Below are 54,302 nucleotides of genomic sequence, written 5' to 3' on the forward strand. Positions count from 1 at the left end.
CCCACAATCGCCACGCCGACAAACACGGTCAATGCCTTTGCCCAATAAATTGCTTTCCGGGGAAAGGGCTTTGTAAACAGATATTCCGAGGTTCCTTCCGTACATTCTCTGGTGTGAATGGAAATGCCGAAGTGCATCCCAAAAATGCCGGAGGCAATCATGAAAAAGCTGGTCAGGAACCCATAAATGCCCAGCGGAGAGGTTAGGTATTCCATCGATACGCCGACACTCCTGTAAAAGTCCGTGGTGCCCATGGTTTCAAAGAGTTCCACGGAGGCAGCATCCAGAAAGCTGTAATAAGTCGGCGTCATCAAAAAAATACACAGTGCCAAGGCGATAGCCCAGCCCAGGATATAGGTTCGATGCCTTTTCAGTTCATATTTCAAAATGACCATGCCTGACACCTCCTTACGCATAGTAGTGCATGAAGATTTCCTCCAAAGAGGGCTCTTCCAAAAGCACATCGTCCAAATGCAGCAGGTGAAGCTTGTCGATGATCGCTGTGATATTGCCGTTATACATAAAGGAAACAGAGGTCTTGTCAGGACTCTCGGTGTAGTTGGCAATGCCGGGCAAGCCCCAGAAGTCACGGGGAATGGTTGTTTTGGCGGTGAGGCTGACCTTTTTATAGCCGCTTTCCCGAAGCTCTTTGATGGACTGAATGCCCACGAGCTTGCCTTCTTTTAAGATTGCCACCCGGTCACACAGCTTCTGTACTTCGCTGAGGACATGGGATGAGAAGAAAATGGTGGTTCCCCGGCTGTTCTCCTCCTTCAGAATATCGTAGAAGGCCTGCTGGATCAGCGGGTCTAAGCCGCTGGTGGGCTCGTCCATAATCAGCAGCTTGGGCGAGGTCATGATGGCAGACACAATCCCCACCTTTTTCTTGTTACCCAGAGACAGGTCTGCGATTTTCCGGGTCAGATCCAGATTAAGGCGCTCAGAAAGCTCATACATTTTCGTTTCGCAGTCCATGCCGTACAGGTCAGCGGTGTATTGCAGCAGGTCCCGCACCTTCATGTTTTCATAATAGCTGTTCTCGCTGGGAAGGTAGCCCACATCTCTGGCAATGACACTGGCCTTGGTCTGACAGTCCAGGCCGAAAATAGAGGCGTTGCCGCCGCTGGGATGGATCAGGCCCATCAGCGTGCGGATGGTGGTGGATTTTCCTGCACCGTTGGGGCCAATGAAGCCGAAAAACTCGCCCTCATTCACCGAGAAACTGAGGTCGTTGATCCCCCGATGGGTTCCATAGTGCTTGGTCAGCTGGTTTAAGACGATTGCTTGCTCACTCATTTTTGATACTCCTCCTTATAAAAATTTTTCCGCAGAATTGCGATGTTCTCCTCAAAATTCTCCATGACAGCCTGAAAATCGAAGGCCGCCGCCCCACGGTACCGGGCCGCATAGCCCTCAGCCATCAGAAGCAGCATTTGAAAGACCGGCTGGGCATCCTCCGGGTTTTTGAACTTCAGCGCATCATCTTCCCGAAGAACCATATCGTTTCTGAATTTGCAGACTTCCTCGGTCAGAATCACCAGCGCATCGGCTACTTCCGGAGAGGTTTCCTCCCAGACGCTGGTAATAAACTGCAAAATAAAGGGCTGGTTTTGGAAGCTCTCCATTTCCATGCGGCTGGATGCCAGGATTCTGTCGAACAAATCTGTTTGGGAATTGAGGGCTTCCTTGTCAAATATTCCCTCTATGATTTTCTTGCAGTATTCCAGTAGGTAAATGTAGAGCTGCTTTTTACTGCCGAAATACTGAAACACAGACGCTTTGGAAATGTGTGCGGCTACCGCAATATCATTGATTGAGGCTTTTTCATAACCAAACTTGCCGAAACACTGGAGCGCCGCATTGAGAATAGCCGTTCTCTTTTCTTCGGTCAGGGCCAAAAATTTGTCCAATTCATTTTCTCCTTTTTACATAATAACCGATTCGGTTATTTAGAGTATAGCACCAATAACCGAATCGGTCAAGCAATAAAAATTATCATTTGAAAACAGATACTCACCTAAAAAGCCGTCTGTACAAGCATTTCTCATGCCCGCACAGACGGCTTGCTTTATCTCTGGTAATCAGTCCAAAGGGTTGTATTCCGTAACGGTTTTCAAGTATGTTTCCGGGTCACCATTGAGAATTAAATTCGCATAGGCTACCGGGTCATTGTATATCAGATAGTCAAGCTCTGACCTCTGGTACATATTGTCTGCGACCTCGTTCTCAACGGCGGTGCAGTCTATAGAAATCATGCTGCCATCAGCGAAGCAAAGCTCCACACAGGCAGTATCGATATTAAATTCACAAGTTAATAAATCGCTCATTTTGATTTTCTCCTCATTTTGGTATCCTATTTTCGCAAGTCTGACTCTCCAGAAATATTGGTAAATCTTTGGTAAAATTGAGAGCGAAACACAAAAAACGCTTATTTTCGGGACTTATAAGACGATTTGAGACTTTTCATCATGCCCGGTAAATCCTTCCGTGGCAGATGAAAAGTATCTTTGTCATCTTTTCCCTCTCAAATCCAATTATTCTCTGTGCCTGCGGCACGGGTCCCCGCCCTCCAGATCAACGGCGGGATAAATGAGCGGTGACCTTTTTAAAACAAAAAGTCGTCGCGAACGATATGCAGTCCGCGACGACTTGGAGCAGGTGAGGGGAATCGAACCCCCGTGTTCAGCTTGGGAAGCTGACATTCTGCCATTGAACTACACCTGCATGGGAAATCAGCTTTTATACTATACCATAACCGCAGCCGCTTTGCAAGGGGAAAAATGGGAGAAATTTGTGGTTCCTCCCCTCTTCCCGTCTTTTATCACCGCGCATACTTGACAGGGGATACAGCCTATACTATAATGGAGAAAAAATTAATAATGGAAGGAGTTACCATTATGAAATTCTATCGTTGTGACCACTGCGGCAACATCGTCACCTTCCTGCACGCCGCCGGCGTTCCGGTCATGTGCTGCGGGCAGAAGATGACCGAGCTGGTGCCCGGCACCACTGACGCCGCGCTGGAAAAGCATGTCCCCGCCGTGGAAGTCAAGGGCGGCAAGGTCTATGTTCAGGTAGGCGCCGTGGAGCATCCCATGCTGCCGGAACACTACATCCAGTGGATCGCACTGGAGACCAACCTGGGCAGCCAGATCCGCTATCTGCAGCCCGGCCAGCCCCCCAAAGCCGAATTCCTTCTGGCAGAGGGCGAGGAGTTGGTGGCGGTCTATGAGTACTGCAATCTGCACGGCCTCTGGAAATCTTAAGCTATCAACATCCATTTGTCTCAACATCCCGTCCGCGCAAAGGCGCGGGCGGGATTTCCTTTTCCGCAACAGGTCCGCTCCCCCCAAAATTTTCGACGCGGCCTCCCTTTTTTCGACCGTTTTCGACCTGCCTTTCTGATATACTGTGAGAGAAAGGAGGACGCATCCATGGGAGCATCTGACAATCTGTCCAGCAACCTGCTCCTGCTGCGCCGGAGCCGCCGGTTGTCACAAGCCAGCTTCGCACAGGAACTTGGCATCTCCAAATCCACTCTGCAGGAGATCGAACAGGGCCACGGCCCTACACTGGACACACTGGAATGTATTTCCACCCGCCTGTCTATCCCCGCCTGTGTGCTGATTGCCGACGCTCCTGTCTCCTACCAGGCCAACTTCCTGCTCCGTTTTCTGCACGGGAGCCACTGGCTTCAGGAATGGTCCGATGAGGATCTGGAGCTCCTTTGGGGGCTAAGCAGTCAGCTTATGGACCTGCTGCGGAAATACCTCAGGAACCATCCCTCAGCCACTTTTGACAAAAAATAACAGGGAGCAAACCGCTCCCTGTTATTTTTATCCCTCTGTTTTTGACGGGGCGTCCAGCCGCATGACGTCAACATTCTCCGCAATGCTTTCAATGATCCCGGAGGACACATACTGGCGGGCCTGGCGGATGGCGTTCTTGATGGCGTAGGCGTCAGAAGAACCGTGGGCCTTGATGACAGGCTTGGAGATCCCCACCAAGGCAGTACCTCCCACCTCGCTGGAGCTCATCAGTTTCTTCAGCCGCTTCAATCCGCCGGATACCATCACGGCGGCCAGCTTTGTAATCAGATTCTTCTTGAAAATTCCCTTCAGCTCCCGGACCAGGTAGAGGCCGGTGCCCTCCATGGTTTTCAGGAAGATGTTTCCGGAGTAACCGTCGCACACGATCACGTCCACCGCGCCCTCGACAGCCTCCCGCGCCTCCACATTGCCCACAAAATTGATGCGGCCCGCCTCCCCCGCTGCCTTGAGCATGGGGTAAACAGTGGTCTGGAGGCTGGTGCCCTTGGAGGGTTCCACGCCGATATTCAGCAGCCCCACCTTGGGCTCCGGACGGCCCAGGACATGCTCAGCGTAATAGGACCCCATGTAGGCGAACTGAAGCAGGTACTCCGGAGGGCACTCGGCGTTGGCGCCGCAGTCGATGAGGACGGCGCCGCCGTTGCCCGTGGGCACCACCGGGGCCAGAGCCGCCCGGCGGATGCCCCGGATACGCTTGACCACCAGCGTCGCCCCGGACAGCAGGGCGCCGGTGGAACCGGCGGAGACAAAGGCGTCTCCCGCTCCGCTTTTCAGCAGGTTCAGGCCGATGGTCAGCGAGGAGTCCTTCTTCTCCCGGAACGCGGTGGCCGGATTGTCGCACATCTCCACCACCTCGCTGGCATGGGCGATCTCCACGCCGGCGGGCAGATCCTTGATGCCGTTATCCTCCAGCACCTTCAAAATTTCCTCTCCGCGGCCCACCAGGGTGATGTCAACACCATACTCCGCGTTGGCCTGGATGGCTCCCATCACGGGGGCCTGGGGGGCGTTGTCACCGCCCATGGCGTCTACGATGATCTTCATAAGTATCCTTCCTTCCGGTTCCCGTCGCCAAACGTTACGTCAAATCCAATTCCGCAAGCTTCTCCAGGGCCCGCCTGGAGATCTCGGCGTTCTTATTTCTCTTTCCCTTGACCCGGTAGCCCAACTGGGGGATCAGGCCGAAATTCACATTCATCGGTTGAAAGTTTACCACACTTTGGTCGCTGATGTAAAGGGCCATGGCCCCCATGGCGGTCTCCCGGGGGAAATCGATGGGGGGCTTCCCCTCCAGGCGGCGGGCCAGTTCCAAGGCGGTGAGGCAGCCCGAGGCGGTGGACTCCACATAGCCCTCCACACCGGTGATCTGCCCGGCGAACATGAGACGCTCCTGTCCCCGGACCCGGTAGTAGCGGTCCAGCAGACGGGGGGAATCCAGGAAGGTGTTCCGGTGCATCACCCCGTAGCGCACATACTCGGCGTTTTTCAGGGCGGGGATCATGGAGAACACCCGCTTCTGCTCAGGCCAGCGCAGGTGGGTCTGGAAGCCCACGATGTTGTAGATGGAACCCTGGGCGTTGTCCTTCCGGAGCTGCACCACGGCAAAGGGCTCCTTCCCCGTCTTGGGGTCCTTCAGGCCCACCGGCTTCAGGGGGCCGTAGCACAGGGTGTCCCGGCCCCGGCGGGCCATGACCTCCACGGGCATACAGCCCTCAAAGACTCCGGCGTCCTCAAAGCCGTGGACCTCCGCCTCCTGGGCGGTGGTCAGCGCCTCCCAGAAGGCCTGGTACTCCTCCTCGGTCAAGGGGCAGTTGATATAGTCCGGGGTACCCCGGTCATACCGGGAGGCAAACCAGGCGCTGTCCATATCGATGCTCTCGAAGGTGACCAAGGGGGCTGCCGCGTCAAAAAAGTTCAGGTACCTGCTGTCGGGAAACAGGCCGGAAATGGCCTCCGACAGGGCCTCGGAGGTCAGGGGGCCGGTGGCGAAGATCACATTTCCCTCGGAAGGGATCTGGGTGACCTCCCCCTCCACCACGGTGATGTTGGGGTGGCTGCGGATCTTTTCGGTGATGGCGGCGGCAAAGGCGTAGCGGTCCACCGCCAGAGCTCCCCCCGCCTCCACCCGGTGGGCGTCGGCGCAGGCCATAATGAGGGAGTTACAGCGGCGCAACTCCTCCTTCAGCAGGCCCACCGCGTTTTCCAACTGGTCGGAGCGCAGGGAGTTGGAACACACCAGCTCCCCAAAATACTCGCTGTGGTGGGCGGGGGACATTTTCTGGGGCTTCATCTCCCGCAGCTCCACAGGGATGCCCCGCTGGGCCAGCTGCCAGGCGGCCTCACTGCCCGCCAGACCGGCACCGATCACAATCACAGGTTCCATGGGTTCCTCCTATCTCAGCCCTCCCCTGAGGGAAGGCTCTTTACAACCGCCCCTAGGGGCGGCGTTACGCCTCTGCTTTTTTCTTGGTGGCTGTGGATCTTTTGGCCGCAGGTTTTTGGGCGGCGGCAGTTTTCTTGGCCGCTGTGGATTTCTTCGCGGCCGTTGTCTTTTTCACGGATGTCTTCTTTTCCGCCGCGGGTTTTTTCGCCGCCGTTTTCTTGGCGGGCTTCTCCTCCGCCGGGGCCGCCTCTCCCACCTCTCCGGCGGCAGCGGCAGGCTTCTTCTGCCAGCCTCCCCGCTTCTCCTCGGGGGTGAAGTTGGAGCAGGCCTCGTTGATGCAGAAGGGTTTCTTCGCCCCCCGGCCCGCTTTCTTAAACATGGTCTGGCCGCAGACAGGACAGTTGTCCTTCACCGGCACGTCCCAGGTCATGAAGTCGCACTTCTTGCTCTCGTCCTTGCTGGTCAGCCGCTCGCAGCAGTAATAGGTGTACTGCTTCCCCGTCTTTTTGCTCTTGCCCGTGCGTTTCAGGAGCCGCCCGCCGCACTTGGGGCACTTGCCGGGCATCTCCACCACCAGCGGCATGGTAAAGTCGCACTCGGGCCAGCCGGGGCAGGCCAGGAACCGGCCGAAGCGGCCGGACTTGATGACCAGATTCCGTCCGCACTGGGGACAGACCTCCTCAGACACCTCGTCGGGGACCTTGATGCGCTCCCCGTCCAGCTCCTGCTCCGCCTTTTTCAGCTCCGCGTCAAAATCTCCGTAAAACTGGGACAGCACCTTTTTCCAGTCGGCGCTTCCCTCCTCCACCCGGTCCAGCTGTTCCTCCATCTGGGCGGTGAAGGTGGGGTCCACAATGTCCTGGAACTTATCCTTCATCAGGCTAGTGACCACCTCCCCCAGGGGAGTGGGACGCAGGGCCTTGCCCTCCTTCACCACATACTCCCGGTTCAGGATGGTGGTGATGGTGGGGGCGTAAGTGGAGGGACGGCCGATGCCTTTCTCCTCCAGGGCACGGATCAGGCTGGCCTCGGAGTACCGGGCGGGGGGCTGGGTGAAGTGCTGGTCCTTTTTCAGGCCCCGGCGTTCCAGGAGCTCCCCCTCCTTCAGGTCAGGCAGGGGGGACTGGCGTTCCTCGTCCTCCTCGTCCTTTCCCTCCTCGTACACGGCGGTAAAGCCGGAGAACTTCAGGGAGGAGTGGCTGGCCCGGAAGGTATAGCCGCTGTTCTCCACCTCAATGGACAGGCTGTCGTAAACAGCGTTGGCCATCTGGCAGGACAGGAAGCGGCTCCAGATCAGCTTATACAGCTTGTACTGCTCGGCCGTCAGGTCTTTCTTGATCTCATCGGGAACCAGATTCACATCGGAAGGCCGGATGGCTTCGTGGGCGTCCTGGGCGTTGCCCTTGGTCTTGAAATGACGGGTCTGGGGGGGATAGTATTCCTTGCCGTACCGCGTCTCAATGAAGCCCTTGGCGGCGGCCAGCGCCTCCTCGGACAGGCGCAGGGAGTCGGTACGCATGTAGGTGATAAGACCCACGGTGCCCTCGCCGGAGATGTCCACGCCCTCATACAGCTGCTGGGCGATGGACATGGTGCGGGCGGGGGTCATGTTCAGCTTCCGGCTGGCCTCCTGCTGGAGGGTGGAGGTGGTGAAGGGGGGCGCGGGGGTGCGGTTCTTCTCCTGCCGCTTCACCTTGGTGACGGAGAAGATCCCCTTCTCCACGGCGGCGATGACCGCGTCGGCCTCCGCCCCGCTGGACAGCTCCATCTTCTTGTCCCGGCCATAGAACTGGGCCTTGAAGGTCCCGGCGTTGGGGGCTACCCGGCCCAGGTCCGCCTCGATGGTCCAGTACTCCTGGGGCTGGAAGGCGCGGATCTCCTCCTCACGCTCCACCACCAGGCGGGTGGCCACCGACTGGACCCGTCCGGCGGACAGGCCCCGGCGGATCTTCCGCCACAGCAGGGGAGACAGCTGGTAGCCCACGATCCGGTCCAGGATGCGGCGGGCCTGCTGGGCGTCCACCAGGTTCTGGTCAATGGCCCGGGGGGCGGCAATGGACTGGTTGACCACATTTTTGGTGATCTCGTTGAAGGTGACCCGGTAGGTTTTATCATCCGGGATATTCAGCAGCTCCTTCAAATGCCAGGAAATGGCTTCTCCTTCCCGGTCAGGGTCGGTGGCCAGATAGACTTTTCCGCTTTTCTTGGCCGCCTTCTTCAGGTCGCTGATCACGTCCTCCTTGCCCTTGATGGGCTGGTAGTCCGGGACGAACCCGTGTTCAATATCCACGCCGATCTTGCTCTTGGGCAGGTCTCGGACGTGTCCCATGGACGCTTTCACCTCATACCCCGGTCCCAGGTACTTCCCGATGGTTTTGGCTTTGGACGGGGACTCCACGATCACCAGATCAGTTTTTGATGCCATTCTGCGATGACCTCCGATTTCAAGTATCAAAAGCGGCACAGCCGCGAAAATCAAATTTTAAACATGCAAGACCAGAAGCACTGTTCCGTTTCCGGTCCCGCCGTTCACTCCTCCAGCTCCACCAGAGCGGAAAAGCGCCGGCCCGGGCGCTCCTCCACGGCTCCCTGGATCTGGAGCATAGTCAGGGCGGACAACACCCGTTTGGCGGGGATCTGCGTCAGGTCCACCAGTTGGTCGGCGGAGCGCTCCCCCGCGCCCAGAGCGGCCAGCAGGGCCAGCTCATCGTCAGTAAACCGGTCCTTTTGCTCCCCCCGCGGCACAAGCTCCCGGGCGGGACCGGCAGCCTGCGCCGTCTCCTGCTTCTGTTCCAAACCGGGAGCCGGCCGTTCCTCCCGCTGCCGGTCCAGATCCTCCAGCCGCGCCCGGGCCGCCTCCGGCGTCAGGGGGGCGGAACGTTTCAGTTTTTCCGGAAAGCGGTCCCAGTATTCCTCCAAAATGTCCCGGCCGCAGGTGACCAGCTTGGCGCCCCGCTGGATGAGCAGGTTTGTCCCCTCGCTCATAGGGGCGTCCAAGGCTCCAGGGACAGCGAACAGGTCCCGGTCCTGATCCAAAGCGTGCTTGGCCGAGTCCATGGTGCCGCCGAAGGGGCGGCACTCCACCGCCAGCAGGCCCAGGCAAAGGCCGGTGAGGATGCGGTTGCGCTGGAGATAGTGGCTGCCGAGGTTCAAGGTGCCGGGTGGATACTCGGTGACCAGAGCCCCCGCCGCCGCCACATCCTCGTAGAGATAGCGGCTCTCCCTCGGGTAGGGCACATCCACGCCGCCGGCCAGGACGGAGACCACCGGACCGCCCGCCTTCAGCGCGCCCCGAATGGCGCAGGTGTCCAGCCCTTGGGCCACACCGGACACCACCAAAGCTCCCCCGGAGGCCAGCTCCAGCCCAAACCGCTCCGCCCACTTTTTCCCGTAAGGCGTGGGCTCCCGGGCGCCCACCACGCCGATGGCCGCTTCCTCATCAAAGTGGAAGGTCCTGCCCCGGAGATACAGCACCATGGGCGGATCGGCCAGCGCCCGCAGCCGCTGGGGATAATCAGCGTCCTGAAAGGTCATGATCCGCAGGCCCAGCCGCTCACAGTCCCCCAAAATTTTCTCCGCCTGGTCCAGGCTCTTGTCCGCCAGGGCCCGGCGCTGGGAGGGCCAGAGGGGCAGAGGTTCATACTCCTCTTGGCCGGCATAGTAGGCCCGCTCCGGCGTAACAAAGTAGTCCAGCACCGTCAAGGCCCCCGCCGGACCCAGTCCCTTCCGGCTGGCCAGCCAGATCCAATACTTTAAGGCCGACACCGCTTCCCCTCCTCTCCGAAAATTTCTCCTTTACAAAACTCCCGTTCCACGCTATTGTGTTATGTGTTATAGAAAGGGAGGCGTCTCTATGAAGCGTCCGCACTACGCCTGGCTGGTCTGTGCCGGCGGGACCATCCTGCTCTTTGCCACCGTCGGCCTGGGCGCCAATGTGTTCTCCGTGTTCCAGCCCTATCTTCTGGAATACGGACAGCTCACCAACACCCAGGGCTCCTGGATCGTCACCGTCCGCAGCTTCTTCATCCTGCTGGGAATGCTCACCGCAAACCAGCTGATCGGCCGTTTGGGCCTGCGCCGGACCGGAGTCTGCGCGCTGCTCCTGTTGGCCCTGTCCAGCTTTTTGTTCGGCGCGGTCCGGCAGTTTCCTCTGTACTGCGCCGCCTCCGCCCTGATCGGCCTGGCTTACAGCTGGGGCGGCATGATCCCCGCCTCCCTGCTGGTGGACCGCTGGTTTCAAAGCCGCCAGACCCTGGCCCTGGGCATCATCGCCGCCGGCACCGGACTGGCCACCATTCTGGTCCCCATCCCCCTGAACCGCCTGATCCAAACTTGGGGGCTACGGGCCGGATTCTGGTGCGAAGGGGCCTTCGTGCTGCTGGACGCTCTGGCATTCTGCCTACTGGTCCGGGATTGCCCTGCCCAGAAAGGGCTGGTTCCCTACCGCTCTGGCGGGGAAAAAGGAGTTTCCCCTCTGCCCCATCCCGCGCCTGCCAAAGCTACCGGGCTCCACCGCGGTCTGGTCCTGGCCACCGCCTTTCTGGTGGGCGCCTCCACCAGCCTGGGCATCACCAATTTCGGCGTGCTCTACACCGCCGCGGGTTATCCCTCCGGGGTGGTGGCCCAGCTGATCTCCTGCATGGGCCTGTGCCTCATGGTGGGCAAGATCCTCTACGGCCAGGTGGTGGACCACCTGGGGGGACGCCGCTCCAACTATCTGCTCTATCTCCTGGTCTTCACCGGTTATCTGCTGTGCTGCATGGCCGACACTGGCAGCGTGCCGCTGGCCTTCGCCGCCATGGTCCTGGCCGGACTGGGCCTGCCCGTCAGCGCCGTCTCGCCCCCCGTCTGGGCCAAGGACCTGTGGGGGGACCGGGACTACGCCCGGGGGCTGAAATGGGTCCAGACCGTCTATGCCCTGGGCATCCTTCTGGTGGGACCTGTCCCGGGCATGCTGGCTGACGCCTCCGGCAGCTATGTCCCGGTATACCGGCTGTTCCTGGCCATGCTGGTCCTCTCCCTGTTCCTGCTGGCCTGGGCCTACGAGACCACTAAGGCGGGAGAAAAGCCCTCCCCGGCCGTCCGAGCTTAACGGCCCATCTCCCAAAGGACGATGGCCGCGGCGGCGGCGGCGTTCAGCGACTCACACCGCTCCCGCATGGGGATCTTCAAGGTCTTTTGGCTCAGCTCCAGAAGCTTCCGGGAGATCCCCTTTCCCTCGCTCCCGATCACCACGGCGGACCGGCTCAGGTCCGCCGTTTTTATGTCTACTGTATCCTCCCGCAGAGCGGTGGCATAGAGCGGCAGTCCCGCCTTCTCCAGGAGTTGAGGCAAGACGGAAACCGTGGTTTCGTACACCGGCAGGCGGAAGCAGGCTCCCATGGTGGCCCGGACCGTTTTGGGGTTCCAGGGGTCGGCGCAGCCGTTGACCAGCATCAGGCCGTCCGCCCCCAAGGCGTCGGCGGTGCGCCAGATGGTACCCACGTTGCCCGGGTCCTGGAGGCCGTCCAGCACCAGGCAGCGCTTCCCCTCCCACCGGTCCGGAGGCGCTATATCGGGCATCCGGCACAGGAACAGGGCGCCCTGGGGGCTCTCCATCGGGGAGATGGAGGCCATCACGTCACCGGGCACCTCCACCAGACGGATGCTCTCCGGCATAGGGGGCAAGGCCGTCCCCTCCGTCACCACCACCGTGGTCAGCGGGGCTTCCCAGCGCAGGGCCTCCTCCAGCAGCTTGACGCCGTCGCCCAGAAACAGTCCCTGCTCCCGGCGGACGGAGCGGCTGGAGGCCAGCTTTCGGATCTGGGTCATCAAGGGGTTCTTCCGGCTGGTGATACGCTCTGAGGTCACAGCTTCTCCACCCTTTCAATATCCCGGTTGGTCCCCAGCACCACCAGGCAGTCGCCGGTGTGCAGGCTGTAATCTCCTCCCGGGGCGATGAGCATATCCCCCGCCTCCTGACGGACCGCGATCACGTTCAGGTGGTACCGGGCCCGGATGTCCAGCTCCCGGATGGTCTTGTCAAACCACTGGCGGGGACAGCGGCGCTCCACTACGGAGTAGTCCGCCGACAGCTCGATAAAGTTCAGAATATCCACATTGGACAGGTTGCGGGCCAGACGCAGGGCCATCTCCTGTTCCGGGAAGACCACCTGGTCCGCGCCGATCTTTTCCAGCACCTTCCGGTGGACCGCGCTGCTGGCCTTGCACACCACCTTGGGCACCCCGATCTCCTTCAAATTCAGAGTGATGAGGGCGCTGTCCCCCACATCGGCGGAGAAGGCCACCACGGCGCAGTCAAAGTTCCGGGCACCCAGCGTCCGCAGGACCTCCGGGTCCCGGGCGTCTCCGGCGGCGGCCCGGGTCACCAGGTCGGCGGCTGCCTGGACCCGGTCCTCCCGCAGGTCCAGTGCCATCACCTCGTTGCCCTGGGCACACAGCTCCTGGGCCAGGGCACTTCCAAACCGCCCCAGTCCAATGACCAGAAAACTTTTCATCAAGACACTCCTTTCCGGGCAGCCGGTTCAGCCGATCATAATATCCACTGCAGGGTAGCGCAGCCGGCTCTCCGCGCGTCGGGTCAAAAAGGCGATGGAGAAGGTGAGGATCCCCACCCGGCCCAGATACATGAAAAGAATGATCAGCAGGGAACTGGCCGGACTCAACCCCGGCGTAGCCCCCATGGACAGGCCCACGGTACCCAGAGCGGAGCCCACCTCATAGGCCGCCGTCAAAAAGGGCAGGCCGTCCAGCAGGGACAGGGCCATGGAGCCTGTCAAAAGCAGGATTGTCACCGCCATAGTCAGCGTCATGGCGTCCAGTACCCGCCGGGCCGGGATGGTCCTGCCCCGGAACACCACCTGCTCCCTGCCCCGCAGGCTCTCCCACAGGGCCAGCAGCAGCACTCCGGCGGTCACCGTCTTGATTCCGCCCGCGGTGGACCCCGAGGAGCCGCCCACCAGCATGAACAAGATGGAAAAGACCGCGGTACTGTCCCGCAGTCCGCCCTGGTCCAGCGTGGCAAAGCCGGCGGTGCGCAGGGTCACTGACTGAAACAGGGCGTTGAGTCCCTTCTCCCAGGGCGCCATCAGCCCCAGGGTAGCGGGATTGTCCCACTCCATCCACAGGGTGAAGGCCCATCCGGACAGGATCATGGCCCCGGTAATGGCAAAAACCAGCTTGGAGTACAGGGACAGTCCCTTCCAGCTGCGGTGGGCCAGCCAATCTTCCCAAACCACAAATCCGATGCCGCCGATGATGATCAATGCCATGATGGTCCCCAGCACCACCGGGTCCTCCTGGAATCCGGCCAGACTGGAAAAGGACCCGGTGTAGGCCCCCATCAGGTCGAAGCCGCCATTACAGAAGGCGGAAACACTGTGGAACACAGAGAACCATAGCCCCTGGACCGGGCCGAACCGGGGGATGAACCGGGTGGACAGCAGCACCGCTCCCCCCGTCTCCAACAGGAAGGTGCCCATCAGGGCATGGCGTACCACCCGGACCACCCCCGCGGTGTTGGTCAGATTCAGGGCGGAGGCCATCATCAGCCGCTGGGACAGGCCGATCCGCCGGCGCAGGGCCAGAGAGACCAGCGTGAGCAGGGTGACAAAGCCCAGTCCTCCCAACTGCAGGAGCACCAGGATCACCAGCTGGCCGAACCAGGACCAGTGCAGAAAGGTATCCACCTTTGCCAACCCGGTGACGCAGGTGGCCGAAGTAGCGGTAAAGAGGCAGGTGAGCCAGGAGGTCCACTCCCCGCTCCGGGCCGCCGCGGGCAGATGGAGCAGCAGCGTCCCCAAAAGGATGATCAGTCCAAAGCCCAGGGCGATGAGCCGGGTGGGGTTCAGGCCCTTCCCACCGCGCAGAACAGGTGCCTTCAAAACAGTCTCCTTTCCCCTCCGTTCCGGAAAACTTCAACGGTCCCCTCAACGTGCAGAAAGGCATACCGATGGGTCTACCCTCGTCGGTATGCCGTTTCTTGTCAGTCCAAAGGCTTCATGGTGGGGAACAAAATGACTTCCCGGATGGAGTCGGAATTGGTCAGCAGCATGACGCAGCGGTCGATGCCGATGCCCAGGCCGCCCGTGGGGGGCATGCCGTACTCCAGGGCGGTGAGGAAGTCCTCGTCCATCATGCCGGCCTCGTCATCGCCCTTGTCCCGCAGCTCCACCTGCTTCTGGAAGCGCTGGCGCTGGTCGATGGGGTCGTTCAGCTCGGAGAAGGCGTTGCCCATCTCGCTGTGGCAGATGAACAGCTCGAACCGCTCGGTGAGCCGGGGATCCTTGGGGGACCGCTTGGCCAGGGGGGATACATCCACAGGGTGCATAGTGATGAAGGTGGGCTGGATCAGCTGCTCCTCCACCCGCTGGTCGAAGCACTCGTAAAGGGCGTTGCCCCAGGTCTTGTCGGCGGTCTCGGGCAGCTCTACCCCCACAGCGGCGGCGGCGGCCACGGCCTCCTCGTCGGAGTTGATGGCCATAAAGTCGATGCCCACATACTTCTTGACGGCCTCGGCCATGGTCATCCGGGGCCAGCCGGGGGTCAGGTCGATGTCCTGGCCCTGCCACTGGACCTGGTAGGTGCCCAGAATCTTCTGAGCGGCGGAGGACAGCAGATCCTCAAACAGGTCCATCATGTCGTTGAAGTCGGCGTAAGCCTGGTACAGCTCAATGGTGGTGAACTCGGGGTTGTGCTTGGGGTCCATGCCCTCGTTGCGGAAGATACGACCGATCTCATACACCCGGTCCATACCGCCCACGATGAGCCGCTTCAGCGGCAGCTCGGTGGCGATACGCATATACATATCGATGTCCAGGGTGTTGTGGTGGGTGATGAAGGGCCGGGCGGTGGCGCCGCCGGAGATGGTATTCAGAACGGGAGTCTCCACCTCCATGAAGCCCCGTCCATCCATAAACTCCCGGACATGCTTGATGAACTGGGAGCGGATGATGAAGTTGCGCTTCACCTCGGGGTTGACGATCAGGTCCACATACCGCTGGCGGTAGCGCAGCTCCTGGTTGGTCAGGCCGTGGAACTTCTCAGGCAGGGGCAGCAGGGACTTGGACAGCAGGACACAGGTGACCACCCGGACGGACATCTCCCCCCGCTGGGTGCGGAACACCACGCCCTTGACGCCCACGATGTCGCCGATGTCGTACTTCTTGAAGCGGGCGTACTCCGCCTCGTCCATCTCGTCCTTCCGGGCGTAGAGCTGGATGCGGCCGGACTTGTCCTGCAGGTCGCAGAAGGACACCTTGCCCATGCCCCGCTTGGACATGAGACGGCCGGCGATGGACACCTCCTTGCCCTCCAGGGCGTCAAAGTTGTCCTTGATATTGGCGGAGTCGTTGTCCACCACATACTTGGTGATTTGGAAGGGATCGTTGCCGCTCTCCTGCAGCTCCTTCAGCTTGTCCCGGCGAATCTGGAGCAGCTGGGACAGGTTCTGCTGCTCCGGGGCGGCGCCCTGGTTATTCTTCTCGGCCATGTAGACCACTCCTATCTTCTCCGGCCACAGGGCCGTATTCTGTCAAAATCAGCGCTCCACCTTCAGGATCTTATAGGCCACGGGGCCCGCAGGGGCATCCACAGTGACATCCTCCCCGGCGTTGTGGCCCAGCAGGGCCTTGCCGAAGGGGGAATCCTCGGAGATGGCGCCGTTCATGGGGTCAGCCTCCTGGGAGCCTACGATCTTGTAGGTCTCCTCCTCGTCAAACTCCTTGTCCAGAACGGTGACGGTGGAGCCCAGGCGGATATAGTCGCCGCCGGCCTCCTCCTCCTCGATGACCACATAGTTGGAGAGGATCTCCTCCAGCTCGGCCATACGGGAGTACAGCTTGCCCTGCTCATTTTTCGCCTCATCGTACTCGCTGTTCTCAGACAGGTCGCCGAAGGAGCGGGCCTCTTTGATGAGCTCCGCCACTTCCTTTTCCCGGACGGTCTTCAGGTAGTTCATCTCGTCCTGGAGCTCCTTGAGACGCTGAGGACTCAATTTGTATTCTTTTGCCATGATACCTCGCACACCTTTCAAGGCCCGGGTGTCCCGGGCGATACCTTATAATAAAGAATTGGGCATACTGATACAGTATGTGTCATTATAGAGTTTTCGGCTGGCTCTGTCAAGTAATTTTTACCCCGTCCGGTCCCAAAAAGCCCCCCTCCCACAGGGCGGTCATCAAAGACAGATCCCCCCGGTCCGGCTCCGCCAATGCCGGAGCTGTCAGGGCCAATCCGCCCAAATCGGGCCGGCCGCCATACAGTTCCAGCCGCGTGCCAGTGCCGCTGTCCACCGGCTGGAAGCACAGGGATACCTGGGCCTCCCCGCCCTCGGGCAGGATGGGGATTCCAAACTCCCACCGCAGCCAGCGGGCCAGCTCCTGCCCGCCCCGGGGAGCGGAGATGATGAGATGGCGCACCCTGGGACACAGGGCGGCGGCGGCCCGTGCCATCTCCCGGTCCGCCCGCAGCCCCCGCAGGGCCACCACAGCCCGGTCCGGCGCCTCTCCCTGCCGTTCCAGCGCCTCCAGCGCCAGTGGGACGGACTGGGACCGGAGAAAGGGGCCAGGGTCCACAGGGGTCAACCCACAGGCACCCATCAGGTCCCAATGGGAAAAGCCATCCGGTACCAGAGTCCGCAGGGCTCCTCCCCTGTACAGAGCCTTTCCTGCCTTCCGCAGCCGCCGCTCCCCCAGCCAGCCTTCCGGGTCGGCGGCGCAGCGCAGGACCCGCAGGCCGTATAAGTCTCCCCACTCCGCCCGCTTTCCTCCTCCCCGTCCATAGATCAACTGCCCCAGCATACCCCTCGCCTCCCACACAGGATATGCGCCGGGCCGGCATATCATCCTTTGTTTTCCGGCAGGGGCAGAAAACAGCCGCCGCTCCCAACGGAGCGGCGGCTGTACGACAGTTTTTCGGAGCGTCCCTCAGCGGGCCCCGGCTTTCTTCTCGTCGGTGGGATGGGTCCCTTCCATTGCCAGGTAGGGCGCTTCCCCGGTTCCCTGAACCTTGGCATAGGCCCGCTTTCGGATGCACAGGAAAAAGACGATCAGAACGCCTCCGGTGATGGACCAAGTCACGGGGTAAGAGAAATAGAGGGTGGAGGGGCTGCGGTATAGGGGGAACACCGTGGCCACCCACGCCAGCCGTAGGCCGCATGCCCCCACCAGGGCGACCACCATGGGGATCACCGAATAGCCGATCCCCCGCAGGACGCCCACGATGGTGTCCATCATGCCGCAGATGAAGTAAGGGCAGGCGATGAAGCCCATGCGGATGATCGCCTGGGCCACCACGTCCGGCTCCCCCGGCGCGTAGATCCCGGCCAGCTGCGTACCGAAGCAGTAGACCAGGTTGCCCAGCACCAGGCCGGTGACCGCCACATAACCGGTGCACTCCAGCGCCACCCGGTCCACCCGGCCGACCTTGCCCGCGCCGTAATTCTGGCCCACAAAGGTAATGGCCGCCTGATAAAAGGCGCTCATGGCGGCATATACGAAGTTCTCGATATTGGCGGAGGCGGCAGAACCCGCCACGATCACAGGATCGTTGAAGGAGTTCAGTGAGGACTGGATGACCACATTGGACATGGCGAACAGCACGCCCTGGAACCCGGCGGGCAGGCCCACCTCCAGAATGCGCCGGACCACCGGCCACTCCAGCCGCAGCTTTTTCAGGTCCAGGTGCAAAGGCCCCTGCTCCCCCATCAGACACCGCAGCACCAACAGGGCGGAGACATACTGGGAGATGATGGTGGCCAGAGCCACACCGGCCACATCCAGTCTCAGCACGATGACAAACAGCAGGTTCAAGGCCACGTTGATGACTCCTGCGGCCGTGAGGTAGTACAAGGGCCGGCGGGTATCCCCCTGGGCCCGGAGAATGGCCGCGCCGAAGTTATAGAAAATATTGGCCGGCATCCCGAAGAAATAGATCCGCAGATACACAGTGGCCAGATCGATGACGTCGGTGGGCGAGGCCATCCACTCCAGAATGTGGCGTACCATCACCACGCCAAAGAGCATCATCACCACGCCGCTGACCAGGGCCAGCGTGACGGAGGTGTGGACGCTGCGGCTCACATTGTCCTTCCGGCCGGCCCCCAGATCCCGGGCCACCACCACATTAGTACCCACGGACAGGCCCACAAACAGGTTGATCATCAAACTGATCAGAGAGGTATTGGACCCCACCGCCGCCAGGGCCTCCTTGCCCGCGAAACGGCCTACCACCACCACGTCCGCCGCGTTGAACAGCAGCTGGAGCATGCTGGAGAGCATCAGCGGCAGGGCAAACAGCAGGATCTTGTCCCACAGGGAGCCGCTGCACATATCAATCTTATGTTGTTTTTGCATACCGTAAAACCGCCTTCGTCCCAGCTTCCGGGCCCCCATTGGACCGGATCGGTCAGCCGATTCCTTTATACACAAAGCCCAAGACCACCACCAGAATGGTCAAGGGCACATAGAGGTACCGCCCTACGGTGCCGAACAGCGCGCTCATGGGCTTTTCCCGGCCCGTCTGCAGCTCCGCCCGGAGCTTGGGCCAGCCCAACACATAGTAGGCGGCCACAGCGCCCAGTACCGCGCCGATGGGCACCACCACAATGGTAATAAAGTCCATCCAGGGCCCCACCTGGGCCTCTCCCTCCATGAAGATGCCCACGCCCAGGGTGAGGGCGGAACAGATCAGCACGGAGGTCCGGCGTCCCAGTTTGAAGTGGCTCTGCCAGCTCTCAATGACCGCCTCAAACATGTTAATGAGAGAGGTGATGCCAGCAAAGAGGACGGAAACGAAGAAAAACACGGAAAACAGCCGTCCCATGGGCATCTGCTGAAAGACCGTGGGCAGGGTAATAAACATGAGGGAAGGCCCACGGGCCGCGTCCAGCCCGTAGGCAAAGACAGCGGGCATAATGGCCAGACCGGCCAACAGGGCCGCCATGGTGTCAAACACCGCAGTGCGGATGGAGGCCTTGGGGATGTCCTCCTTTTTGTCCAGATAGGCGCCGTAGACGATCATCCCGGAGCCGGTGATGGACAGGGTGAAGAAGGCCTGACCCATGGCCATGACCCAGGTGTCCACCTCCAGCAGCTTGGACCAGTCGGGGACAAACAGGAACCGGTAGCCCGCTCCCGCTCCGGGTAGGAAGGCCACCCATACCGCCAGCGCCAGAAACAGCACGTAAAACAGGGGCATCAGGACCTTACTCACCTTTTCAATGCCGGAGGTGACGCCGAACATCAACACCAGACATACCACGGCCACCACTACGGTGTGCCACAGGGGGTTGCCGAACTCCACCGCGGCGGCCTGGAAAAACTGGGCGGGTTCCGCCGTCATCAGGGTCCCTGAGAGGGAGCCCATCAGGCTGTTCAGTACCCAGCCCAGAATGACGGCGTAGCCGATGGCGATGCCCAGGGAGCCCAGCAGAGGGATCCAGCTCAGGATGCCGCCCAGCTTTTTCTTCCCCCGGGCGGCGAAACAGTACTCATAGGCCCCGATGGTGCCCGTTCCCGCCAGACGCCCCATACCGAACTCGGCGGACAGGCCCACCCAGCCAAACAGGAACACAAAAAACAGGTACGGGATCAGAAAGGCCGCTCCGCCATACTGGCCCAGGCGGTAGGGGAACAGCCAGATGTTGCCCAGGCCCACCGCCGAACCCACGCAGGCGATCACAAAGCCGAGGGAGGAAGTAAAGCTTCCGTTCCGATGGGAGTTGTTTTCAGACATAAAAACCTCCATGTATCTTCCAGATGTTGTGGTTGGTACCGGACGCTGTCCGTCTGTCGCAGGTGGAAAAAGGCTCCAGTCTATCCCGCCGGTCCGGGATGAGTGCTGTTCCGGGCCGGCGCATCAGAGCTGTCTTCTGGATATTATACCATGAACAGGAGGAAAAACAAGCCGCAGCCCCCAGTTTTTCCCTCTTTTCTTTCCCCTGAAGCTCAGGAGCGGCAGACGAAGGGCGCGCGTTCCGGCTGGGACTCTCTCTGGTTTCAGAGAGCCCCTGCTCCGCCCGTCAAAAGCCCCGGCGGCAAGAGGATGCCGCCGGGGCTCTGTATTGGTTTATTCGCCGCGCGCCGCCGAATGGGTTCACATGCCCTTGAGCTGCGCCTCCAGCTTGGCCACCAGCTCGGTGAGCTTGGCGGCCCGCTCCTTCTCCGCGGCCACCACATGCTCGGGGGCCTTGTTGACGAAGCCGGGGTTGTTCAGCTTGGCGTTCAGCTTCTCCAGCTCGGCGGAGTTTTTCTTTAGTTCCTTCTCCACGCGGGCCTTTTCCTTCTCCAGGTCCACCAGCTCAGCCAGGGGCAGGAAGATACGGGCGGCGTGGGTGATGACCTCCACCAGCCCGCTTTGGGCCGCTTCGGCGCTGCTGCCCGCCTCGGACACGCCGATCACCGTTACCTCGCTGGCATAGGCCAGCCGCTTCAGCAGGGGAATGCCCCGGGTGAAGGACTCCTGCTCCTGGGTGGCGATGGTCAGATGCGCCTTCTTGGAGGGGGGCACGTTCATCTCGCTGCGGCGGGTACGGACGGCCCGGGTGGCGTCGATGATGAGGCCGATGGCCTTCTCCTCCTCGGGGAAGTCCAGGGCGGGATCGGCCTGGGGCCACTGGTCCAGCATCAGGAATTCCGCCGTGCAGCCCTCCTGGCGGGGCAGGGCCTGCCAGATCTCCTCGGTGATGAAGGGCATGAAGGGGTGGAGCAGCTTGAGCATCTGGGTCAGGACATAGCACAGCACCTGCTGGGCCTGCTCCTTGGCGGCGGGGTCCTCCCCCTGGAGGCGTGCCTTGGTGAACTCGATATACCAGTCGCAGTAGTCGTCCCAGATGAAGTCATAGATCTTCTGGGCGGCCACACCCAGCTCGTACCGGTCCATATTCTCAGTGATCTCGGGAATGACCCGGTTCAGTCTGGACAGGATCCACTTGTCCTCCAGCTCCAGCTGCTGGGGCAGGCGGCACTGGTCAATGGTCAGGTTCATCATCAGGAAGCGGCTGGCGTTCCAGATCTTGTTGGCGAAGTTGCGCATGGCCTCACACCGCTCGGTGTAAAAGCGCATGTCGTTGCCCGGACTGTTGCCGGTGACCAGGTTGAAGCGCAGGGCGTCGGCGCCGTACTTGTCGGCGATCTCCAGGGGATCGATGCCGTTGCCCAGGGACTTACTCATCTTGCGGCCCTTGTCGTCCCGGACCAGGCCGTGGATGAACACGGTGTGGAAGGGGGGCTGCTTGGTCTGCTCACAGGCGGAGAAGATCATCCGGGCCACCCAGAAGAAGATGATGTCGTAGCCGGTGACCAGCACGTCGGTGGGATAGAAATACTCCAGGTCCTCGGTCTTGTCGGGCCAGCCCAGGGTGGAGAAGGGCCACAGGGCGGAGGAGAACCAGGTGTCCAGCACGTCGGGGTCCCGGTGGATCTTGGTGCTGCCGCACTTCTCGCAGCAGGTGGCGTCGGTGCGGGAGACGGTCATGTGGCCGCAGTCGTCGCAGTACCACACGGGGATCTGGTGGCCCCACCAGAGCTGGCGGGAGATGCACCAGTCATGGACGTTCTCCATCCAGTTGGTATAGGTCTTGGCAAAGCGGTCGGGGACGAACTTGGTCTCCCCGTCGTAGACAACCCGCAGGGCCTCGCGGGCCAGGGGCTCCATCTTGACGAACCACTGGGCGGAGATGATGGGCTCCACGTCGCTGTGGCAGCGGTAGCAGGTGCCCACGTTGTGGGAGTAGGGCTCGATCTTCTCCATCAGGCCCAGGGCCTCCAGATCGGCAACCACAGCCTTCCGGCACTCGTAGCGGTCCATGCCCTGGTACTTGCCGCCGTTCTCATTGACCTTGCCGTTGTCGTCCAGGACACGGATGGTCTCCAGGTTGTGGCGCAGGCCCACCTCAAAGTCGTTAGGGTCGTGAGCGGGGGTCATCTTCACGCAGCCGGTGCCGAAGTCCATCTCCACGTACTCGTCGGCCACGATGGGGATCTCCCGGTTCATCAGGGGCAGGATGCAGGTTTTGCCCACCAGGTGCTTGTACCGCTCGTCGTTGGGGTTGACGGCCACGCCGGTGTCGCCCATCATGGTCTCGGGACGGGTGGTGGCCACGACCAGATAGCCGGAGCCGTCGGCCAGGGGGTAGCGCATGTGCCACAGGTGGCCGGGCTTGTCCTGATACTCCACCTCGGCGTCGGACAGGGCGGTGACACAGTGGGGGCACCAGTTGATGATGCGGCTGCCCTTGTAGATGAGGCCCTTCTCATACAGGTTGCAGAAGGTCTCCCGGACGGCCTTGGAGCAGCCCTCGTCCATGGTGAAGCGGGCCCGGTCCCAGTCGCAGGAAATGCCCATCTTCTTCTGCTGCTTGACGATGCGGTCGCCGAACTTCTCTTTCCAGTCCCACACCCGCTCCAGGAACTTCTCCCGGCCCAGGTCGTAGCGGGTCAGGCCCTCCTTGGTGCGCAGCTCCTCCTCCACCTTGATCTGGGTGGCGATGCCGGCGTGGTCGATGCCGGGGACCCACAGGGCGGCGTAGCCCTGCATCCGCTTGAAGCGGATCAGGATGTCCTGGAGGGCGCAGTCCATGGCGTGGCCCATGTGGAGCTGGCCGGTGACGTTGGGCGGGGGCATGACGATGGTGAAGGGCTTCTTATTGGGGTCGCGGTGGCCCTGGAAGCAGCCGGCCTTCTCCCACTTCTCGTAGATGCGGGCCTCGGCCTCCTGGGGCTCATAGACCTTTGGCAGTACAATTCCCATTGAGATTCTCCTTATCTTCCTGAAATTCATTGGATGAAACGGACGGGCTTCCCCGACCATTGGGTCATACAGTTCCGAGGCGGCCGGTAAAAAAACGCCCCGAGTCTCTCGACTCAGGGCGAACAAAAGTCCGTGGTACCACCTGGATTCCCCTCGCGGGGCGCTCGTGCCTCTGTAACGGGAGGACCCGACGGCGCTTACTGGTCTTCAGCGCCGGGACTCCGGGACCACTTCCATCCTTCCGGGGGGCGCCTTTCACCAGACGGCGTCTCTCTTTGCCCCGGGCGGGGATGTACTCCTTCCCATCCAAGTCTCTAACGGGTGATATTATATCCAAATTCCCGCCGGGTGTCAAGGTTTCGCCGCTTTTTCCCCAGTTCTTTTCCCGCCGGCCCAGGTCAGGGGCTTTCCGCACTTCTCCGTCAGCCAGCCGCGCAGTTCCTCCACGGTGCCGCCCCGCAGGTTGCCTTTATCCAGGATCAGGCCCTGGCCGTCCTTCATGATGAAATAGATGCTGCGCTCCGTCTCCAGCAGTTGATAGCAGGCGTCGTAGGCGTAATGGGTGCTGTCCTTTCCCCGGATCGCCGTGATCTCCGATTTATCCAGGGCGTAGTCCGTGCCCATGGTCCGCTGCCCCATGGCCCGGCAGGCGGCCCAGGCCGCCAACTGGTAGAAAAACACGCCCCGGGCCAGCAGCAGGGCGCCCAGCACACAGCAGGCCAGCGCCGCAAATACGCTGCCCTTTCCCACCGCCAGAAACAGTCCCGCCCCCAGGAGGACGGCGCCCCAAGCCAGGAAGAAGGTCCGTTTCCGCAGCGTTTCCTTTCGGGCGAGGGTACGGCCCACCACCCGCTGAAGCTCTTCCATCTGCTCCAGATCATAGTCCGTATAGGTTTTGAATGCCGACATAACCATCCTCCTGTCTGTACGCTAAAAAGCCGCCCCAGGCGCAGCAGGCCCAGGGCGGCAGTCCGCCCCGCGGCGGCTTATTTCTTTCCGGTCCGGTTCTTTTGGTAGATGATGTTCAGTCCCTTGAGGAGCAGGTCCTTCTCCAGCTTTATTTCCCTGCGGCACAGGGGAACGATGAATTGGGCCATACCCCCGGTGGCCACCACCGTGGTGGAGTATCCCAGCTCCTCCTCCACCCGGTCCAACATCCCGTCGATCATGGCGGCGGCCCCGTACATGACGCCGCTGCGCATGCAGTCCACGGTGTTCTTGCCGATGACCCGCTTGGGCTTGTCCAGGCTGATGCCGGGCAGCTGGGCGGTCCGTGAGGTCAGGGCCTCCAGGGAGATCCGCACGCCGGGGATGATGCAGCCGCCCAGATAGGTGCTGCCCTTCCCCACCACCTCAATGGTGGTGGCGGTCCCCAGGTCCAGCAGGGTCAGGGGGGGCTCATACTCCGCCAGGGCGGCCACCGCGATGACGATGCGGTCGCTGCCCACCTGGGAGGGGGTGTCCATCTGGATGTTCAGTCCCGTCTTGATCCCCGGTCCCACCACCATGGGCGGCTTTCCGATGACCTTCATCACCCCGGTCCGCACCGAGTTGAATACCGGAGGCACCACCGAGGAGATGATGCAGTCCTGGATGTCGCTGGGTTTTGTGTCAAACAGAGACAGGATGTTTTTGATGTCCACGCCATACTGGTCGGAGGTTTTGATCCGGTCAGTGGCCACCCGGGCCTCAAAAACGATCTTGTCATCCCGGATGCCTCCGATGACAATATTGGTATTACCGATGTCAATGGCTAAAAGCATAGACACTCACCTTCATTGGGAAAAATCTTTCTTTTATTTCTGTTTTTCGGTCTCGGCGGTCTGGTCCAGCACACGAAGCAGCACCTTACAAACAGCAGTGACCAACACCGCGGCAGCAATAGCCTCTGCGACGCCGGAGGTTGCCACCACGCCCATGACAAGGCCCAGCACCGCCTCTATGCCAACGTTCTTCGCTTCGGCAAACTCAGGCGCAAACAGGAAGTAGATACTTCCCATTACCAACCCGGTATTGGTCATTGCGCCCGCCACACCCACAACAGGCAAGGCGATCAGGTCGTTGAGTTTCACCTTTTTCAGGGCGATCCACAGCCAGCCAACCACCACGCCGATGAGAATACGGCAGCCCAACGCGATCCAAACCGCCTTCACCGCTCCTGCCACGCCGGTGTTGCCGGCGGCGATCACAGGGGAAAACGCGAAGGACAACAAGGTGGGGGCGGTTGTAGCAGTCCACATCGAGCACATGCCGAACACCGTACCCAGAATGGCTCCGGCCAGGGGGCCCAGCAGCACCGCGCCCACAATGACGGGGATATGTAGTGTCGTCGCCCGGATCAGAGGCAGCGGGATCAGTCCGATCCCTGTGAGCTGCAGGACCAGCTGCAGGGCGACGAACATCGCCACTCCCACCATCCAGCGGGTATCGTGTTTCCGGTTTTTCATATTCAATTCCCTCCTGCTGCCGCTCTCCCTGGGGAGATGCAGCGCAATAATTCAAGAGGATGAGGGCGTTTTTCCGCCCTGTCCCCTTATACGTCGTAGTATTATACAGGAAGGCCGTTCCCAGTGCAAGAAAAATTTTCACTCCGCCTCCCTTAAATTTCAAAAGACCAGGGGCCGCTGGCGGTCCCTGGTCTCAGGCGGATGGATTCAGTCCTTCTTGTCGTTCTCGTGGAGCTTCTTGCCCACATGGGCCATGACCTGGATCATGGTCAGGGCAGCCAGCCGCTCAGTGCAGTTGGTGGGATCATAGGGAGGCGCTACCTCCACCAGGTCCATAGCCACCACCTTGCCGGTCTGGCAGATGGCCTTGAGCATATCCATGCTCTCGTCGTAAGTGATGCCGCCGGGCAGCGGGGAGGCCGCGCCGGGGGCCAGGGGCATGTCATAACCGTCAATGTCAAAGGTGATGTAGTAGGCCTCGGCGTCGGGGATCTGGTCCAGAACGTACTGGACCCCCTTCTCATGGAGCTCCCGGGCGGAGATCAGGCGGCTGCCGTAGGCCCGGGCGTCATCGTAGTCGCTCTTCTTGCCGCTGCCCATGCCCCGCAGGCCGATCTGCACCATCTCGCCGATGTGGTCCATCTCAGACATCCGTCGCAGGGGGCTGCCGTTGCCCTGGACCAGGGGGCCCACATGGCTGGTCCAGTCCAGGTGGGCGTCAAACTGGATGACGCAGATCTTCTTGCCGTACTCTTCCAGGGCCCGGGCCACGGGGATGCTGATGGAGTGGTCGCCGCCCATGACGATGGGGATGGAGCCGGCCTTGATGATGCGGCGGACCGCGCGCTCAATGCACTTGAAGGAGTAGTCCCGGTCGCCCTGGAGCACGTCGGCGTCGCCGCAGTCGGCGATGGTGATGGGAGCGGCCAGCATCTGCTCGTCAGCCTCATAGTCGTAGTAACCCGCGGTGCCCCGTCCGTACTGGGTGGAGGCCTCACGGATGCGGCGGGGGCCCATGCGGGCGCCGCTGAGGAAGCCCACGCCCATATCGTAGGGGACGCCCAGAACGCCGAAATCGGCCTTCAGTTCATCCAGATCCAGACAGATGGGGTACCGGCCAAAGGAACAAATGCCAGTAATGGGCTGGCTGATCAATTCAGGACGCATATTGATTTTCCCCTTTCTGAATAAAACCGTTCAACTTGAAAAATTATGGTGGTCCAAAGGCCTTCGCCTCCGTTTTCCCGCCTTACGCCCCAAATTATAAACGCAGTTGTCTTCTTTTTCAACGGGAATCGTAAACCTTGTCTTCCTTCCCGCGAAACAAACAAAGCCCTTTCCCCCCTCCCGCATTAAGAAAAATACCGCCTTTTCCCGGAAAGAGGCCCCGGAAGGCAGAAAAGCGCCCCCGTTTTCCGCAAACGGGGGCGCCGTGAAAATCACCGCAGGGTGGGGTCGCGTTTCAGCAGGGCAATGACCTGGTCCGCCTCTTCGGTGGTGTTATAGCCGTGGATGCCGGTGCGGACATAGCCGCAGCGGTAGGAGCAGGCCACCCGGTTTTCCCGGAGGTAACGGTAGGTCTGTTCCGTGTCGGCAGTCCGGAAGGAGACAATGTCGGAGCGGGTGCGGTCCGACAGGGCGCAGGGGGCCAGTTCCACTCCCAGTTCCCTCAGGCCATCGATAAAGTAGCCGCTGACCCGCCAGGCCTCCCGGCGGATGTTCTCCACACCCACCGACTCCATCAGGGCCAGGGAGGCCTCCAGGCCGGCGATACCGGGGGCGTTGGGCAGGCCCGCCTCAAACCGGGCAGCTCCGTCCTTCAAATCCAGCCGGTAGTCCACCGAGTCCACGTCCCCTGTCACGCTGTCCGCCCCCACGAAGGCCGGAAGTAGCTGTCCGGCCAGTTCCTTCCGGACATAGAGGAAGCCGGTGGAGAAAGGGCCCAGCAGCCATTTGGAGGACAGCCCGGCCAGAAAGTCAATGTGAAACCCCTTCACGTCCATGGGCATGACCCCCAGGGACTGGGCGCAGTCCACCACCAGGTAGACGCCCCGGTCCCGGCACCAGGTCCCGATGGCCTCCAGGTCTGCGGCGTACCCGTCGGCGAACTCCACGCTGCTCACTGAGACCGCCCGGGTACGGGCGTCGGCGTACCGCTCCAGCCTTTCCACAGTCAGTCCGCCATGGTCGTGGGGAACCATCCGGGCTTCCACCCCCCGGGCCGCCTGGAGCCGCAGCCAGGGATACACGTTGGAGGCGAACTCCCGGTCGCAGAAGATCACGTTGTCCCCCGCTTTCAGAGGCAGGGACCCGGCGGCGGTGTTGATCCCGTAGGCCACGTTCTCCGTAAAGGCGATCTCCTCCGGCTCACAGCCGATGAGGCGGGCCAGCCGGGCGCGGCAGGCGGGAAAGACCCGGTCCGCGTACTGGTAATACTTCATGGGCATGGCCTGGCGCAGCTCCATACACTGCTCCATGGCCCGGGTCACCCCGGGGAAGACGGGGCCCATGGAGGCGTTGTCAAAGAAGATCCCGTTCTCCGTGGTCTGCCGGAAGGCGTCCCGGAAGGCATCCAATGGGCTCATGGTCCACGCTCCCCTTACTTGTCCGTGCTGGTTTTGGTCAAGCGGCCATACTGGATCACGTCGCAGACCTTATAGGCGATGAGCCGGACGCAGACGATCTGAACGGGAGCGGTCACCAGGTTCTGGAGCAGCCGGGCGGGCAGCAGGACAAAGAAGCCCTTTCCGGTGAGCAGGGTCAGCCAGTAGGTCTGGAGCAGAACGCTGAGCAGGATGCTCTGGAGAATGATGCAGGCGCCGACCCGGAGGGTGCTGGCGGGCTTGCGGTACAGGAACAGGCCGTACATGATTCCGGTGAGCAGGGCGGTGATGGCCATGGGGGGATAGTAGCCGTAGGGGCCAAGAATGGCAATGAGGAAATCGCCCATGACGGCCGCGGCGCCGCCCCACAGGGGGCCGTACAGCATGGCGGTGATGACGATGGGCAGGAAGGTGAAGCTGATCTTGACGGTGGGCAGGGAAATGGCCACAAAACGGCCCAGCACCACCTGGATCGCCAGGAGCATCCCGATGGTAGTGATCTTTTTCACGGTGTTGGACATAACATTTGACCTCCGAATCTTTCTTTTGTATGTGATTTCTGTGACTGAACTGCCTTGCCGCGGCCGGCGGCCGCGGGCCATACAAAAAACCTCCTTTTATGTAGAGTCGCTACATAAAAGGAGGCAGAAAAGATTGGCCGTCTCAAGTTATGCAGCAATGGGATGCGGACCCTGCATCGTTAGCGCGCATGCTATTCGTCCCGCCGACAACTCCCCATTCGGCGGACACTGGTGTTTGACGCGCAGGGTCCTACTCTGCTTGTGCCCGGCCCCATTGTTTTGGGCTTCGGACGACCTTATGATACCAACAGGCTGTACAAAACACAAGAAAAGAACGAAACCGTTCCGGTCACTTTGCTTAATTTTATTTGGCCTTTCGGTCCACCCACTCTGTCTTGAATTTGGAGTAGACGATTTTCTGCTCGCTGTACAGGCCATAGTAGCCGGACAGCATATAGGACACCCCAGAGCACAGGGCAAACAGGGAGAGTCCCTCCCCGCCGAACAGCTCAAAGGCCAGCAGGATGGAGGTCAGGGGGCAGTTGGTGGCCCCGCAGAATACCGCCGCCATTCCCAGCGCCCCGGAAAAGCCGTGGGGCAGCCCCAGCATGGGACCCACCCAGGTGCCGAAGGCGCAGCCGGTGAACAGGACCGGCACGATCTCGCCTCCCCGGAATCCCGCGCCCAGGGTCACGGCGGTGAACAGGATCTTCAGAAGAAACGCCTCGGGGATAGTCTCCCCCGCCAGCATCCGGCGGATCAGCGGGTCCCCGGCGCCGTTGTAATCCTGACTGCCCACCAGAAGGGTCAGCGCCAGCACCAGCAGCCCTCCCACCGCCGCCCGGACCAGAGCATTGGGAACGTACTTGCCATACAGGTGGGGTGCCGCGTGCATGGCTTTGCAGAACAGGATGGACACCAGCGCGCACAGCACGCCCAGCACCGCCGCCTGAAACATGGACACAGGGGTCAGCGCCGCCGCCTGCCCCATCTCATAGCCCACCGTCCCGTGGAGCCCGAGCCACCGGGCCATCTGGAGGGCCACCAGGGCCGCTGTCACGCAGGGCACGATGGCCGCGTAGTACATCACTCCCACGCTGACCACTTCCATGGCAAAGACCGCGGCGGTCAGGGGGGTGCCGAACAGGGCGGAAAAGGCGGCGGCCATGCCGCACATGACCATCAGCCGGCTGTCCTTGGCGTCTAGGCGGATCTTGCGGCCCACCCAGGCGGCCAGGGAGCCGCCCAGCTGGAGGGCCGCCCCCTCCCGTCCGGCGGAACCGCCCACCAGGTGGGTGAGGATGGTGGACAGGAAGATCAGGGGAGCGGTGCGCAGCTTCATGGGCTCCGCCTCCCGCACCGCCACCAGTACCAGGTTGGTCCCCCGGTCCTTCTCCATGCCGCAGCCCTTGTACAGCAGCACGATGGACAGTCCGCCCAGGGGCAGCAGCCAGATGATCCAGGGGTGTTCTCCCCGCAGCTCCGTGACCCAGTCGATGCCCCAGTGGAAGGCCACCGCCACCGCTCCCACCAGGATCCCGATGTTGCAGGCGTACAGGACCCATTTCAAGAAAGAGATCCCCTCTTGGACATGTCCCCTGCCCCGTTCTGAAAGGCTCATGCTTCTCGCTCCCCTACCCGGCCCGATCAAGCAGGACCGGACTCTCTTTTTGGGAAATTATATCATAGGAACGCCGGTTTTGCACCCGTCTTTTTCCCCGTTTCCCCGAAAAGCGCGCCGCCCCCTTGCGGCTCGTCCCTGTTTGTGCTATCATTCATGTTGTACCATTTTACTTTTCTATGTACTTAAGGGGGAATCTTCTGTGCCTGGGGACCAAATATGGCCCATATTATTCGGCATCAGCCTGTTCTGTAACGCCGCCCTGCTGCTGTGGCGGCCTCTGCTCCGTCTGCTCCACCGGGAGGAAACCGTATCCGAGGACAACATCATGGCCATGGTGGAGGAGGGCGAGGAATCCGGCGCCATCCAGAGCAACGAAAAGGAATTGATCGAAAACGTCTTCGAGTTCGACACCATGACCGCCCGGGACGTGATGGTCCACCGCACCGACATGGTGACGCTGTCTCTGGAGGATGACGAGGAGACTATTCTGGACACCATCCGCCAGTCCGGCCTGTCCCGCTTCCCGGTGTATCAGGAGGACGTGGATGACATTGTGGGCGTCCTGTCCACCCGGGAATACCTGCTCAACTTCCGGGAAGCCCAGCCCCTTCCCATGAAGGAGCTGCTCCGCCCGGCCTACTTTGTCCCCGAGACCGTGCCCGCCGACGTGCTGTTCCGGGACATGCAGGGTAAAAAGACCCACATGGCCCTGGTGGTGGACGAGTACGGCGGCACCAGCGGCCTTGTCACCCTGGAGGACCTGCTGGAGGAGCTGGTGGGCAACATCTACGATGAATTTGATCCCCAGGAGGAACAGGACATCATCCGTCTGGAGGACAACAAGTGGCGGGTCTCCGGCTCCGCTGACCTGGAGGAGATGGCCGAGGCCATCGGCTTCCAGCTTCCCGAGGAGGAGGAGCGGGACTACGATACCCTGGGCGGCCTGATCTTCTCGCAGCTGTCTGTCATCCCTGAGGACGGCAGCCGCCCTGTGGTGGAGGCCCTCGGGCTGCGCATCCGGGTGGAGGAGCTGTGTGACCGCCGTGTGGAGTGGGCCCTGGTGGAAAAGCTGGTGCCCGGCGAAGACTCCGAACCTGAACATTGATGATACAAAACGGTCTGCCCTGTTGGGCAGACCGTTTTGTTTTACCGTTCCAACACCCGCCCGTCGGTGGAGAGGGTCACCACCTGCCAGGGGATGAATTTTCCGCTGTTTTTCAACGCGGTCACCGCGGCATGCTCAATGCCGCCGCAGCAGGGCACCTCCATCCGGACCACGGTAAGGCTCCTGATGTCGTTTTGCCGGAGAATTTCCGTGAGCTTTTCACTGTAATCCACCCCGTCCAGCTTGGGGCAGCCGATCAGCGTCACTTTTCCCGCCATGAAACCGGCGTGGAAATTCCCGTAGGCATAGGCGGCACAGTCGGCGGCGACCAGCAGGTGGGCCCCGTCAAAATAGGGAGCGTTCACCGGAGCCAGCTTGATCTGGACCGGCCACTGGCGCAGCTGGGAGGGCGCCGCGGTATCAGACGGCGCAACGTCTTTCTCCGCCCGGCGGAGCATCTGGGCCCGGCTTCCGGGACAGCCGCCCGCCGCAGCTCCGGCCCCCTTGGCCTTGTTGGCTTGGACCGCGGCCTCGTCGTAGGCGGCGGCTTCCCGCTCCACAAAGGTGATAGCCCCGGTGGGGCAGGCGGGCAGGCAGTCCCCCAGGCCGTCACAGTAGTCGTCCCGCAGCAGTTTTGCCTTTCCCTCCACCATGCCGATGGCCCCCTCATGGCAGGCCTTGGCACACAGGCCGCAGCCATTGCAGCGCGCCTGATCGATATGAATGATTCTGCGGATCATGCAGATCACAACCTTTCCTTGACTGGATGGCCCCATTATAGTATGATCGTTTTACCATGTATGTTGTTTAAACAACAAACGGAGGGACTATGGACCTGCAAGATCTGGAAAAGACCGACCTGTTCCGGGGCGTCTCCCGGGCAGAGGCCGAAGAAATGCTCCGCCGTCCGGGCACGGAGCTCCGCCGCTATCAAAAAGGGGAGACCATTCTCCGCGCCGGCGACCGGACCCGGCGTCTGGGGCTGGTGCTGTCCGGCGGTGTGACCTTGGAACATGACGACGCTTGGGGCAACCGGACCGTTCTGGGCCATGTTGGGGAGGGAGAGGTTTTCGCCGAGACCTACGCCTGTCTGCCTGAAGCGCCTCTTATGGTCAACGCCGTGGCCGCGGAGGAGACCCAGGTCCTCTTTCTGGACGTGGGACAGCTCTTTTCCCACGGCTCCGACCACCTTCAGCCGGGCGCGGTGGTCCGCAATCTGCTGGACATTACCGCCCGGAAGAATCTGGCTCTGTCCCGCCGTAGCTTTTATACCTCCTCCAAGACCATCCGGGGACGGCTGCTGTCTTACCTCTCCGACCAGGCAGTCCTCCAGGGCAGCAGCCGGTTCTCCATTCCCTTCAACCGGCAGCAGCTGGCCGACTATCTGGGCGTTGACCGGAGCGCCCTATCCAACGAACTGAGCAAGCTGCGCCGGGAGAAGCTGGTATACGCGGAAAAGAATCAATTCCATTTGCTGAAACAGGAGGAATTTCTATGAAGATCATCTGCATGGGGGACAGCATCACCTATGGGTTCGGCCTGCCTGACCTGTCGAAACGCTGGTCCGACCTGGTGTCCGCCCGCACAGGTCATGTTCTGATCAACCGGGGCGTCAGCGGAGATACCACCGGCGGGATGCTGGCCCGGTGCCAGACCCAGGTCTTTGACCAGGCCCCCGACGCCATGGTGCTGCTGGGCGGCATCAACGACATCAGCATCACCGGACAGTATCATACCGCCTTCGCCAACGTGATCTCCATGTTCCGCCAGGCGGATCTGCTGTCCATCCCCGTCATTCTGGGCGTCCCCCTGCCCATCTGCCCGGAGGAGCTGTGTCCCCCGGTCTGGGAGCCGGATCAGAGCATGGCGCGTCTGGCCGCTTTGGCGGAGCAGTACGCCGACTTGACCCTCTGTTATGCCGCCGACAAGGGGCTGCCCGTGGCCGACTTCCGCACTCCGTTTCTCCTCCCGGACGGCAGGGCGGACCGTACCCTGTTCCAGGACTGCCTCCACCCCACCGAGGAGGGGCACAGGCGTATGGCGGATGTACTCTGCCAGGTGCTGGCAGAGCGGTTTTGAGCGCTGAACCATGGCATACAGAAGGGGACCGCCCACAGGCGGCCCCCTTTTCCTGTTCACAGTTCAAAAATTGAATTCCTTTTCCCAGTCAAACATCCCGCTTTTCTCCACGCTGTCCGGCCAGTGGGCGCACCAGCCGGGTATAATAGGGCGCTCCACCCGGTCCAGGCTGGGGAGGTACGGCTTGATGTCCAGCACAGGACTTCCCGCCTCCGCGTCCAGATAGTCCAGGACCAGGACGCCCCGCTCCCGGTCCAGATTGACCACATGGGCGCAGGACAGGGCAATGGGATTGGGCCGCTCCGGAGACCGGGTCGCAAACGTACCCAGAGTCTCCGGTCCCCGGACATAAGGTCTGCGCTCCCCCAGCTTATTCCGGGAAATCCCATTATCACAGCCGGAGAACCACCACAGGACATTGACATATCCGAAGTCCTCCAATCCCGCCAGCGCGCCCCGGTAGGGAGGGGCAATTTCCAGGCAGAATCCCTCTTTTCCCGCGTGTACAGTCCCTATTGGGTGCAGTATAAAATTGTGTTCCACAAAATCTCCTCATCATTCTGATTTTACGGCGCCGTTGTGCCCAGTATAACAGGATATTTCCATACTACAACCCCGTTTTGAATCGATGTGGAAGATAAAAAGCAGCGCCGCCCGTCGGGCGGCGCTGCTGCAATCACCGTAAACTTAGCGCAGGTTGAAGAAGGCCTTCATGCCTCGTCGTCGCAAAGTCCGCTCCACTCCGTTTCCGCTTACAGCGAAAACTGCGTCCGCTCCCTTGCTCCTCCTCTCCAAACCGAACCCGCTTACGCTGGGCTTCGGTTTGGTTCGCCGCCTCCGGCAGTCGGAAGTCAGCCCTCCCAAACCGCTCCGGAACCCCCGTTTAGGAGCTGGGCGACAAAAAAGCAGCGCCGCCCGTCAGGCGGCGCTGCTGCAATCACCGTAAACTTAGCGCAGGTTGAAGAAGGCCTTCATGCCGGGATACTCGGCGATGTCGCCCAGCTCCTCCTCGATGCGGAGCAGCTGGTTGTACTTGGCCACGCGGTCGGTACGGCTGGGAGCGCCGGTCTTGATCTGGCCGGCGTTCAGGGCCACGGCGATGTCGGCGATGGTGGCGTCCTCGGTCTCGCCGGAACGGTGGGACACGATGGCGGTGTAGCCGGCCCGGTTGGCCATCTGGATGGCGTCCAGGGTCTCGGTCAGGGTGCCGATCTGGTTGACCTTGATCAGGATGGCGTTGGCTACCTTCTTCTCAATGCCGGTGGCCAGACGCTCCACGTTGGTGACGAACAGGTCGTCGCCCACCAGCTGGACGCGGTCGCCGATCGCCTTGGTCAGCATAGCCCAGCCTTCCCAGTCGGTCTCGGCCATTCCGTCCTCCAGGGAGATGATGGGGTAGGTGTCGGCGAACTTCTTCCACATGTTGACCAGCTGCTGCTGGGTCAGCTTCTTGCCGGACTTGGGCTGGATATAGATCTTCTGCTCCTCGTCCCACCACTCGGAAGAGGCGGCGTCGATGGCGATCTTGAAGTCCTCGCCGGGCTTGTAGCCGGCCTTCTCGATGGCGGCCACGATGACCTTCAGGGCGTCCTCATCCTTCTTCAGGTTGGGGGCATAGCCGCCCTCGTCGCCCACGCCGGCGGCGGGGGTGCCGTTCTCCTTCAGGACGGTCTTCAGGGTGTGGAAGACCTCGGCGCAGCGGCGCAGAGCCTCGCGGAAGGAGGGAGCGGAGACGGGCATGATCATGAACTCCTGGATCTCCACGTTGTTGGTGGCGTGAGCGCCGCCGTTCAGGATGTTCATCATGGGAACGGGCAGCTGCTTGGCGTTGGCGCCGCCAATATAGTTGTACAGGGAGGTGCCCAGGGACTCAGCGGCGGCCTTGGCGCAGGCCAGGGAGGCGCCCAGAATGGCGTTGGCGCCCAGGCGGCTCTTGTTGGGGGTGCCGTCCAAGTCGATGAGCATCTTGTCGATGGCCACCTGGTCCAGCACGTTGGTGCCGATCAGGGCCTCGGCGATCTCGGTATTCACGTTCTTGACAGCGGTCTCCACGCCCTTGCCCATGTAACGGCCCTTGTCGCCGTCACGGAGCTCGCAGGCCTCATAGATACCGGTGGAAGCGCCGGAGGGAACAGCGGCACGGCCCATGGTGCCGTCCTCCAGATAGACCTCCACCTCCACGGTGGGGTTGCCACGGCTGTCCAGGATCTCACGGCCCAGGACGTCAACGATCTCGATCATCTGCTTCATTGGAATCAAACTCCTTTCATTTGTGGCGGCGGGGCTCTCCCCCGCCCAGCAATCTATGGTCTGTGCGGCGCCTGCCGCACGGGAAAGCGGTTAATTCTCGATCAGGGTCTGGCCGTCCATTTCGGCGGGCTTTTCCAGGCCCATCAGGTCCAGCATGGTGGGGGCGATATCGGCCAGGCGGCCGTCCCGGAGCTTGACGCTGGCGCCCACGATATAGAAGGGCACCAGATTGGTGGTGTGGGCGGTGAAGGGGGAGCCGTCAGGCTCCATCATGTGCTCCGCGTTGCCGTGGTCGGCGGTGATGAGGGACACGCCGCCCATCTTGGAGGTGGCCTCCACCACCTTACCCACGCACTCGTCCACGGTGGCCACGGCCTTGCAGGCCGCCTCGTACACGCCGGTGTGGCCCACCATGTCGCAGTTGGCAAAGTTCAGGATGATCACGTCATAGGTCCCGCTGAGGATGCGCTTGACTGCCTCCTCGGTGACCTGATAGGCGGACATCTCGGGCTGGAGGTCGTAGGTGGCCACCTTGGGGGAGGCGATGAGGCACCGGTCCTCCCCGGGAAACACCTGCTCCACGCCGCCGTTGAAGAAGAAGGTCACATGGGCGTACTTCTCCGTCTCGGCGATGCGCAGCTGGGTCAGGCCCAGCTTGGAGATATACTCGCCGAAGATGTTCTCCAGCTTCTGGCGGGGATAGGCCACGGTGACGTTGGGCATGGTGGCGTCATACTCGGTGGTACAGACGAAAAACACGGGGACAAAGCCGGTCTTGCGGTCGATGTCCTTCAGATCCTCGTCCACCAGGCAGCGGGTGATCTCCCGGGCCCGGTCGGGGCGGAAGTTGAAGAAGATCACGGAGTCGTTGTCCTGGACCTGAACCTCCTTCAGGCAGACCACCGGCTCCACAAACTCGTCGGTGACGCCGGCGTCGTAGGACTTCTGGACCGCCTCGGCGGCGTCGGCCACATAGGGGGCCTGGCCGCAGACGATGGCGTCATAGGCCCGCTGGACCCGGTCCCAGCGCTTATCCCGGTCCATGGCGTAGTAGCGGCCCATGACGCTGGCGATCTTGCCCACGCCCAGCTGCTGCATCTTGGCCTGGAGCTGCTCCACATAGTGCTTGCCGGAGGAGGGCGGCACGTCCCGGCCGTCCAGGAAGCAGTGGACATAGACCTTCTCGATGCCCTGCTCCTGGGCCATTTTCAGCAGGGCAAACAGGTGGGTGATATGGCTGTGGACGCCGCCATCGGAGAGCAGGCCCATCAGGTGCAGGGAGGAACCCCACTCCCGGCAGTTGGCCATGGCGTCCAGATAAGCGGGATTCTGGAAGAACACGCCGGACTCAATGTCCCGGCTGATATGGGGCAGATCCTGGAAGACCACCCGGCCGGCGCCGATGTTGGTGTGTCCCACCTCGCTGTTGCCCATCTGGCCCTCGGGCAGGCCCACATCCAGGCCGGAGGCGGACAGCTTACAGCCGGGGCAGTCAGCAAAGATCTTATCCAGGTTGGGGGTGGGGGTATTGGCCACGGCATTGCCCGCGGAGGGACCCTCCAGGCCAAAACCGTCCATAATGATCAAAGTGGTAGGTGTTTTCATAAAAACCCTTTCTTGCAATCAGGAATGAAGCGTTCGGAATCAGGAATCATGGAATCTGGCTTACGCCGAAGAATCAAACCAGTTGACCGCGGATGCCCCATAATTCCTGATTTCTCATTTCGAATTCCCAATTATTCCTGATTCGCGGCGTTGATGATCTGGACAAAGTCGGCGGGCTTCAGGGAGGCTCCGCCGATCAGGCCGCCGTCCACGTCTGGCTGGGCCAGCAGCTCAGCGGCGTTCTTGGCGTTCATGGAGCCGCCGTACTGGATGGTGACAGAGCGGGCAACATGGGCGCCGTACAGCTTGCGGATGACGGCACGGATGGCCTGGCAGACCTCGCCGGCCTGCTCGGCAGTGGCGGTCTTGCCGGTGCCGATGGCCCACAGGGGCTCATAGGCGATGACCACATGGCGCATCTTCTCGGCGGGCACGTTGGCCAGGGCGCACTTGACCTGGTAGGCGATCAGCTCCATGGTGACGCCCAGCTCACGCTGCTCCAGGCTCTCGCCCACGCAGACGATGGGGATCAGGCCGGCATTGATAGCGGCGTGGACCTTCTTGTTCACGGTGAAGTCGGTCTCGTTGTAGTACTGGCGGCGCTCGGAGTGGCCGATGATGACATACTTGGCGCCGGCCTCCTTGATCATCTCCACGGTCATCTCGCCGGTGAAGGCACCGTGGTCCTCATAGTGGCAGGTCTCGGCGCCGATGGCGATGTGGCAGTCCTTGAACATACGGACCGCATTGGTGATGTTCACGGCGGGGACACACAGCACCACGTTGCACCACTTGCCCTTGGGCATGATGGGCTTGATCTCCTCAGCAAAGGCCTTGGTCTGGGACAGGGTGTTGTTCATTTTCCAGTTTCCGGCAATGATGGTCTTGCGATAACGACGATTCATGGTTTCTCTCTCCCTGATCTATAATAGAATTTATTGCAAATCTGCGTCAAAGCGGCAGATGCCTGCGCAATGGTGTACGCGGGGTTCGGCTCTCAGGCGTTATCAAGCCTCGGTCCCCTCGCGGCCAGGTCGCTTTCCCTCCGACTCGGAACACAAACTGCTCCGCTACGCGACCGCGTTTGTATTCCTCGCTTCGGTCCAAGCTCCCCTGCTCGGGGATTCGGCTCTCAGGCGTCCAGCAGGCAAGCGACGCCGGGCAGTTCCTTACCCTCCATGAATTCCAGGCTGGCGCCGCCGCCGGTGGAGATGTGGGTCATCTTGTCGGCGTAGCCCAGCTGCTGCACGGCAGCCGCGCTGTCGCCGCCGCCGATGATGGTGATGGCGTCGGTCTTGGACAGGGCCTCGGCAATGGCCTCGGTGCCCTTGGCAAAGGCGGGGAACTCAAACACGCCCATGGGGCCGTTCCAGATGACGGTACCGGCGCCCTGAACGGCCTCACAGTACAGCTTCACAGTCTCGGGGCCGATGTCCAGGCCCTCCCAGCCGTCGGGGATCTCCCCGGCCTTGACCACCTGGCTGTTGGCGTCGGGGGCAAACTTGTCGGCGCAAACAGTGTCCACGGGGAGCAGCAGCTTGACGCCCTTGTCGGCGGCCTTCTGCACCATCTCCTTGGCATAATCCTCCCAGTCGGCCTCCAGCAGGCTGTTGCCCACCTTGCCACCCTCAGCGGCGGAGAAGGTGTAGGCCATGCCGCCGCCGATGATGATGGTGTCGGCGATCTCCAGCAGGTTATTGATGACGCCGATCTTGCTGGACACCTTGGAGCCGCCCAGGATAGCCACCAGGGGCCGCTTGGGATTGGCCAGGGCGCCGCCGATGACCTCCAGCTCCTTCTGGATCAGGAAGCCGGACACGGCGGGCAGGTAATCGGCCACACCGGCGGTGGAGGCGTGGGCGCGGTGAACGGCGCCGAAGGCGTCGGAGACATAGACCTCAGCCATGGAGGCCATGGCCTTGGCCAAGGCGGGATCGTTCTTGGTCTCGCCCTTCTCAAAGCGGGTGTTCTCCAGCAGCAGGATCTGGCCGGGCTGGAGGGCGGCGGCCTTGGCCTGGGCGTCGGGGCCCACCACGTCAGCGGCCATGATCACGTCCTTGCCCAGCAACTCGCTGAGCCGCTCGGCCACAGGGGCCAGGGAGAGCTGCTTCAGGGACTTCTCCCAGTCCTCCTTCTTGGCCTCCTTGCCCTTCTCGGCCTGCTTCTTGGCGTAGGACTCGAAGGTGGCGGCGGGCTTGCCCATGTGGGAGCAGGCGATGACGGCCGCACCCTGGTCCAGCAGGTACTGGATGGTGGGCAGAGCGGCGCGGATGCGCTTGTCATCGGTGATGACGCCGCTGCCATCCTTGGCCATGGGGACGTTGAAGTCGCAGCGCAGCAGCACTTTCTTACCCTTGACGTCGATGTCCTTGACAGTCTTCTTATTGTAGTTCATTTGCAAAAGCTCCTCTCTTCTGAAATGATGGGAAAGGTTACTTTGGGTTTTACAGTTTACTTTGGGCCATTTCACCCTGGCCGGACAGGCCGGGGAACCCCTGCTGGCGCAGCGCCTCATAGGCCAGAACGGCCACGGAGTTGGCCAGGTTCAGGCTTCTGGCGTCAGGCCGCATGGGGATGCGGAGGCACCGGTCATAATAGCGCCGGCGCAAGTCCTCTGGCAGACCGGCGGTCTCCTTGCCGAACATGAGAAAGCAGTCCGGACGGAACGCGGCCTGGGTGTAGTCCCGGGGGGCTTTCGTGGTGGCCAGCCACAGGTCCGGGCTGGGATTTTCCCGGAAAAAATGGTCCAGGTTCTCATAGACCCGCAGGTCCACCATGGGCCAGTAATCCAATCCCGCCCGCTTCACCGCCTTGTCGCTGATGTCGAAGCCCAGGGGCTTGACCAGATGGAGACGGCTGCGGGTGGCGGCGCAGGTCCGGGCGATATTTCCGGTGTTCATCGGGATCTCCGGTTCCACCAATACAATGTTCAGCACATGGGACCCCCCTTGTTCGCGCGGCTATCATTGTAGTCCAAATCCCGAAGAATTTCAACTATAAATTGGTCGAAAAATTGCAAAAAATTCAAAAATCAGGCTAAATTATCCTTCTGCTGTCTCAAATTTTGGCATTTCCGTTATCAACACTCTGTTTAGGCAGCTCTTTTCCAGCATTGTGACGAACTTCCTCCCTCCCGGTTTGCCGCAAGTCTGCGATTACCGCTGCTCCAAGCACTCCTTTTTCTCCGTTCTGTCATCTGGTATCAAAAAAAACTCCGGTTTTTGGGAAATCTGCCCCTCCAATTACTTTTCTTTCCCCTGCCTTCCGTGCTATAATATGCACAATCACCAAATTTTCTCCCTTTTTGTTCTGTTTTAGAAAGGAGCGTTTTTATGAAACTGATTTGGAACGGCCACTCCTGCTTCACCCTGGAAACAGCGGAGGGTTCCGTGGTCTTTGACCCCTACCAGGAGGGCAGCGTCCCCGGACTGTCCCGTCTCCATTTGACCGCCGACTCGGTGCTGTGCAGCCATGAGCACCGGGACCACGGAGCCCGGGAGCTGGTGACCCTCACCGGCCATGCCCCCGCCTTCTCTGTGGAGACCATCTCCACCTTCCATGACCCGGAGGGCGGCGCTCTGCGCGGGCCCGACACCATCCACATTCTCTCCGCCGAGGGGATGCGCCTGGCCCATCTGGGCGACCTGGGCTGTGAGCTGGCGCCGGAGCAGCTGGACCGCCTGCGCGGCCTGGACGTTCTGCTGATCCCGGTGGGCGGCTACTACACCATCGACGCCAAACAGGCCCAGGCCCTGGCGGAGGAGCTGAAGCCCCGGATCGTCGTTCCCATGCACTACCGCTCCGACACCTTTGGCTACGAAGTCATCTCAGGGGTGGAGGATTTTCTGTCCCTGCGGAGCGACGTGGTCCGCTACCCCGGCAACACCATGGAGATCGTCCCCGGCACACCGGCCCAGACCGCTGTGCTGACCTATCTACCTTAAAACAATATCCCAACATTCCGGGAAGGGGCCCATCCCCTTCCCTCAGGAGGTCCTTTTCATGTCTCATACCGTTGAAATCCTGTCCGTGGGCACCGAGCTGCTGCTGGGGAACATCGCCAACACGGACGCGCAGATGCTGTCCCAGGGGCTGAGCGAGCTGGGCCTGAACGTCTACTACCACACCGTGGTGGGGGACAACCCCCAGCGGGCCAAGGAGGCCGTGGCCATTGCCAAGGAGCGGGCCGACATCATCATCACCACCGGCGGGCTGGGGCCCACCTGCGATGACCTGACCAAAAACGTTCTGGCTGAAGCCTTCGGCAAAAAACTGGTTTTCGACCAGGCCTCCGCCGACCGCATCCGAAGCTATTTCACCCGTACCGGCCGTACCATGACGGAGAACAATCTCCAGCAGGCCATGCTCCCCGAGGGCTGTACCGTATTGACCAACGACTGGGGCACCGCCCCGGGCTGCGCCTTCCAGGCCGACGGAGTCCATGTGATCATGCTCCCCGGCCCCCCCAGCGAGTGCCGCCCCATGTTCCGCTACCGGGCCATGCCCTACCTCCAGTCCCTGTCCGAAGGGGTCATCGCCTCCCACACCCTGAAACTCTTTGGCATTGGCGAGTCCTCCATGGAGGCCCAGCTCCGGGAGCAGATGAACGCCATGTCCAACCCCACGCTGGCCCCCTACGCCAAGGAGGGGGAGTGTGAGCTGCGGGTCACCGCCAAGGCTCCCACCGACGCCGAGGCCCAGGCCCTGCTGAAGCCCACGGTGGAGCAGATCAAACAGCTTTTCGGCGCCAAGGTCTACGGCGTGGATGTGTCCTCCCTGGAGGAGGTGGTGCTGGCCCTGCTGAAGGAGAAGGGTATGACCCTGGGTACCGCGGAGAGCTGCACCGGCGGCCTCATCGCCAAGCGCCTCACCGACATCCCCGGCGCCTCCCAGTCGTTCCGGGGCGGCGTGGTCTCCTACACCAACGAAGTGAAGGCCGGGGTGCTGGGTGTGCCCCAGCCTCTGCTGGACCAGTTCGGCGCCGTCTCCGCCGAGGTGGCCCAGGCCATGGCCGAGGGAGCCCGGAGAACCTTGGGCTGCGACATCGCCCTGTCCTCCACTGGGGTGGCCGGCCCAGACCCGGATGACCGGGGCAACGAGGTGGGCACCATGTTCGTGGCCATCGCCGCTCCCGGCGGCACCTATGTCCGCGCTTTGAAGCTGGGCAACCGGCCCGTCCGCGCCCGGCTGCGTACCCAAGCGGCCAGCCACGCCTTGGACCTGGCCCGCAGGCATCTTTCCGGCCTTCCCTATGAAGACAGTTCCGCCCGATAAACCCTTGTCCCCTCCCCGGCTCCCGGGGAGGGGACAAGGGAGATCCCGATTTTTTGCCGAAACAGCTTGATTTTTCCCCCGTTGTTTGGTATCCTTAATTGCCTTTTCTTTTTGGCAGCGGCTTTCCCAGCGCCGGTCTCCATCCTGCGCCGGTCCGCAGCACCCTAATATTTTATACGGAGACGTATCGAAGTGGTCGTAACGAGCCTGACTCGAAATCATGGTCGCTATCCGGTAGCTCCCTGACCGGAAACCCTTGATTTTGCGGGGTTTTTCGGGTGTCTTTAACTGAATATTTTTCTTTGTTCTCCCCATCAGTTCTCCCCGTTTTCTGAGGTGCTGATGTTGAGATAAATACGGAGACGTATCGAAGTGGTCATAACGAGAACGACTCGAAATCATGTCATTCATTCATAAAAAACGAATATTTTCTATCTGGAGATGTACCCAAGTGGCTGAAGGGTCCGCACTCGAAATGCGGTAGGCGTGTAACAGCGCGCGGGGGTTCAAATCCCTCCATCTCCGCCAAACCCGCTGAAATGCAATGTTTCAGCGGGTTTTTCTTTGCTTGTTTCCTCTAATTTGGGACTATATTCGCTTTTTCGCACAATAATCGATTTATAAGATGCCCTGTATATTATATACAACATTTGAATACTGTGGTGCCGAAATGGTGCCGATTGCACCTGCAGCATCATATAAGAGTGAGTATAAACGTAAGGGCGTCCTCAACGATTCATGAGGACGCCCTTGTACTCATTCCAGGCCAACAGTACCCAGTTCTAATAGTTTCTCATGGTAAGAATTCAGGACGAAAGACTTGCGCTCAAGCCGGACATCTACATATTGCGCAGTAACCGCCTCCATGTTGTTGGAGATACCTAACTGGATGCCGATACCCTTCAAGCTGTGTCCGAGGATCTGCCCCACTGTATAAAAGTCCCCGGTCAGCTCATGCATGTTGGTTGCCGCGGAATGCCGCAAATCGTGGAAGCGGATATGTCTCAACCCCTGATGACGAAGGAACTGGCCAAAGTTCGCAGACACCCGCTCCCTGCGTTCCGGGCAACCATTGGGCTTTGCAATTACCAAGTCATTGTCATAGTAGTCTTCACCGGATGACTCCAGCAAAATCCTTTGGTTGGTCTGACGCCAAACCTGACGGATGAAGTACGGCATAGTCAGGTTCGTAATGGGCAGTGTCCGTTCACTGGATTTGACTGGAGCCATCTCTGAGACATATGTAGTTCCCGCCGGAAGCGCAAAGGGAAGCTGCTCTACAACGCTGAATGTCTGATTTTCAAGGTCGACATTTCTCCAACGCAGGCCAAGTATCTCACTCAGCCGCAATCCATACAAACCACCAAGAATAATAATCAGCTCCCATTCATTTCCCATTGCAGATGCAAGCAGCTGACGCATCTCCTCAACGGTATAAGGCTCCGGGGTCTTACCTTGCTTTCCAAACTTAGTGATGATATCTCTCGCAGGATTGCTCTCAATATAATGGTACTTTCTGGCGTGCTCAAGAGCCACACCAATAATGCGATGAGCATACTTCACTGAGGACTGCGACAGTCCCCTTTCAGTCAGCTTTGCAAACATATCATCCAGCATTGCTGGGGTCAGCTGCCCTAAATAGACATCTCCGATATAAGGGTTGATATGGTTGCGGATATGGCTTTCGTAGCTGGCCTTCGTGCTGGGACGCAGGTTCGCATTGCCATGACGTTCTACCCACTCAGCAAGGTATTCTCGTACTGTCATACGTCTCTGCGATGCAGTAGGCGGCACATAAGACGGGTTAGACAGCTTGTTCTTCATCATGGCCTCATACTGCTGGGCTTCACTCTTGGTTGCGAACCCTTTCTTAGAATGGGCCTTCAGCTTTCCTTCAGAATGGTATTTGACGTTAACATCGTAGACGATGCCCGGTTTTCCGGTCAAAACACCCGAGGAATTACGCTTATTCTTGACGGTACGTTCAGTGATTGCCATAATAGATACATCTCCTTTTCTTTTGTTCTGCGCCAGCCAAGTCAATTTTTGCGAGTGAACCCGCACGGACTTCACGCTGCTTCAGAGAAAGCGTGTCAGTTGCCGCGCGGCCCACCCTCGCAAAAATTACCTTGTCAGACACAGTTGCGGATTATGAAATAAATTAAGCAGGCCTGCCCAGATCGCCTTGTACAGAGCGAATAGGCGTCTTATGCCTTTCATAATAATCCAGAATAGCTTCTAAACGCAGGAGCCTGTGACTCCCTACTTGCAGGTACTCCAACTCTCCCGCATCCATAAGGCGGCGGATCGTATTCTCACCAATTCCGCTGATACGGGCAAGCTCTTTCGCATTTACCAATAAAGGCATAGGCATAACCATGGCATTCTTCTTCGCGCTCATAAAATCAGATCCTTCCTTAAGTTTTTTTGCTTTACTATATTAAAATAATACTCGGCAGTAACAGGCGGCTCATACGCTACGAGGAACTACTTATTGGTGATGGAACACTTAAAAGCACAGGTTTCCAAGTGTTCATGCGCTTTGTTCCATTGTTCCACCGTTTTCATCCTTATGGACAGAGATTCCTCGGAAGCCTCTCAGGTTCTCGCCCTCAGCACGGATGCGACATCGAGATATACCCGGCAGAGTCGCAATCATGCTCTGCATGACTTGATTTTTTACTGGATCGAAACCATTGAGAGCACAATAAGCACGATAGGACTCGCATAGGTCTCTACCGAATACATAGCTTCCCTCTTTAATCACACACCAGTCTTTGATAAAAGCGTGAACAGAACTCTGAGTCTCTGCATAAGCGTTCAAAAAGTGGCATGTGTCGGCCGGAAGCGTGAACTGGTAGTTTCTCTCGTACAACAACGCAAGAGCATCCATTGCAATGGAGAAAATCTCATTACGCTCACTGAGCAGTTTATTCAGGAGGTTCTTGTCTTGCTTGTCTTTCGGGATACTGACATCAAATATCACGACGCAAAGCCGGTTAACAAACGCTCGAGTCATGTCCGTATCTTTAGTCTCTGGCAGCGTATTCCCTGCAAAGAGAAGTTTACAGGTCGGTGTAAAATAGAAGGGTGCCTTTCCCTTGAACTCTCCACACATTCGATCTCCCCCGGTGATTGACTTGAAGTTGGAGATGTCTCTTAGGGCGCTACCCTTGATCTCGCCTGCTACGTTCAACTTTTTCCCCAGCATCTCAGCCACCATAAACTTTTCACCGAGCCGATGGAGTGGGATGTTGACAACAAGACGCTTATCCAGTAACGCGGAAGCAAAGTTCAGCAGAATGGATTTGCCGCTGTCTGGCGCACCGTGCAGGAAAAAGGCACTCTTAGCACCTGTTGCGTCACTAAGAATATAGCCAAGTACCTCAAGCAACTGCTGTCTCTTTTCTTTGTTGCCTTCAAGTGAAGTGGCGCAAAACTGTTCAAATACCGGGCAGCCGTTTCTTTCATCAGGCAGTAGATAATCGGCATTTACACAGTAGGTATACAGGCTCTGTGGAGAGTGCTTCCATAGCTGTCCAGTCCGCCAATCCAGTTCACCAGACAGGCAGTTGATTCGGAACGGGTCAGCGTTGACATCTTCTGCACAAATCTGAATATCCGGATCGTTGAATAGCGCCCTTACGATATCATCCATGTCTTTCTGCGTCAGATTCCATACCTGCTCTGCCAGTGCCTTTTGTACAAAGACAAGCGGGGCAGGAATAGGGGCGTAGCAGAAACTCTTTTTATCATAAGCCAGCAGTTCCTTATTCTCCAAAACCTTGACATGATGATCGGCAGCAACCCGGTTTGCGAAGCTCCGAACGGCTCGCGCCTTCTTGTTCAATGGGACATCCACGGCAGGAATCTCGACGGAGGGTTCGTCATCCTCTTCCTGTTCGAATAGAATATCCGCCGAAAGTGGAAGATCGTTCATAAGAGAATCTTCTGATTCTTCAAAATCAGAATCGAAATCAAAATTGAGCAGAGAATGCTCATCATAGTTGTTGTAGCGATGATGCTTCTTAGACATAGAAATCGTCCTCCTTAGAAATTCGTTACTCAAAGATCTTTGACAGCAAGGAGATTACCACGAAAAAGATGTGTCAGCATGCTTCTCATTTCCAAAACCGCCCAAATAAATTTTATAGAAAATCAATATATAGTGTTTCAATTGTTTATTAAAAGGTAATATTTCATTTCAATAACTATATATTGAAATAAAAAACTTAAAATCTAACATTTTTTGAAGCGGAGAATTTGACATGTGTGAATATAGTGATATAATAAAAAGTTTTGATAAAAGCGATATTATATATGAACGTTTAGCGGATTGGGGGAAAGGTGGTAAAACGTCTTGGATTTCCCCCCTTCATTCCTCTGCATTTGTCGCGCTATATAGAGGATTTTATCAACACCAAAAGCATTTTCCTCTGGAATGCTACGAGCAGCTTGCAGGGTGGGAATGTGGACTGTACCAGGTATTGGATATTAGCAGAGAAGATATTTGCAAGGTACTTCCAATCTTACTGACAGCCTATTCCTTCCATTACGCAAGACAATGCATTCCTTTTATACGAAGATTTCTTGCACAAGGAATTCCGAATAGCTGGAAATCTATCGGTCCGCTTTCCCCAAATTCCTATTACATTGGAGAATATCCAGACAATGATTCGCAAGATATTGCTATGGACACCGGCATTGGCAAACTGTTATCAGGTATAGGCGGTGCCAGCAAAAAGGAATTAAAGAATTATGCAGCAGCATTCTGCTTTGAACGTCTTCAGACAGTATTTCTCACGATGCCATTTAGCGACACCAGAGTGTCGGTTACATCAGAGTATATTATTCCCGTGAAAGGCAGCAGTACGTTTTTCAGAAACGTCCACAAGCGAAAGTGGATTACCGATTCGGGGAAAAAAATCAAAGAAGATGTATACACAGGAGAACGGTTCGAGTTCCATCCTGATGAATTATTGGAATTAGGTTTAAGTTGGATGCATGTTGTCTATATGACAGCAAAAGAAAATATTCAGTCCGCAGCCAGTAGACAGCAGAAAGCTGATTTTGCTTGTGAGCCAGATTTATACGCCTGCTACCGTTATTTATGGTATGTACTAAATTCGGAAAACTTCCCAAAAACCAAATATGATCACTTGAATGCAAGTGAAAGAGATTTTGCTATCATGCGGGATTTGGACAAAATGTTCCCGATCAAAAAAAAATTGCGACGGTAAACTTCTACTGTTGAGACATTTTTACTGCGGGAGATTTTCCTTTTTTACTCTCCATTGTTTTCCCACACGAAAAGCAGGTAGTTTCCCGGACTGGACCATCTTGTAGAACGTGTTTTTCCCAATGGCCAGCAACTCCATGACCTCCCGGGGTGTTAGATACTCGTTGATCTGTTCCTCATACCCATCGTCATCCTGCTCATAACCATAGTTGTCATATTTCTCATCAAATCTCATCGTAAAAATCTCCTTTCGATTTTAGGCATAACGCCTTACATGATTGTTGTCCCTTCTAATCCCATTTTGCGTTATTCCGTCCCCTTTGACCGTATATTATTAACATGATAAAGAGCCAGAGACCGTAATTTCTCGATGATTACGGCTTCTGGCTCTTTTCCTGTTTTGCAGAGAAAATGGCTGTATTTTGACTCTGTAAGCTGCAAATTTGGACGAAAATTATCAAAATCAGGAAAGGAGCGATACCATATGCTGATCCGCTTGCTGCGCTTGATCCGCACTGTTTTAGCGGAAATCGTAGGCGTTCTGCTGCGCAAAACTGTTTTGGCGTAACTGCCGCAAGGGAAAAGAAGGGATGGGATAACCAATGATAAACTGAACCTGGATTCCAAGGACATCCTTGGAATCCTGCTGGCTGCTGCCGCCGCGCTGGTATGTGCGGCAATCGACTATTTTATCAAGGAGAATGACGATGATGACTGAGACCTTTATCTGCTGCCACTGTGGTCAGACACACCCGCTGGAAAACCGCGTCATGGTGGGTGACGATGCACTTTGCGAACGCTGTGCCAATGAGGAGACCGTGATTTGCTCCCGCTGCGGAGAGCGTGTTTACCGGGATGATAATGCTGGGGACGAAAACACGCCCTTGTGCCAGCCCTGCTATGACCGCCACTATACCAGCTGTGAACGCTGCGGGCGTATCATCCACCTGGATGATGCCTACTATGAGGATGACGATGAAGATTGCCCGCTCTGCTATGACTGCCATACCCATGCGCGTCGGAATAAAATGATCGAAGACTATTATTACAAGCCGGAGCCTCTGTTTCGCGGCGATGGCCCTCGCTATTTCGGCGTGGAGCTGGAGATCGACGGGGCTGGCGAGGATGACACCAGCGCACAGAAAGTCATGGAGATTGCCAATGGAAACGGCCTTGAGAACCTGTACTGCAAGCATGACGGTTCCCTGGATGACGGCTTCGAGATGGTAACGCATCCCATGACGCTGGAGTACCACATGAAGGAAATGCCCTGGGCAAGAATCCTCCAGGAAGCGATCCGCCTGGGCTATACCAGCCATCAGGCTACCACCTGCGGCCTCCATGTCCATGTGAACCGGAATGCCTTTGGTGACACAGAGGAAGCCCAGGACGCAGTGATTGCCCGCATTCTCTATTTCTTTGAAAAGAACTGGGAGGAACTTCTGAAATTCAGCCGCAGAACGCCACGTCAGCTGGAACGCTGGGCCACCCGCTACGGCTATAAGGACCAGCCGAAAGAGCTGCTGGACCATGCCAAGAAGGGCTATCACGGCGGACGCTATACCAGCGTGAACCTCACCAATACGGATACCATTGAATTCCGAATCTTCCGCGGCACCCTCAAATATAATACCCTCATCGCCACGTTGCAGCTTCTCGACCGAATCTGTGATGTGGCGATTTGTTTGACCGATGACCAGATTAAGGCCATGTCCTGGACCACCTTTGCCTCCGGCTGTACGCAGCCTGAGCTGGTACGGTACTTAAAGGAGCAGCGGCTGTATGTCAATGAGCCTGTGGAGAGTGAGGAGGAAGTCTGATGTGCTGCCTATTTGGGATGATCGACTGTCACAGACGGTTCGGTGCCAGAGAAAAGGCCCATATCCTCTCTGTACTGGCAACAGAATGTGAGGAACGGGGTACCGACGCCACCGGGATCGCTTACTGTACCCATGGCCACCTGAGCATCTATAAGCGCCCTCTGGAGGCCCACAGGCTGCGTTTCCATATTCCAGAGGATAGCAGGGTCATCATGGGCCATACCCGCATGACCACCCAGGGAAAGGCCAGCAGAAACCGAAATAATCACCCGTTCCTGGGAAATGCGGCTGGAGAGATGTTTGCGCTGGCCCACAACGGCATGCTCTACAATGACCATCTCCTGCGCCGAACCAATCATCTGCCGAAAACCAAAATTGAAACAGACAGCTATATTGCGGTACAGCTGATCGAGCAGAAAAAAGCCCTCGACTTCTCCAGCCTGAAATACATGGCGGAGCAAGTCGAGGGCACTTTCACATTCACGGTGCTGGATCAGCAGGAAAACCTCTATTTCGTGAAGGGGGACAATCCCCTCTGCCTGTACCACTATCCCCGTTATGGCGTGTATCTGTATGCTTCCACTGAAGCCATCCTAATGAGAGCGTTGAATCTCCTACGACTGCCCCTCGGCAAGCCGGATCGCATCGAGTTGGGCTGTGGAGATATTTTGAAGATCACCGCATCCGGTCGGCAGGCAACAGCATCGTTTAACGCTTCACATCTTGCACAGCACTGGGGATATTGGCCGACATGGACGCCGGAGATAAGGCGGACTGGCAAGACCCGGACAGCAGAGCAGGAGTATCTGGACGAACTGAAATCCGTGGCCTGCTGCTATGGGTTCTCACCGGAATCGGTGGATCGTCTGTTGGAGTCCGGGTTTTCCACGGATGATGTTGAAGAATTCTTGTATGAGGGGGAAATGTACTAATGGGTATTTACGAAATTGACGCCAAGGTGAAAGAACTGCGGGAACTGCGCAACATGGAGGCTGAGGTGAAATCGGCCATTACCGCCATTGAGGATTCTTTGAAAGCGGAAATGCTGGCAAAGAACACGGATGTGCTGTCCGGGAAGGACTACACCATCACCTGGAAGACCGTTATCACCAACCGCTTTGACAGTGCGGCGTTCAAGCTGACCCATGCGGATCTGTTCGCCCAGTTCAGCCGGAGCAGTACTTCCCGGCGGTTTGTCATTGCGTGAGGGGGATAGGTCATGCAAGTAGTTGTCGTAGAACCAAAGAAAAAGCCGATGGTGCAGGACATTGGCTCTGACCTGGAATCCATGCAGAGAATTGCTGGCGGTTTCATCCAAGCCATCTATCCCTTTGATGAGCCTGTGGCACTGATCTGCAACGAGGAAGGGAAACTGCTGAATCTACCGCTAAACCGGGCCCTGCGGGATGATGAGGGAAATGTCTATGACATTATCTCCGGGACGTTCTTCCTCTGTGCTGCGCCTCCTGATAGTAACCACTTTGCGGGCCTGACTGACCGGCAGGTAAAAACGTACATGGAGTGGTTTGCTATGCCGGAGATGTTCCTGAACGTGGGCGGCGATCTGTTCGTCCTACCGTACCTGTAACGTGTACCGTTAGGGTGTACCCTATTGGCACAGGCAAAAAGAGTCCCATTAGGGTCGGTTTCCGCATTTTGGCGCGTGCCATCTATGGAAGCCACCCTAATGGGACATTTCGTTTGGAAAGGAGTCTTTTTCTTGAAAATCGGATACATTCGCGTCAGCACCCAGGAACAGAATACCATCCGTCAGGAGGCCCTGATGGAAGCCTTGGGCGTAGACGAGGTCTACATCGATCGTATGAGCGGCAAAAATACCAACCGTCCGGAGCTGCAGAAGATGATGGAATATGTCCGCAGAGGCGATACCGTCATCGTGGAGTCCATCAGTCGGTTTGCCAGGAACACCCGTGATCTGCTGGAGCTGGTAGAGCAGCTGACCGCAAAGGGTGTAGAGTTCGTCAGCAAGAAGGAGGACATTGATACCACTACGCCCACCGGAAAATTTATGCTGACCGTGTTTGGAGCCGTGGCGGAGTTGGAGCGGGAGTACATCCTGCAGCGCCAGCGGGAGGGTATCGCCATTGCGAAGGAACTGGGAAAATACAAGGGAAGAAAGCCCATCCAAGTGCCGGAGTTTGAACAGATCGTAGCCAAATGGAGAAGTGGAACTATCACAGCGGCAGAGGCCATGCGGATACTACATATGACAAAAACAACCTTTTACCGCAAGGTCAAGCTGACTTGAAGGAAAAAGATACTCCAAAAAGTCACGAAATATGTTACAATGGCCCTGCGAGGTGAGAAAACGATGCTGATGGAAGTGAAGGAACTGCACCGCTCAGAAAAGAGTATTGTCACGCTGGTTATTGACCCGGATACTGGCATCCGCTATGTGCGTAAAGAGCTGAAAAGCTCGCACCCGGTCTATCAGCAATTGCAATCGCTACAGCACCACTATCTGCCAAAGATCGTGCAGCTTGAGCAGAATCAAGGCGGTAGTGTATTACTGGAAGAATACATCGACGGCGCAAATCTGGCAGCAATCACCTTGCCAGAGAAGCAAACCGTTACGCTCATGGAAGAGCTGTGTGAAGTGCTGGTATTTTTGCATCAGCACGGAATTATCCATCGGGACATCAAACCTTCAAACCTACTATTAGCTCCGGACGGACACATTCGGCTCATCGATTTTGATGCGGCCCGTGAGGAAAAGCCTGTGGGCGATAGCGATACTCGTTTGCTGGGGACCAAAGGCTATGCGCCGCCGGAACAGTATGGCTTTGCCCAGACCGACGCCAGAGCAGATATTTACTCTGTGGGCGTCACGATGAAGCAGCTTTTAGGGAAACAAGCCGAAAAGCGCCCCTACCGACATATACCTGTCGGTAATCCGGGATCTGTTTGACAACAGCATTATTGCGTACAAAACAGGAACAAGTCAAAGTGTTAATCTCGTACTGGATACCATCCGTTTGGCAATGCAGAAGGAAAAGAAAGTCGCTGCGGAGTTGCAGCTCCACAGCGACCAAGGGAGTCAGTACACCTCTCAAGCATACTTTGACCTGACTAAAGAATATGGGATAACTCCGTCCATGTCAAGACGGGGAAATTGCTACGACAATGCTATGGCCGAAAATTTCTTCTCCATCCTCAAGACTGAGTGCATTTACAGACATCAGGCTGCCACTTTTGAGGAAGCAAGAAGATTGATCGACAAGACGCGATTTGTTAAGGTGCCTTTCTGTAAAAGTTACAAATTGTTCAACAAAATTTGCATAAGGGATACCGGGGCACATGGGAAACACTGTGTAAATACAGAAAGAGGCGGCAAGAACATCTATTCTTGCCGCCTCGATTCCTTTTGCCGCTGTTAATCAGCGGCTAAGTCTTTTGTTGTTCCCCGATTTAGCCCAGGCAGCGATAAAGGAAGGTCACGATCTGGGCGCGGGTGCAGTTTGCTGCGGGGCTGAAGGTGGTAGCACTGGTGCCGTCGGTAATGCCGTTGGTCACCGCCCACAGAACTGCGCTGTTGTAGTAGGCGTCAGCCGCCACGTCGGCGAAAGGATTCACGCTGTCGGAGGCGGGAGACTTCTGAGAGCGCCACAGGAAGGTGACGATCTGGCCGCGGCTGCAAACCGCGTCGGGAGAGAAGGTGGTGGCGCTGGTGCCATCGGTAATGCCGTTCTCCACCGCCCACAGCACTGCATCGTAGTAGTAGCTGCCTGCTGCCACATCCTCGAAGGGCATCTCGCTGCTCTTGGGAGCGGGGCTGCCAGCAGCGCGCCACAGGAAGGTCACAGCCTGGGCGCGGGTGCAGGTGGCGTTGGGGGCGAAGTGGGTATCATCCACGCCGCCGGTGATGCCGTTCTTCGCAGCCCACAGCACCGCGTCGTAATAGTAAGCGTCAGCGGGAACATCCACGAAGAAGTTCAGCATGGAGTTATCTTCCATGAAGGTGACTTCCACATAGACCTTGGAAGCAGGCATCTTGAAGGTGTACTTGCCGTCGCCCTTGTTGGTCAGTTCGATTTCGTCGCCGTTCTTGTCGGTGACAGTGATCGTCTCCAGCGTGTAGCCCTTGTCAGGCTCCACCGTCAGGGTAACGGTGGTACCCTTGGAGGCGGTCTTGTGGCTGGTGGTCACATCGCCGTTCTTGGCGCTGTCCACGGTGATGGCGTAGGTGCTGACACCGCCGCCGCCACCGCCACTGCCACTGGTGCTGTTCTTCTGCCAGGTTGCAACAAGGGTAATATTGTCGGTCACGGGAGTGCTGAAATCGTAAGCAGAGCCGTTCAGAGTCCAACCCTTGAAGGTATAGCCGTCCTTGGTAGGATCAGCGGGCTTGGTTGCCTTCTGGCCTTCTTCAATGGTCTGAGCAGCAACAGCGGAGCCACCCTTAGAATCGAAGGTAACAGTGTAGGTAGTAGGAATAGGAATCAGAACGGGAATGTCCTGAACATCCTTGGTCTGCTCAGCAGCCCAGGATTCGGTGAAGGTTGCGGTGTAGGTAGTCCAGCCCTTCTCGGTCTCGGTTGCGGGAGTCTTTTCGGCGCTGGTGATGGTTGCGGTAGCAGTCTCCTTGTGAGTGTCATCCTTAGTGCAGACGCGCTCAGCGGTGCAGGACTTGCCGTCCTCTGCCCACTTGTAGGTAGGCTCACTCCAAGTGCAGGTGTGGGTCAGAACGGGAATGTCCTGAACATCCTTGGTCTGCTCAGCAGCCCAGGATTCGGTGAAGGTTGCGGTGTAGGT

Annotated in this window: 52 protein-coding genes, 2 tRNA genes, 1 riboswitch and 1 other annotated feature (1 of these 56 running past the window's edge); of the genes, 17 read left to right on the top strand and 37 right to left on the bottom strand. The window is 58.9% G+C overall.

The window, feature by feature from the left end:
- From I6E42_RS01030 to I6E42_RS01050, 5 genes are all read right to left on the bottom strand, one after another.
- A protein-coding gene (locus I6E42_RS01030) for an ABC transporter permease subunit (RefSeq protein ID WP_235369923.1) crosses the window boundary here: on the bottom strand, positions 1 to 395 show its 5' portion. It extends 400 nt beyond the left edge of the window; only the first 395 of its 795 coding nucleotides appear in the window; it begins with the start codon at positions 393 to 395; its stop codon lies beyond the left edge, outside the window.
- Positions 396 to 408: 13 nt separating this feature from the next.
- Positions 409 to 1,296, bottom strand: a complete 888-nt coding sequence (locus I6E42_RS01035) for an ABC transporter ATP-binding protein (RefSeq protein WP_022030132.1) — start codon at positions 1,294 to 1,296, stop codon at positions 409 to 411.
- Positions 1,293 to 1,910, bottom strand: a complete 618-nt coding sequence (locus tag I6E42_RS01040; protein ID WP_235369924.1) for a TetR/AcrR family transcriptional regulator — start codon at positions 1,908 to 1,910, stop codon at positions 1,293 to 1,295. Before I6E42_RS01040 ends, I6E42_RS01035 begins: the two co-directional genes overlap by 4 nt.
- A gap of 171 nt (positions 1,911 to 2,081) precedes the next feature.
- Positions 2,082 to 2,327: a DUF6061 family protein gene (locus I6E42_RS01045; RefSeq protein WP_022030134.1), complete on the bottom strand. Its 246-nt coding sequence runs from the start codon at positions 2,325 to 2,327 to the stop codon at positions 2,082 to 2,084.
- A gap of 323 nt (positions 2,328 to 2,650) precedes the next feature.
- Positions 2,651 to 2,724, bottom strand: a tRNA-Gly gene (locus I6E42_RS01050).
- A gap of 173 nt (positions 2,725 to 2,897) precedes the next feature.
- On the opposite strand from I6E42_RS01050, the gene I6E42_RS01055 reads away from it, so the two are divergent.
- On the top strand, positions 2,898 to 3,266 hold the full coding sequence (locus tag I6E42_RS01055; RefSeq protein ID WP_235369925.1) for a desulfoferrodoxin family protein: 369 nt from the start codon (positions 2,898 to 2,900) through the stop codon (positions 3,264 to 3,266).
- A gap of 168 nt (positions 3,267 to 3,434) precedes the next feature.
- Positions 3,435 to 3,809: a helix-turn-helix domain-containing protein gene (locus I6E42_RS01060; protein WP_235369926.1), complete on the top strand. Its 375-nt coding sequence runs from the start codon at positions 3,435 to 3,437 to the stop codon at positions 3,807 to 3,809.
- Between the two features lie 27 nt (positions 3,810 to 3,836).
- Here the strand turns inward: I6E42_RS01060 and plsX are convergent, their stop codons facing one another.
- The 4 genes from plsX to I6E42_RS01080 form a co-directional block, all read right to left on the bottom strand.
- The gene (gene plsX, locus I6E42_RS01065) at positions 3,837 to 4,874 is read right to left on the bottom strand and encodes a phosphate acyltransferase PlsX (protein WP_235369927.1); all 1,038 of its coding nucleotides are present in this window, start codon (positions 4,872 to 4,874) and stop codon (positions 3,837 to 3,839) included.
- A 34-nt stretch (positions 4,875 to 4,908) separates the two neighbouring features.
- Positions 4,909 to 6,213 carry a methylenetetrahydrofolate--tRNA-(uracil(54)-C(5))-methyltransferase (FADH(2)-oxidizing) TrmFO gene (gene trmFO, locus I6E42_RS01070; RefSeq protein ID WP_235369928.1) on the bottom strand — a complete coding sequence of 435 codons (1,305 nt, stop codon included), beginning with the start codon at positions 6,211 to 6,213 and terminating at the stop codon, positions 4,909 to 4,911.
- Between the two features lie 64 nt (positions 6,214 to 6,277).
- Positions 6,278 to 8,638 carry a type I DNA topoisomerase gene (topA, locus tag I6E42_RS01075; RefSeq protein WP_235369929.1) on the bottom strand — a complete coding sequence of 787 codons (2,361 nt, stop codon included), beginning with the start codon at positions 8,636 to 8,638 and terminating at the stop codon, positions 6,278 to 6,280.
- A gap of 104 nt (positions 8,639 to 8,742) precedes the next feature.
- Complete coding sequence (locus tag I6E42_RS01080) at positions 8,743 to 9,978, bottom strand: DNA-processing protein DprA (protein ID WP_235369930.1); 1,236 nt, start codon at positions 9,976 to 9,978, stop codon at positions 8,743 to 8,745.
- An 88-nt stretch (positions 9,979 to 10,066) separates the two neighbouring features.
- Here I6E42_RS01080 and I6E42_RS01085 point away from each other — a divergent pair, with 88 nt between their 5' ends.
- Complete coding sequence (locus I6E42_RS01085) at positions 10,067 to 11,305, top strand: MFS transporter (protein ID WP_235369933.1); 1,239 nt, start codon at positions 10,067 to 10,069, stop codon at positions 11,303 to 11,305.
- Here the strand turns inward: I6E42_RS01085 and I6E42_RS01090 are convergent.
- From I6E42_RS01090 to I6E42_RS01165, 16 genes are all read right to left on the bottom strand, one after another.
- Positions 11,302 to 12,063 (bottom strand): TrmH family RNA methyltransferase, encoded by a 762-nt coding sequence (locus I6E42_RS01090; protein ID WP_235369934.1) that lies wholly within the window; start codon positions 12,061 to 12,063, stop codon positions 11,302 to 11,304. The two genes, I6E42_RS01085 and I6E42_RS01090, sit on opposite strands and share 4 nt — an antisense overlap.
- Positions 12,060 to 12,710 carry a potassium channel family protein gene (locus I6E42_RS01095; protein ID WP_235369936.1) on the bottom strand — a complete coding sequence of 217 codons (651 nt, stop codon included), beginning with the start codon at positions 12,708 to 12,710 and terminating at the stop codon, positions 12,060 to 12,062. The genes I6E42_RS01090 and I6E42_RS01095 overlap by 4 nt, the downstream gene beginning before the upstream one ends.
- A 27-nt stretch (positions 12,711 to 12,737) precedes the next feature.
- A complete protein-coding gene (locus tag I6E42_RS01100) occupies positions 12,738 to 14,096 on the bottom strand; it encodes a TrkH family potassium uptake protein (RefSeq protein WP_235369937.1) in 1,359 nt (452 codons plus the stop codon).
- 101 nt (positions 14,097 to 14,197) lie between these two features.
- The gene (lysS, locus tag I6E42_RS01105) at positions 14,198 to 15,703 is read right to left on the bottom strand and encodes a lysine--tRNA ligase (RefSeq protein ID WP_235369938.1); all 1,506 of its coding nucleotides are present in this window, start codon (positions 15,701 to 15,703) and stop codon (positions 14,198 to 14,200) included.
- A gap of 48 nt (positions 15,704 to 15,751) precedes the next feature.
- Positions 15,752 to 16,225 (bottom strand): transcription elongation factor GreA, encoded by a 474-nt coding sequence (greA, locus tag I6E42_RS01110; protein ID WP_235369939.1) that lies wholly within the window; start codon positions 16,223 to 16,225, stop codon positions 15,752 to 15,754.
- A 109-nt stretch (positions 16,226 to 16,334) separates the two neighbouring features.
- Positions 16,335 to 17,012, bottom strand: a complete 678-nt coding sequence (locus I6E42_RS01115; RefSeq protein ID WP_235369940.1) for a hypothetical protein — start codon at positions 17,010 to 17,012, stop codon at positions 16,335 to 16,337.
- A gap of 126 nt (positions 17,013 to 17,138) precedes the next feature.
- Complete coding sequence (locus I6E42_RS01120) at positions 17,139 to 18,566, bottom strand: MATE family efflux transporter (protein WP_235369942.1); 1,428 nt, start codon at positions 18,564 to 18,566, stop codon at positions 17,139 to 17,141.
- A gap of 52 nt (positions 18,567 to 18,618) precedes the next feature.
- Positions 18,619 to 19,947, bottom strand: a complete 1,329-nt coding sequence (locus tag I6E42_RS01125) for a sodium-dependent transporter (RefSeq protein WP_235369944.1) — start codon at positions 19,945 to 19,947, stop codon at positions 18,619 to 18,621.
- Between the two features lie 360 nt (positions 19,948 to 20,307).
- Positions 20,308 to 22,962 carry a valine--tRNA ligase gene (locus I6E42_RS01130; protein ID WP_235369947.1) on the bottom strand — a complete coding sequence of 885 codons (2,655 nt, stop codon included), beginning with the start codon at positions 22,960 to 22,962 and terminating at the stop codon, positions 20,308 to 20,310.
- Between the two features lie 111 nt (positions 22,963 to 23,073).
- Positions 23,074 to 23,280, bottom strand: a binding site (T-box leader).
- A 33-nt stretch (positions 23,281 to 23,313) separates the two neighbouring features.
- A complete protein-coding gene (locus tag I6E42_RS01135) occupies positions 23,314 to 23,871 on the bottom strand; it encodes a YcxB family protein (protein WP_235369948.1) in 558 nt (185 codons plus the stop codon).
- Positions 23,872 to 23,948: 77 nt separating this feature from the next.
- Positions 23,949 to 24,725 carry a type III pantothenate kinase gene (locus tag I6E42_RS01140; RefSeq protein ID WP_235369949.1) on the bottom strand — a complete coding sequence of 259 codons (777 nt, stop codon included), beginning with the start codon at positions 24,723 to 24,725 and terminating at the stop codon, positions 23,949 to 23,951.
- Positions 24,726 to 24,758: 33 nt separating this feature from the next.
- On the bottom strand, positions 24,759 to 25,409 hold the full coding sequence (locus I6E42_RS01145) for an ECF transporter S component (RefSeq protein ID WP_235369954.1): 651 nt from the start codon (positions 25,407 to 25,409) through the stop codon (positions 24,759 to 24,761).
- A gap of 207 nt (positions 25,410 to 25,616) precedes the next feature.
- On the bottom strand, positions 25,617 to 26,576 hold the full coding sequence (locus I6E42_RS01150; protein WP_235369955.1) for an agmatinase: 960 nt from the start codon (positions 26,574 to 26,576) through the stop codon (positions 25,617 to 25,619).
- A 272-nt stretch (positions 26,577 to 26,848) separates the two neighbouring features.
- Complete coding sequence (locus I6E42_RS01155; RefSeq protein ID WP_235369957.1) at positions 26,849 to 27,994, bottom strand: aminotransferase class V-fold PLP-dependent enzyme; 1,146 nt, start codon at positions 27,992 to 27,994, stop codon at positions 26,849 to 26,851.
- Between the two features lie 14 nt (positions 27,995 to 28,008).
- Positions 28,009 to 28,533: a folate family ECF transporter S component gene (locus I6E42_RS01160; RefSeq protein WP_235369959.1), complete on the bottom strand. Its 525-nt coding sequence runs from the start codon at positions 28,531 to 28,533 to the stop codon at positions 28,009 to 28,011.
- A gap of 153 nt (positions 28,534 to 28,686) precedes the next feature.
- A riboswitch (THF riboswitch) is annotated at positions 28,687 to 28,793 on the bottom strand.
- 104 nt (positions 28,794 to 28,897) lie between these two features.
- Positions 28,898 to 30,103, bottom strand: a complete 1,206-nt coding sequence (locus tag I6E42_RS01165; RefSeq protein WP_328284065.1) for a chloride channel protein — start codon at positions 30,101 to 30,103, stop codon at positions 28,898 to 28,900.
- Positions 30,104 to 30,356: 253 nt separating this feature from the next.
- Between I6E42_RS01165 and I6E42_RS01170 the strand changes: the two genes are divergently transcribed.
- Positions 30,357 to 31,262: a hemolysin family protein gene (locus tag I6E42_RS01170; RefSeq protein ID WP_235369970.1), complete on the top strand. Its 906-nt coding sequence runs from the start codon at positions 30,357 to 30,359 to the stop codon at positions 31,260 to 31,262.
- A 41-nt stretch (positions 31,263 to 31,303) separates the two neighbouring features.
- On the opposite strand, the gene I6E42_RS01175 is transcribed toward I6E42_RS01170, so the two are convergent.
- Positions 31,304 to 32,002: a 4Fe-4S dicluster domain-containing protein gene (locus I6E42_RS01175; RefSeq protein ID WP_235369971.1), complete on the bottom strand. Its 699-nt coding sequence runs from the start codon at positions 32,000 to 32,002 to the stop codon at positions 31,304 to 31,306.
- Between the two features lie 89 nt (positions 32,003 to 32,091).
- Between I6E42_RS01175 and I6E42_RS01180 the strand changes: the two genes are divergently transcribed.
- Both I6E42_RS01180 and I6E42_RS01185 read left to right on the top strand, forming a co-directional pair.
- Positions 32,092 to 32,760, top strand: coding sequence for a Crp/Fnr family transcriptional regulator (locus I6E42_RS01180; RefSeq protein WP_235369973.1), 669 nt, complete (start codon positions 32,092 to 32,094; stop codon positions 32,758 to 32,760).
- On the top strand, positions 32,757 to 33,341 hold the full coding sequence (locus tag I6E42_RS01185) for a GDSL-type esterase/lipase family protein (protein WP_235369981.1): 585 nt from the start codon (positions 32,757 to 32,759) through the stop codon (positions 33,339 to 33,341). Before I6E42_RS01180 ends, I6E42_RS01185 begins: the two co-directional genes overlap by 4 nt.
- A 63-nt stretch (positions 33,342 to 33,404) precedes the next feature.
- Here I6E42_RS01185 and I6E42_RS01190 read toward each other — a convergent pair whose 3' ends face one another.
- From I6E42_RS01190 to I6E42_RS01215, 6 genes are all read right to left on the bottom strand, one after another.
- A complete protein-coding gene (locus tag I6E42_RS01190; RefSeq protein WP_235369983.1) occupies positions 33,405 to 33,884 on the bottom strand; it encodes an SAM-dependent methyltransferase in 480 nt (159 codons plus the stop codon).
- A 405-nt stretch (positions 33,885 to 34,289) separates the two neighbouring features.
- The gene (eno, locus tag I6E42_RS01195) at positions 34,290 to 35,591 is read right to left on the bottom strand and encodes a phosphopyruvate hydratase (RefSeq protein ID WP_235369986.1); all 1,302 of its coding nucleotides are present in this window, start codon (positions 35,589 to 35,591) and stop codon (positions 34,290 to 34,292) included.
- A 90-nt stretch (positions 35,592 to 35,681) separates the two neighbouring features.
- A complete protein-coding gene (gpmI, locus tag I6E42_RS01200; RefSeq protein ID WP_235369987.1) occupies positions 35,682 to 37,196 on the bottom strand; it encodes a 2,3-bisphosphoglycerate-independent phosphoglycerate mutase in 1,515 nt (504 codons plus the stop codon).
- Positions 37,197 to 37,327: 131 nt separating this feature from the next.
- Positions 37,328 to 38,101, bottom strand: a complete 774-nt coding sequence (gene tpiA, locus I6E42_RS01205) for a triose-phosphate isomerase (protein ID WP_235369988.1) — start codon at positions 38,099 to 38,101, stop codon at positions 37,328 to 37,330.
- Between the two features lie 227 nt (positions 38,102 to 38,328).
- On the bottom strand, positions 38,329 to 39,591 hold the full coding sequence (locus tag I6E42_RS01210) for a phosphoglycerate kinase (RefSeq protein WP_235369990.1): 1,263 nt from the start codon (positions 39,589 to 39,591) through the stop codon (positions 38,329 to 38,331).
- Between the two features lie 49 nt (positions 39,592 to 39,640).
- Positions 39,641 to 40,132 carry a tRNA (cytidine(34)-2'-O)-methyltransferase gene (locus I6E42_RS01215; RefSeq protein WP_235369992.1) on the bottom strand — a complete coding sequence of 164 codons (492 nt, stop codon included), beginning with the start codon at positions 40,130 to 40,132 and terminating at the stop codon, positions 39,641 to 39,643.
- A 396-nt stretch (positions 40,133 to 40,528) separates the two neighbouring features.
- On the opposite strand from I6E42_RS01215, the gene I6E42_RS01220 reads away from it, so the two are divergent.
- The 3 genes from I6E42_RS01220 (at position 40,529) to I6E42_RS01230 (ending at position 42,998) form a co-directional block, all read left to right on the top strand.
- On the top strand, positions 40,529 to 41,140 hold the full coding sequence (locus tag I6E42_RS01220) for an MBL fold metallo-hydrolase (protein ID WP_235369994.1): 612 nt from the start codon (positions 40,529 to 40,531) through the stop codon (positions 41,138 to 41,140).
- A 58-nt stretch (positions 41,141 to 41,198) separates the two neighbouring features.
- The gene (locus tag I6E42_RS01225) at positions 41,199 to 42,470 is read left to right on the top strand and encodes a competence/damage-inducible protein A (RefSeq protein WP_235369998.1); all 1,272 of its coding nucleotides are present in this window, start codon (positions 41,199 to 41,201) and stop codon (positions 42,468 to 42,470) included.
- A gap of 437 nt (positions 42,471 to 42,907) precedes the next feature.
- A tRNA-Ser gene (locus I6E42_RS01230) sits at positions 42,908 to 42,998 on the top strand.
- Positions 42,999 to 43,226: 228 nt separating this feature from the next.
- Here the strand turns inward: I6E42_RS01230 and I6E42_RS01235 are convergent.
- The 3 genes from I6E42_RS01235 to I6E42_RS01245 form a co-directional block, all read right to left on the bottom strand.
- Positions 43,227 to 44,468 (bottom strand): site-specific integrase, encoded by a 1,242-nt coding sequence (locus I6E42_RS01235; protein WP_235370002.1) that lies wholly within the window; start codon positions 44,466 to 44,468, stop codon positions 43,227 to 43,229.
- 163 nt (positions 44,469 to 44,631) lie between these two features.
- Positions 44,632 to 44,871, bottom strand: a complete 240-nt coding sequence (locus tag I6E42_RS01240) for a helix-turn-helix domain-containing protein (protein WP_235370003.1) — start codon at positions 44,869 to 44,871, stop codon at positions 44,632 to 44,634.
- 132 nt (positions 44,872 to 45,003) lie between these two features.
- Complete coding sequence (locus tag I6E42_RS01245; RefSeq protein ID WP_235370005.1) at positions 45,004 to 46,506, bottom strand: DNA primase family protein; 1,503 nt, start codon at positions 46,504 to 46,506, stop codon at positions 45,004 to 45,006.
- 232 nt (positions 46,507 to 46,738) lie between these two features.
- Between I6E42_RS01245 and I6E42_RS01250 the strand changes: the two genes are divergently transcribed.
- Positions 46,739 to 47,710, top strand: coding sequence for a hypothetical protein (locus tag I6E42_RS01250; protein ID WP_235370007.1), 972 nt, complete (start codon positions 46,739 to 46,741; stop codon positions 47,708 to 47,710).
- Between the two features lie 21 nt (positions 47,711 to 47,731).
- Here the strand turns inward: I6E42_RS01250 and I6E42_RS01255 are convergent, their stop codons facing one another.
- Entirely contained in the window at positions 47,732 to 47,944 is a 213-nt protein-coding gene (locus tag I6E42_RS01255) for a helix-turn-helix domain-containing protein (RefSeq protein WP_235370008.1), read from the bottom strand.
- 472 nt (positions 47,945 to 48,416) lie between these two features.
- Between I6E42_RS01255 and I6E42_RS01260 the strand changes: the two genes are divergently transcribed.
- The 7 genes from I6E42_RS01260 to I6E42_RS12880 all read left to right on the top strand — a co-directional run bounded on the left by I6E42_RS01260 (position 48,417) and on the right by I6E42_RS12880 (position 52,927).
- Complete coding sequence (locus I6E42_RS01260) at positions 48,417 to 49,529, top strand: amidoligase family protein (RefSeq protein WP_235370017.1); 1,113 nt, start codon at positions 48,417 to 48,419, stop codon at positions 49,527 to 49,529.
- Positions 49,529 to 50,461, top strand: coding sequence for a class II glutamine amidotransferase (locus I6E42_RS01265; protein WP_235370019.1), 933 nt, complete (start codon positions 49,529 to 49,531; stop codon positions 50,459 to 50,461). The genes I6E42_RS01260 and I6E42_RS01265 overlap by 1 nt, the downstream gene beginning before the upstream one ends.
- Positions 50,461 to 50,736, top strand: coding sequence for a hypothetical protein (locus tag I6E42_RS01270; RefSeq protein WP_235370021.1), 276 nt, complete (start codon positions 50,461 to 50,463; stop codon positions 50,734 to 50,736). Before I6E42_RS01265 ends, I6E42_RS01270 begins: the two co-directional genes overlap by 1 nt.
- 12 nt (positions 50,737 to 50,748) lie before the next feature.
- Positions 50,749 to 51,117: a DUF3846 domain-containing protein gene (locus I6E42_RS01275; RefSeq protein WP_235370022.1), complete on the top strand. Its 369-nt coding sequence runs from the start codon at positions 50,749 to 50,751 to the stop codon at positions 51,115 to 51,117.
- Between the two features lie 132 nt (positions 51,118 to 51,249).
- Complete coding sequence (locus I6E42_RS01280; protein ID WP_235370023.1) at positions 51,250 to 51,798, top strand: recombinase family protein; 549 nt, start codon at positions 51,250 to 51,252, stop codon at positions 51,796 to 51,798.
- 63 nt (positions 51,799 to 51,861) lie between these two features.
- Complete coding sequence (locus I6E42_RS01285) at positions 51,862 to 52,458, top strand: serine/threonine protein kinase (protein WP_235370027.1); 597 nt, start codon at positions 51,862 to 51,864, stop codon at positions 52,456 to 52,458.
- A 10-nt stretch (positions 52,459 to 52,468) separates the two neighbouring features.
- A complete protein-coding gene (locus I6E42_RS12880) occupies positions 52,469 to 52,927 on the top strand; it encodes a transposase (RefSeq protein ID WP_412761277.1) in 459 nt (152 codons plus the stop codon).
- Positions 52,928 to 52,958: 31 nt separating this feature from the next.
- On the opposite strand, the gene I6E42_RS01290 is transcribed toward I6E42_RS12880, so the two are convergent.
- On the bottom strand, positions 52,959 to 54,302 hold a 1,344-nt coding region (locus tag I6E42_RS01290; protein ID WP_235370029.1), incomplete at its 5' end, for an S-layer homology domain-containing protein.

Origin of the sequence: Pseudoflavonifractor phocaeensis (assembly GCF_021531815.1) — a bacterium.
Taxonomy (GTDB): Bacteria; Bacillota; Clostridia; order Oscillospirales; family Oscillospiraceae; genus Lawsonibacter; species Lawsonibacter phocaeensis_A.

Bases quoted from the DNA above. Each gene is read 5' to 3' on its own strand.
- I6E42_RS01035 (WP_022030132.1), bottom strand. From the start codon at position 1,296: ATGAGTGAGCAAGCAATCGTCTTAAACCAGCTGACCAAGCACTATGGA.
- I6E42_RS01045 (WP_022030134.1), bottom strand. From the start codon at position 2,327: ATGAGCGATTTATTAACTTGTGAATTTAATATCGATACTGCCTGTGTG.
- I6E42_RS01055 (WP_235369925.1), top strand. From the start codon at position 2,898: ATGAAATTCTATCGTTGTGACCACTGCGGCAACATCGTCACCTTCCTG.
- I6E42_RS01060 (WP_235369926.1), top strand. From the start codon at position 3,435: ATGGGAGCATCTGACAATCTGTCCAGCAACCTGCTCCTGCTGCGCCGG.
- plsX (WP_235369927.1), bottom strand. From the start codon at position 4,874: ATGAAGATCATCGTAGACGCCATGGGCGGTGACAACGCCCCCCAGGCC.
- trmFO (WP_235369928.1), bottom strand. From the start codon at position 6,213: ATGGAACCTGTGATTGTGATCGGTGCCGGTCTGGCGGGCAGTGAGGCC.
- topA (WP_235369929.1), bottom strand. From the start codon at position 8,638: ATGGCATCAAAAACTGATCTGGTGATCGTGGAGTCCCCGTCCAAAGCC.
- I6E42_RS01085 (WP_235369933.1), top strand. From the start codon at position 10,067: ATGAAGCGTCCGCACTACGCCTGGCTGGTCTGTGCCGGCGGGACCATC.
- I6E42_RS01095 (WP_235369936.1), bottom strand. From the start codon at position 12,710: ATGAAAAGTTTTCTGGTCATTGGACTGGGGCGGTTTGGAAGTGCCCTG.
- lysS (WP_235369938.1), bottom strand. From the start codon at position 15,703: ATGGCCGAGAAGAATAACCAGGGCGCCGCCCCGGAGCAGCAGAACCTG.
- greA (WP_235369939.1), bottom strand. From the start codon at position 16,225: ATGGCAAAAGAATACAAATTGAGTCCTCAGCGTCTCAAGGAGCTCCAG.
- I6E42_RS01115 (WP_235369940.1), bottom strand. From the start codon at position 17,012: ATGCTGGGGCAGTTGATCTATGGACGGGGAGGAGGAAAGCGGGCGGAG.
- I6E42_RS01120 (WP_235369942.1), bottom strand. From the start codon at position 18,566: ATGCAAAAACAACATAAGATTGATATGTGCAGCGGCTCCCTGTGGGAC.
- I6E42_RS01125 (WP_235369944.1), bottom strand. From the start codon at position 19,947: ATGTCTGAAAACAACTCCCATCGGAACGGAAGCTTTACTTCCTCCCTC.
- I6E42_RS01130 (WP_235369947.1), bottom strand. From the start codon at position 22,962: ATGGGAATTGTACTGCCAAAGGTCTATGAGCCCCAGGAGGCCGAGGCC.
- I6E42_RS01135 (WP_235369948.1), bottom strand. From the start codon at position 23,871: ATGTCGGCATTCAAAACCTATACGGACTATGATCTGGAGCAGATGGAA.
- I6E42_RS01140 (WP_235369949.1), bottom strand. From the start codon at position 24,725: ATGCTTTTAGCCATTGACATCGGTAATACCAATATTGTCATCGGAGGC.
- I6E42_RS01145 (WP_235369954.1), bottom strand. From the start codon at position 25,409: ATGAAAAACCGGAAACACGATACCCGCTGGATGGTGGGAGTGGCGATG.
- I6E42_RS01150 (WP_235369955.1), bottom strand. From the start codon at position 26,576: ATGCGTCCTGAATTGATCAGCCAGCCCATTACTGGCATTTGTTCCTTT.
- I6E42_RS01155 (WP_235369957.1), bottom strand. From the start codon at position 27,994: ATGAGCCCATTGGATGCCTTCCGGGACGCCTTCCGGCAGACCACGGAG.
- I6E42_RS01160 (WP_235369959.1), bottom strand. From the start codon at position 28,533: ATGTCCAACACCGTGAAAAAGATCACTACCATCGGGATGCTCCTGGCG.
- I6E42_RS01175 (WP_235369971.1), bottom strand. From the start codon at position 32,002: ATGATCCGCAGAATCATTCATATCGATCAGGCGCGCTGCAATGGCTGC.
- I6E42_RS01180 (WP_235369973.1), top strand. From the start codon at position 32,092: ATGGACCTGCAAGATCTGGAAAAGACCGACCTGTTCCGGGGCGTCTCC.
- I6E42_RS01185 (WP_235369981.1), top strand. From the start codon at position 32,757: ATGAAGATCATCTGCATGGGGGACAGCATCACCTATGGGTTCGGCCTG.
- eno (WP_235369986.1), bottom strand. From the start codon at position 35,591: ATGAAGCAGATGATCGAGATCGTTGACGTCCTGGGCCGTGAGATCCTG.
- gpmI (WP_235369987.1), bottom strand. From the start codon at position 37,196: ATGAAAACACCTACCACTTTGATCATTATGGACGGTTTTGGCCTGGAG.
- tpiA (WP_235369988.1), bottom strand. From the start codon at position 38,101: ATGAATCGTCGTTATCGCAAGACCATCATTGCCGGAAACTGGAAAATG.
- I6E42_RS01210 (WP_235369990.1), bottom strand. From the start codon at position 39,591: ATGAACTACAATAAGAAGACTGTCAAGGACATCGACGTCAAGGGTAAG.
- I6E42_RS01220 (WP_235369994.1), top strand. From the start codon at position 40,529: ATGAAACTGATTTGGAACGGCCACTCCTGCTTCACCCTGGAAACAGCG.
- I6E42_RS01225 (WP_235369998.1), top strand. From the start codon at position 41,199: ATGTCTCATACCGTTGAAATCCTGTCCGTGGGCACCGAGCTGCTGCTG.
- I6E42_RS01235 (WP_235370002.1), bottom strand. From the start codon at position 44,468: ATGGCAATCACTGAACGTACCGTCAAGAATAAGCGTAATTCCTCGGGT.
- I6E42_RS01240 (WP_235370003.1), bottom strand. From the start codon at position 44,871: ATGAGCGCGAAGAAGAATGCCATGGTTATGCCTATGCCTTTATTGGTA.
- I6E42_RS01245 (WP_235370005.1), bottom strand. From the start codon at position 46,506: ATGTCTAAGAAGCATCATCGCTACAACAACTATGATGAGCATTCTCTG.
- I6E42_RS01250 (WP_235370007.1), top strand. From the start codon at position 46,739: ATGTGTGAATATAGTGATATAATAAAAAGTTTTGATAAAAGCGATATT.
- I6E42_RS01255 (WP_235370008.1), bottom strand. From the start codon at position 47,944: ATGAGATTTGATGAGAAATATGACAACTATGGTTATGAGCAGGATGAC.
- I6E42_RS01260 (WP_235370017.1), top strand. From the start codon at position 48,417: ATGATGACTGAGACCTTTATCTGCTGCCACTGTGGTCAGACACACCCG.
- I6E42_RS01265 (WP_235370019.1), top strand. From the start codon at position 49,529: ATGTGCTGCCTATTTGGGATGATCGACTGTCACAGACGGTTCGGTGCC.
- I6E42_RS01270 (WP_235370021.1), top strand. From the start codon at position 50,461: ATGGGTATTTACGAAATTGACGCCAAGGTGAAAGAACTGCGGGAACTG.
- I6E42_RS01275 (WP_235370022.1), top strand. From the start codon at position 50,749: ATGCAAGTAGTTGTCGTAGAACCAAAGAAAAAGCCGATGGTGCAGGAC.
- I6E42_RS01285 (WP_235370027.1), top strand. From the start codon at position 51,862: ATGCTGATGGAAGTGAAGGAACTGCACCGCTCAGAAAAGAGTATTGTC.